General features: G+C 63.8%; 49 protein-coding genes and 1 other RNA gene (1 of these 50 running past the window's edge). 24 read left to right on the forward strand and 26 right to left on the reverse strand.

Annotated features, from left to right (window positions below; genetic code table 11):
- Window positions 1–267: 267 nt before the first annotated feature.
- The 7 genes from C4S68_RS18070 to C4S68_RS18100 all read left to right on the forward strand — a co-directional run bounded on the left by C4S68_RS18070 (window position 268) and on the right by C4S68_RS18100 (window position 10619).
- Complete coding sequence (locus C4S68_RS18070) at window positions 268–3063, forward strand: GAF domain-containing hybrid sensor histidine kinase/response regulator (RefSeq protein ID WP_103934526.1); 2796 nt, start codon at window positions 268–270, stop codon at window positions 3061–3063.
- Window positions 3064–3302: 239 nt separating this feature from the next.
- Window positions 3303–5012 (forward strand): VWA domain-containing protein, encoded by a 1710-nt coding sequence (locus C4S68_RS18075; protein WP_103934527.1) that lies wholly within the window; start codon window positions 3303–3305, stop codon window positions 5010–5012.
- 42 nt (window positions 5013–5054) lie between these two features.
- Window positions 5055–6011, forward strand: coding sequence for a sugar phosphate isomerase/epimerase family protein (locus C4S68_RS18080; protein ID WP_103934528.1), 957 nt, complete (start codon window positions 5055–5057; stop codon window positions 6009–6011).
- A 150-nt stretch (window positions 6012–6161) separates the two neighbouring features.
- Window positions 6162–7022: an SDR family oxidoreductase gene (locus C4S68_RS18085; RefSeq protein ID WP_103934529.1), complete on the forward strand. Its 861-nt coding sequence runs from the start codon at window positions 6162–6164 to the stop codon at window positions 7020–7022.
- Window positions 7023–7094: 72 nt separating this feature from the next.
- Window positions 7095–7868: an SDR family NAD(P)-dependent oxidoreductase gene (locus C4S68_RS18090; RefSeq protein ID WP_103934530.1), complete on the forward strand. Its 774-nt coding sequence runs from the start codon at window positions 7095–7097 to the stop codon at window positions 7866–7868.
- Window positions 7869–8108: 240 nt separating this feature from the next.
- On the forward strand, window positions 8109–8954 hold the full coding sequence (locus C4S68_RS18095) for an SDR family oxidoreductase (protein ID WP_103934531.1): 846 nt from the start codon (window positions 8109–8111) through the stop codon (window positions 8952–8954).
- A gap of 357 nt (window positions 8955–9311) precedes the next feature.
- Window positions 9312–10619, forward strand: coding sequence for an acyltransferase family protein (locus C4S68_RS18100; protein ID WP_160115224.1), 1308 nt, complete (start codon window positions 9312–9314; stop codon window positions 10617–10619).
- Here C4S68_RS18100 and C4S68_RS18105 read toward each other — a convergent pair.
- The 3 genes from C4S68_RS18105 to C4S68_RS18115 form a co-directional block, all read right to left on the reverse strand.
- Window positions 10609–14724 carry an Ig-like domain repeat protein gene (locus C4S68_RS18105; protein ID WP_103934533.1) on the reverse strand — a complete coding sequence of 1372 codons (4116 nt, stop codon included), beginning with the start codon at window positions 14722–14724 and terminating at the stop codon, window positions 10609–10611. The genes C4S68_RS18100 and C4S68_RS18105 overlap by 11 nt on opposite strands.
- 200 nt (window positions 14725–14924) lie before the next feature.
- Window positions 14925–16637, reverse strand: coding sequence for an RNA polymerase sigma factor RpoD (gene rpoD, locus C4S68_RS18110; RefSeq protein WP_103934534.1), 1713 nt, complete (start codon window positions 16635–16637; stop codon window positions 14925–14927).
- 297 nt (window positions 16638–16934) lie between these two features.
- Window positions 16935–17582 carry a GNAT family N-acetyltransferase gene (locus C4S68_RS18115; protein WP_103934535.1) on the reverse strand — a complete coding sequence of 216 codons (648 nt, stop codon included), beginning with the start codon at window positions 17580–17582 and terminating at the stop codon, window positions 16935–16937.
- 127 nt (window positions 17583–17709) lie between these two features.
- Between C4S68_RS18115 and C4S68_RS18120 the strand changes: the two genes are divergently transcribed.
- Entirely contained in the window at window positions 17710–19209 is a 1500-nt protein-coding gene (locus tag C4S68_RS18120; RefSeq protein WP_103934536.1) for a deoxyribodipyrimidine photo-lyase, read from the forward strand.
- Window positions 19210–19339: 130 nt separating this feature from the next.
- A complete protein-coding gene (locus C4S68_RS18125) occupies window positions 19340–20101 on the forward strand; it encodes a hypothetical protein (RefSeq protein WP_160115225.1) in 762 nt (253 codons plus the stop codon).
- A 191-nt stretch (window positions 20102–20292) separates the two neighbouring features.
- Here the strand turns inward: C4S68_RS18125 and C4S68_RS18130 are convergent, their stop codons facing one another.
- A complete protein-coding gene (locus tag C4S68_RS18130) occupies window positions 20293–21381 on the reverse strand; it encodes an ACP S-malonyltransferase (protein WP_103934538.1) in 1089 nt (362 codons plus the stop codon).
- A 184-nt stretch (window positions 21382–21565) separates the two neighbouring features.
- Window positions 21566–23467 (reverse strand): hypothetical protein, encoded by a 1902-nt coding sequence (locus tag C4S68_RS18135; RefSeq protein WP_103934539.1) that lies wholly within the window; start codon window positions 23465–23467, stop codon window positions 21566–21568.
- Window positions 23468–24206: 739 nt separating this feature from the next.
- Here C4S68_RS18135 and C4S68_RS18140 point away from each other — a divergent pair.
- Window positions 24207–25742, forward strand: a complete 1536-nt coding sequence (locus C4S68_RS18140) for a UbiA family prenyltransferase (protein WP_103934540.1) — start codon at window positions 24207–24209, stop codon at window positions 25740–25742.
- A 24-nt stretch (window positions 25743–25766) separates the two neighbouring features.
- Here C4S68_RS18140 and C4S68_RS18145 read toward each other — a convergent pair whose 3' ends face one another.
- Both C4S68_RS18145 and C4S68_RS18150 read right to left on the reverse strand, forming a co-directional pair.
- The gene (locus tag C4S68_RS18145) at window positions 25767–26054 is read right to left on the reverse strand and encodes a type II toxin-antitoxin system RelE/ParE family toxin (protein WP_103934541.1); all 288 of its coding nucleotides are present in this window, start codon (window positions 26052–26054) and stop codon (window positions 25767–25769) included.
- On the reverse strand, window positions 26054–26335 hold the full coding sequence (locus C4S68_RS18150; protein ID WP_146072215.1) for a ribbon-helix-helix domain-containing protein: 282 nt from the start codon (window positions 26333–26335) through the stop codon (window positions 26054–26056). The genes C4S68_RS18145 and C4S68_RS18150 overlap by 1 nt, the downstream gene beginning before the upstream one ends.
- A gap of 99 nt (window positions 26336–26434) precedes the next feature.
- Between C4S68_RS18150 and pheS the strand changes: the two genes are divergently transcribed.
- Complete coding sequence (gene pheS / locus C4S68_RS18155; protein ID WP_103934542.1) at window positions 26435–27541, forward strand: phenylalanine--tRNA ligase subunit alpha; 1107 nt, start codon at window positions 26435–26437, stop codon at window positions 27539–27541.
- A gap of 9 nt (window positions 27542–27550) precedes the next feature.
- A complete protein-coding gene (locus C4S68_RS18160) occupies window positions 27551–28060 on the forward strand; it encodes a hypothetical protein (RefSeq protein WP_146072216.1) in 510 nt (169 codons plus the stop codon).
- Window positions 28061–28301: 241 nt separating this feature from the next.
- Here the strand turns inward: C4S68_RS18160 and C4S68_RS18165 are convergent, their stop codons facing one another.
- Window positions 28302–28883 (reverse strand): YceI family protein, encoded by a 582-nt coding sequence (locus tag C4S68_RS18165; protein ID WP_235011694.1) that lies wholly within the window; start codon window positions 28881–28883, stop codon window positions 28302–28304.
- A 351-nt stretch (window positions 28884–29234) separates the two neighbouring features.
- On the opposite strand from C4S68_RS18165, the gene C4S68_RS18170 reads away from it, so the two are divergent.
- From C4S68_RS18170 to C4S68_RS18200, 7 genes are all read left to right on the forward strand, one after another.
- Window positions 29235–30800, forward strand: a complete 1566-nt coding sequence (locus tag C4S68_RS18170; protein WP_103934545.1) for a M28 family peptidase — start codon at window positions 29235–29237, stop codon at window positions 30798–30800.
- 20 nt (window positions 30801–30820) lie between these two features.
- On the forward strand, window positions 30821–31102 hold the full coding sequence (locus C4S68_RS18175; RefSeq protein WP_103934546.1) for a hypothetical protein: 282 nt from the start codon (window positions 30821–30823) through the stop codon (window positions 31100–31102).
- 81 nt (window positions 31103–31183) lie between these two features.
- A complete protein-coding gene (locus tag C4S68_RS18180; protein ID WP_146072217.1) occupies window positions 31184–31786 on the forward strand; it encodes a hypothetical protein in 603 nt (200 codons plus the stop codon).
- A gap of 293 nt (window positions 31787–32079) precedes the next feature.
- Window positions 32080–34200 carry a phenylalanine--tRNA ligase subunit beta gene (pheT, locus tag C4S68_RS18185; RefSeq protein ID WP_103934548.1) on the forward strand — a complete coding sequence of 707 codons (2121 nt, stop codon included), beginning with the start codon at window positions 32080–32082 and terminating at the stop codon, window positions 34198–34200.
- A gap of 132 nt (window positions 34201–34332) precedes the next feature.
- Window positions 34333–34653: a hypothetical protein gene (locus C4S68_RS18190; RefSeq protein ID WP_146072218.1), complete on the forward strand. Its 321-nt coding sequence runs from the start codon at window positions 34333–34335 to the stop codon at window positions 34651–34653.
- A gap of 89 nt (window positions 34654–34742) precedes the next feature.
- Entirely contained in the window at window positions 34743–35810 is a 1068-nt protein-coding gene (gene add / locus C4S68_RS18195) for an adenosine deaminase (RefSeq protein WP_103934550.1), read from the forward strand.
- A 42-nt stretch (window positions 35811–35852) separates the two neighbouring features.
- On the forward strand, window positions 35853–36173 hold the full coding sequence (locus C4S68_RS18200; protein ID WP_103934551.1) for an EthD family reductase: 321 nt from the start codon (window positions 35853–35855) through the stop codon (window positions 36171–36173).
- Between the two features lie 40 nt (window positions 36174–36213).
- Here C4S68_RS18200 and C4S68_RS18205 read toward each other — a convergent pair whose 3' ends face one another.
- The 8 genes from C4S68_RS18205 to C4S68_RS18235 form a co-directional block, all read right to left on the reverse strand.
- Window positions 36214–36789, reverse strand: coding sequence for a hypothetical protein (locus tag C4S68_RS18205; RefSeq protein WP_103934552.1), 576 nt, complete (start codon window positions 36787–36789; stop codon window positions 36214–36216).
- Between the two features lie 181 nt (window positions 36790–36970).
- On the reverse strand, window positions 36971–38044 hold the full coding sequence (locus C4S68_RS18210) for a VWA domain-containing protein (RefSeq protein ID WP_103934818.1): 1074 nt from the start codon (window positions 38042–38044) through the stop codon (window positions 36971–36973).
- A gap of 87 nt (window positions 38045–38131) precedes the next feature.
- Window positions 38132–39742, reverse strand: coding sequence for an RluA family pseudouridine synthase (locus C4S68_RS18215; protein WP_327333845.1), 1611 nt, complete (start codon window positions 39740–39742; stop codon window positions 38132–38134).
- Window positions 39742–40770: a prolipoprotein diacylglyceryl transferase family protein gene (locus C4S68_RS18220; protein ID WP_103934553.1), complete on the reverse strand. Its 1029-nt coding sequence runs from the start codon at window positions 40768–40770 to the stop codon at window positions 39742–39744. The genes C4S68_RS18215 and C4S68_RS18220 overlap by 1 nt, the downstream gene beginning before the upstream one ends.
- Window positions 40771–40876: 106 nt before the next feature.
- Window positions 40877–41067, reverse strand: a non-coding RNA gene (gene ssrS, locus C4S68_RS24080) — 6S RNA.
- Between the two features lie 90 nt (window positions 41068–41157).
- Window positions 41158–42285 (reverse strand): TlpA disulfide reductase family protein, encoded by a 1128-nt coding sequence (locus tag C4S68_RS18225; RefSeq protein ID WP_103934554.1) that lies wholly within the window; start codon window positions 42283–42285, stop codon window positions 41158–41160.
- 220 nt (window positions 42286–42505) lie between these two features.
- Window positions 42506–42880 (reverse strand): cell division protein ZapA, encoded by a 375-nt coding sequence (locus C4S68_RS18230; protein ID WP_103934555.1) that lies wholly within the window; start codon window positions 42878–42880, stop codon window positions 42506–42508.
- 70 nt (window positions 42881–42950) lie between these two features.
- Window positions 42951–43259, reverse strand: coding sequence for a hypothetical protein (locus C4S68_RS18235; RefSeq protein ID WP_103934556.1), 309 nt, complete (start codon window positions 43257–43259; stop codon window positions 42951–42953).
- Between the two features lie 362 nt (window positions 43260–43621).
- Here C4S68_RS18235 and C4S68_RS18240 point away from each other — a divergent pair, with 362 nt between their 5' ends.
- Window positions 43622–44227 (forward strand): flavodoxin family protein, encoded by a 606-nt coding sequence (locus tag C4S68_RS18240; protein ID WP_103934557.1) that lies wholly within the window; start codon window positions 43622–43624, stop codon window positions 44225–44227.
- A 50-nt stretch (window positions 44228–44277) separates the two neighbouring features.
- Here C4S68_RS18240 and C4S68_RS18245 read toward each other — a convergent pair whose 3' ends face one another.
- The 4 genes from C4S68_RS18245 to C4S68_RS18260 all read right to left on the reverse strand — a co-directional run bounded on the left by C4S68_RS18245 (window position 44278) and on the right by C4S68_RS18260 (window position 47989).
- Window positions 44278–45231 carry a catalase family peroxidase gene (locus C4S68_RS18245; protein ID WP_103934558.1) on the reverse strand — a complete coding sequence of 318 codons (954 nt, stop codon included), beginning with the start codon at window positions 45229–45231 and terminating at the stop codon, window positions 44278–44280.
- A 223-nt stretch (window positions 45232–45454) separates the two neighbouring features.
- Window positions 45455–46144 carry a Bax inhibitor-1/YccA family protein gene (locus C4S68_RS18250; RefSeq protein ID WP_103934559.1) on the reverse strand — a complete coding sequence of 230 codons (690 nt, stop codon included), beginning with the start codon at window positions 46142–46144 and terminating at the stop codon, window positions 45455–45457.
- A gap of 101 nt (window positions 46145–46245) precedes the next feature.
- The gene (locus tag C4S68_RS18255; protein ID WP_103934560.1) at window positions 46246–47169 is read right to left on the reverse strand and encodes a hypothetical protein; all 924 of its coding nucleotides are present in this window, start codon (window positions 47167–47169) and stop codon (window positions 46246–46248) included.
- 37 nt (window positions 47170–47206) lie between these two features.
- Window positions 47207–47989: a YqjF family protein gene (locus C4S68_RS18260; RefSeq protein ID WP_103934820.1), complete on the reverse strand. Its 783-nt coding sequence runs from the start codon at window positions 47987–47989 to the stop codon at window positions 47207–47209.
- A 63-nt stretch (window positions 47990–48052) separates the two neighbouring features.
- On the opposite strand from C4S68_RS18260, the gene parS reads away from it, so the two are divergent.
- Window positions 48053–48487: a type II RES/Xre toxin-antitoxin system antitoxin gene (gene parS, locus C4S68_RS18265; protein ID WP_160115226.1), complete on the forward strand. Its 435-nt coding sequence runs from the start codon at window positions 48053–48055 to the stop codon at window positions 48485–48487.
- Between the two features lie 113 nt (window positions 48488–48600).
- On the forward strand, window positions 48601–49071 hold the full coding sequence (locus C4S68_RS18270) for an RES family NAD+ phosphorylase (RefSeq protein ID WP_103934561.1): 471 nt from the start codon (window positions 48601–48603) through the stop codon (window positions 49069–49071).
- A 41-nt stretch (window positions 49072–49112) separates the two neighbouring features.
- Here the strand turns inward: C4S68_RS18270 and C4S68_RS18275 are convergent, their stop codons facing one another.
- Together C4S68_RS18275 and C4S68_RS18280 are read right to left on the reverse strand one after the other, a co-directional pair.
- Window positions 49113–49508 carry a ribonuclease E inhibitor RraB gene (locus C4S68_RS18275; protein ID WP_160115227.1) on the reverse strand — a complete coding sequence of 132 codons (396 nt, stop codon included), beginning with the start codon at window positions 49506–49508 and terminating at the stop codon, window positions 49113–49115.
- Between the two features lie 129 nt (window positions 49509–49637).
- Entirely contained in the window at window positions 49638–51143 is a 1506-nt protein-coding gene (locus C4S68_RS18280) for an amino acid permease (protein WP_235011695.1), read from the reverse strand.
- Between the two features lie 174 nt (window positions 51144–51317).
- Between C4S68_RS18280 and C4S68_RS18285 the strand changes: the two genes are divergently transcribed.
- Complete coding sequence (locus C4S68_RS18285; protein WP_235011696.1) at window positions 51318–52481, forward strand: glycoside hydrolase family 130 protein; 1164 nt, start codon at window positions 51318–51320, stop codon at window positions 52479–52481.
- Here C4S68_RS18285 and C4S68_RS18290 read toward each other — a convergent pair whose 3' ends face one another.
- From C4S68_RS18290 to C4S68_RS18295, 3 genes are all read right to left on the reverse strand, one after another.
- The gene (locus C4S68_RS18290) at window positions 52482–53228 is read right to left on the reverse strand and encodes a hypothetical protein (RefSeq protein WP_103934563.1); all 747 of its coding nucleotides are present in this window, start codon (window positions 53226–53228) and stop codon (window positions 52482–52484) included.
- 141 nt (window positions 53229–53369) lie between these two features.
- On the reverse strand, window positions 53370–53522 hold the full coding sequence (locus C4S68_RS23420; RefSeq protein ID WP_200821589.1) for a hypothetical protein: 153 nt from the start codon (window positions 53520–53522) through the stop codon (window positions 53370–53372).
- A 154-nt stretch (window positions 53523–53676) separates the two neighbouring features.
- Entirely contained in the window at window positions 53677–56616 is a 2940-nt protein-coding gene (locus tag C4S68_RS18295; RefSeq protein WP_103934564.1) for an ATP-dependent helicase, read from the reverse strand.
- A gap of 305 nt (window positions 56617–56921) precedes the next feature.
- Between C4S68_RS18295 and C4S68_RS18300 the strand changes: the two genes are divergently transcribed.
- Window positions 56922–57260: a hypothetical protein gene (locus C4S68_RS18300; RefSeq protein ID WP_146072219.1), complete on the forward strand. Its 339-nt coding sequence runs from the start codon at window positions 56922–56924 to the stop codon at window positions 57258–57260.
- A gap of 234 nt (window positions 57261–57494) precedes the next feature.
- On the opposite strand, the gene C4S68_RS18305 is transcribed toward C4S68_RS18300, so the two are convergent.
- On the reverse strand, window positions 57495–57671 hold the 3' end of the coding sequence (locus tag C4S68_RS18305) for an RNA methyltransferase (RefSeq protein ID WP_103934566.1). 756 nt of this gene lie beyond the right edge of the window; 177 of the gene's 933 nt are visible here — the last part of the coding sequence; its start codon lies off the right edge, out of view; the stop codon is at window positions 57495–57497.

A 57671-nucleotide genomic window follows, 5' to 3' on the forward strand; every position in this document is an offset into this window, starting at 1 on the left:
CAGTACAACTGGCATCGACCTCATACCAGCCTCGATCGAAAACCTCCCATCAGCCGATCTGGACTCAACGTAAATAACCTGCTGATACACCACAGGTAAAGCCGCGTTGAAATGATGCCACGTGCGGCGGGACCAAAGTCCTGCCCTGACAAGACGAGAACTTGTTCAGATGTTCCATAGGCGTGACTTGGGTCACAGGGAGATAGGCTTGCGGCGGATACACTGGCGGCCGCTGTCCCTATCATCCGGGGCCGCTGAGGCGCTGGCATGGCAACCGTCTCTTTTCGTGGCCTCACGTCTCGATCTGCGCGGTTCGGGGCAGCGGCTGGGATCGTTGCGCTGGTGTTTGGGCTTCAGTTTCTGCTGGTGCGACTGGTTGGGCCGCTTCCTCCTTATCTTCTGTTCTATCCGGCAGTGATGCTGGCGGCCCTGTTTGCAGGGGTGTGGCCGGGGATTCTTGCTACGGGTCTCTCCGCGGTGGCCGTGGATATCTGGCTGCTGCCGCCGGTTGGCCGCCTGTCGATTGTGAACCGGGCGGATGCGGTGTCCATGGTGTGTTTTGGAGGCATGGGCCTGCTGATGAGCGTGGTGGCGGAGCGCTACCGGCGCGGTCAACGGAAGCTGGCGGAGTCCGCCGAGGCGCGGCTGCAGCTGTTTGTGGAGTACGCTCCGGCGGCGCTGGCGATGTTTGACCGCGAGATGCGGTACGTATGCGCCAGCGAGCGCTGGATGTCAGGCGTTGGGTTGGATGTCGCGAATCCGCGCGGCAAGTCTCACTACGAGGTCTACCCCGGCTTGCCTGAGGCATGGAAGGAAGAGCATCGGCGGGGCCTTACGGGCGAGACCATCGAGCGTGAAGCGGAGAGGTTCGACAGCCCGGACGGCCGCGTGCGCTGGCTGCATCGGGAGATACGGCCCTGGATCGATACGAATGGCGAGGTCGGCGGCATCATCGTCTTCAGCGAGGATGTTACGGAGCGGAGGCGGACGCAGGAGCAGCTGGAGCGACTGGGCCGGACCTATGCGGTGCTGTGCGATATCAACCAGACGATCGTGCGTGAGAAGGACCGGGGAGCGATGTTGTCTGCGGCTTGCCGCATTGCGGTGGAGCGGGGCAACTTCGGGATGGCGTGGATCGGGGTGATCGATCTTGCCACGGGCCGGATCTCGGTGCTGACGTCCAGTGGGGATGACGACGGGTACCTGGAGCGGGTCGGCGTGGGCAAAGATGATCCACGCATGCTGGACTGCCCAGCCACGGAATCTGTTCGCACCGGGGAGCGGGTGGTGTGTAACGACATCGCTACGGATCCTCGCTTCCGGCTGTGGAGGGACGAAGGGCTGACGAGCGGATTTGGCTCCATGGCATCGTTCCCGCTGAGGCTGAAGGATGAGGTCTGCGGCGTGTTCGTTCTCTATGCGGAGGAAGCGGGGTTCTTCGATACGCAGGAACTGGCGCTGCTGGACGAGATGGCGATGGATATCTCGTACGCGATGGACTTGAGCCAGCGAGAAGACGAACGGCTGAAGGTGGAGGAGGAGCTGCGCTGGCGGACGACGTTCTTCGAGGCGCTGCTGGAGTCGTCGCCTGACGCCATCAGCGTGACGGATGTCGACCGGCGAGTGATCTTCCAGAACCAGCAGTTTGCGCGTGTGTGGAACCTGCCGCAGGAGGTGGCGCGTGGCGAGTCGTCGTTGCGGCGGGAGTTTGTACGCTTGAGAGCGAAGGATCCGGAGAGGCACATCCAGCGGGTAGAGGAGATCTACGCTCATCCCGAGATGGTCACGCAGGACGAGTGTGAGCTGCTGAACGGGACACTTCTGAGCCGGTTCACCTCGCCGGTGACCGACCCTTCGGGAAAGTATCTGGGCAGGATCTGGGTCTTCCAGGACATCACACAGCAGCGACAGCTGGAGCGGCAACTGCGTCAGTCGCAAAAGATGGAGGCGGTGGGCCAGCTGACGGGCGGCATCGCGCACGACTTCAATAATCTTCTGGGGATCATCCTCGGCAACCTGGAACTTCTGGAGGTGATGCTGGCGGGCGATGAGGCGGCAAAGCAGCGTCTGCAGACGGTGCGGATGGCCTCGGAGCGCGGCGCGGATGTGACCCGGCGCCTGCTCTCGTTTTCGAGGAGCGGGGAGCTGAAGCCATCCCCCACGAAGCTTGATCGAAGCATCGCGAATGTTGTCGGTCTGGCAAGGACCATGGGGCCCGACATTGAATTTGCGATGCAGGTCGATGCATCGATTCCTCCGGTGCTTGTGGATTCTTCCGGCCTGGAGAGCGCGCTGCTGAACCTGATTGTGAATTCTCGGGACGCGATGCCCGGCGGAGGGGTCATCACGATTGCGACCCGCTCCACGCACCTGGAGGGAACTCATCCGCTGGTGCGGGCGAGGGAGCTGAAGGAAGACACGTACGCGTGCATCCAGATCTCCGATACGGGCTTCGGGATGTCGAGCGAGACGCTGGAAAAGGTCTTCGAGCCGTTCTTCACCACCAAGCAGCCGGGGCATGGAACCGGGCTGGGCCTTGCGATGGTGTACGGATTTGTGAAGCAATCGGGCGGCGCCGTGCGGATTTACAGCGAAGAGAATCATGGCACAACGGTGACGGTGTATCTCCCGCTGATGGATGGGGGCACACTGCGAGAGTCGCCCGCGGTGCATTCGGCGACGGCTGCGCAGCAATGCGGAAATGTTCTGCTGGTGGATGATGAGCCGGGGCTGGTGGAGCTGGCGGAGATCTACCTGGAGGCGCTGGGCTATACCGTCTTTGCTGCTCAGACGCCGGCGGAGGCGCTGAAGATTGCTGCACAGGAGGAGAAGCTCGATCTGTTGATTACCGACATCATCATGCCGGGCGGGATGAATGGTGTGGAGCTGGCACGCGAGATACGGGAGCAGTTTCCGGATATTCGGGTGATTTACAGCTCGGGCTATCCGGCCAATGCCATGGCGGGCCGCGGGTTACCGACGCTGGATGGAAGCTTCCTGCGAAAGCCTTACCAGCGATCGGAGTTCGACAGGGCGGTGCGGATGGCGATGGCTGTGGTCTGAGTGTTGGGGGGGGCTCGCGTGTTGCTGCTTGCGGCTTGTGCTGCTTTTTCGCATGAACAGAGCCTGATTGTGAATGGACCCGCGCGAGTTACTCCGGGTGGTGCGGTGTGCGCCGGGAGTTACCCGGCGAACAGCAGCGGGGGCGGCTGCGATGAACGTACAGGGTGCAAGGTGTGGCCGGTGTCAGCCGGAGTAAGATCGAGCCACCGGTTTCCACCTCTGATTTGTGAAGGTCTGCCATGCGTTTGTCGCCCTGGGGTTGTGCGGTTGTACTTTTGTGTGCGCTGCCTTTGGGGGCGCAGGAGTCTGCGGCCACGACGCAGGTGTTGCATGTGGACTCGCGGCTGGTGGTGGTGGATGTGACGGTGACGGACTCGCATGGAGCGCCGGTGCACTCGTTGCCGAAGTCCGCGTTCAAGCTGACGGAGTCAGGGCATGCGCAGGTGTTGAGCGGTGTGGAGGAGCATACGGCTCCGAGGAGTCCGGATGCTGCGAAGGCTTTGCCGCTGCAGCCTGGGGTGTTTTCGAACGTGGTGTCCGCAACGCCCGAGTCGGCTCCGCCTACGATTCTGCTGATCGACTTTCTGAATACACCGTTGTCGAGCCAGGGCTGGGTGAAGGAGAAGCTGCTGGAGTATCTGCGGACGGCTCCGTCAAACGGGCGAACGGCGATCTGCGTCCTGAACACGCGGCTGGTGATGTTGCAGAACCTGACGTCGGACCCGACGCTGCTGCGTGCAGCGCTGGAGAAGGCGCAGCCGAGGGCCTCGTCGACGGGCAATGGGGATGTGGACCGCGCGTTCGACAAGACGCAGATTCCGGAGGAGGCGCGGGATGCGTTCCGCGAGAATCCGGCGTGGACGGAGATCAACGAGCACCAGAGGGCTGATGTTTCGCTGCAGGGATTTCATCAGCTGGCGCTGTATCTTGCGGGGATACCGGGGCGCAAGAACCTGATCTGGTTTTCGTCGGCGTTTCCGTTGAACCTGCTGCCGCGATGGAACCGTAGTCGAGGGGACACGCAGTGGGAGAAGGAGTACCGCGAGACGGTGGACCTGCTGACACGGAGCCGGGTGGCGATCTACCCGGTGGATTCGCGGGGGATCGAGATTGCGCCGCTGGTGACGTCGTCGCGGAGCCGGACGGCGGTTGACTTCAGCGATGTGAACGTGGAAACACAGTCGGCCATGATGGAGATCGCGGACGATACGGGCGGCAAGGCGTTTCTGAACACGAATGGCATTGCGCAGGCTGTAGCGAACGTGGTGGCGGCGGGGTCGGAGTACTACACGCTGACGTATGTACCGACGGATGCGGAGGCGCATGGGGAGTACCGCCCGATTCATGTGGAGGTGACGCCGTCGAACGGGTATAAGCTTTCGTATCGTCGCGGGTATGACGCGGTGGTTGCGGACCATGCTGTGAAGGCCGAAGCGAAAGAGGTTGCGGACTCAACGGTGAAGGCGGCTGCGGCGTTCCTTGCGCCGCCATCGACGCAGATCGGGTTCTTTGCGCGTGTGCTTCCGGTGGGTGGCGGCGAGGTTGGGGCTTCGCTTCGGCAGGCTACGGATTCGGGCCGGCGCGGGCCGCGCAACGGGCCGATTGAGGACGCTGAGGGAGGCGAGGGCCGGCGCTACCGGATTGAGTACTCGACCGACCTGAGCAACCTGACGATTACGAGCGGTGAGGATGGGAAGCACATGGCGCATGTGGAGTTCCTGGCGCTGGCGTATGACGCGCAGGGCCGCGTGCTGCGGTCGTACAGCAGGCCTCTGCATATGACGTGGACGGCGGAGCAGTTTTCCACGGCGGTGCAGCATGGAGCGCGCTATGCGCAGGAGATCAACCTGCCGGGCGATGGTGCGATTACGCTGCGGCTGTTTGTGCATGACCTGACCAGCGACCACCTGGGCTCGCTGGATGTGCCGGCTTCGGCGCTGAAGCGGTAGAGCGAACGAAGCGGTGGGGCGTGCGCTGTATTCTTGAGGCCTATGTCGACGGGTTCAGGAATTGGATTGGCGGCGGGTTCGATTGGCGTGATGCAGGGCAGGCTGGCTCCGCCAGAGGATGGACGGTTTCAGTCGTTTCCGCGGGCGGCGTGGCGCGAGGAGTTTGCGCGGGCGCAGGCGGCAGGGCTGGCGTACATCGAGTGGATCCACGATGCGTATGGGGCTGCGCCGCGAGTGGATGGGAGTGCGACGTGGGGTGGAGCGCCCGACCCGCGATGGTTGCGCGAGGCTGGGGATGCTCGGGTCTATGTGGGTGGGGCGAATCCGATCTTTAGCGAAATGGGCCTGGCGGCGATGGACCTGCTGAAGGCGGAGACGGGAATTGCTACGCCGGCGCTGTGCGGGGACTGGTTCATGGACTTTCCGCTGATCCGTTGCACAGAGACAGAGCGCGAGGAGCGTGAGCGGCATTTGCACGAGCTGATCCCGATCGCGAAGCGGATTGGCGCGGTGAAGATGGTGCTGCCGTTTGTGGACCAGTCGCGCATGACGAACGAGGATGAGAAGCAGCAGATGATCGGTGTGCTGGAGCGGGCGCTGCCGGTGGCGGAGCGGCATGGTGTGGAGCTGCATCTGGAGGCCGACTTTGGTCCGGCGGAGTTTGCTGAGTTCCTCGCGCGGATTCCGCATCCGATGCTGAAGGTGAACTGGGACTCGGGGAACTCGTCGGGGTTGGGGTTTGTGGCCAGCGAAGAGTTTGCGGCGTATGGTGCGCGTGTGGGTTCGGTGCACATCAAGGACCGGTACCGGAAGCCGGAGGGCGGCATTGAGACGCGGCCGCTGGGGACGGGCTCGGCGGACTTTGACGATGTGTTTCGGGCGGTGAAGTCGATTGGGTATACCGGTGGATTCACGCTGCAGGTGGCTCGTGGTGTGCCGGGCGATGAGGTGGAGTTTTTGAAGGGGCAGGCGGAGTTTGTGCGGGGGGGGCTGGAGTAAGAGGTGCTGGTAAGTGGTACGTGCTTCGTTGCTGTAGAGGGGCGAGGTGCTCAGGTCTGCAGGCACGAGGTTTTTGGGCGGGGCTGGGTTCTGTTGAGCGGTGAGCTTTGAGCGATTGAGGTTTGAGGAAGACAGGAATCGGGGTGTGGTTTGGCGTTGACGCGTGAGGATCTGCAGCGAGAGTCGTTGTTCTCGCTGGAAGGCAAGACGGCGGTGTTGACGGGAGCTTCGGGGTTCCTGGGGCGGACGTTTGCGTTGGCGTTGCTGGCGAATGGAGCGCGGGTGGTGGCGCTGGGGCGCAGCGAGCGGTTGAAGATCGAAGCCGCGAAGTGGGCTGCGGAGTTTGGCGCGGACAAGATTGCGGTGGAGCAGATCGATATGTACGACCGCGAGGCGCTGGCTGGGTTGTGTGGCGAGATTGCCGCGCGGGAGAAGACCATCGATGTGCTGATCAACAATGCGCATGAGCTGGGCGCGGCGACGGGGTTCAATGTGCCGGAGGGTTCGCTGGAGAACTCGACCTTTGACCAGTGGCAACGGAACCTGCAGGGCGGTGTGTACTGGGCGGTGCAGACGACGCAGACGCTGGGCGTGAAGATGAAGGCGCAGAAGCGCGGGTCGATTGTGAACATCGCGACGATGTATGCGACGGTGGCTCCGCGGCCGCAGCTGTATGAGGGGACGGAGTCGCTGAATCCTCCGGGATATTCAGCGTCGAAGGCGGCGCTGCTGGCGTTTACGAGATATACGGCGAGTTTCTGGGGGCATAGCGGTGTGCGTGCGAACTGTATCTCGCCGGGGCCGTTTTCTAACACGGAGGATGTGGGCATGGGGCAGAACGCGGTGCAGGAAGATTCGCCGTTTGTGCAGAAGCTGAAGGGCTATACGGTGCTGGGGCGCATTGGCCGGCCGATTGAGTTATGCGGGGCGCTGGTGTTTCTGGCGAGCGATGCGAGCACGTATGTGACGGGGCAGAATGTTGTGGTGGATGGTGGATGGACGGCTGTGTAGCAGCAGAACAGCTGAGTAGCAGAACAGCAGAACAGCTAAGAGCTAGGAACAGCAACTCGGAAGTGAGTGGCGATGGATCTGGGATTGAGCGGCAAGGTTTGTTTCGTGGCGGGCAGCTCGCGGGGGATTGGGCGGGCGATTGCTGCGGCGTTGCTGGACGAGGGCGCGTGCGTGGTGTTGACGGGGCGCGATCATGAGGCGCTCGAGCTGACGTTGCGGGACCTGGCGAACGCTTCGAACTATGAGCGCATTCTGCCGATTGCGGGAGACCTCTCCAACGCCGCGGTGATTGCGAGCGCGATGGATCGGACGGTCGCGCACTTTGGGCGGATCGATCACCTGATTGCGAACCTGGGCACGGGTGCGGGCAAGCCGGGTTGGGACCAGCCGGAAGAGGAGTGGACGCGGTTGTTCGAGGCGAACTTCTTTGCGAGCGTGCGGCTGACGCAGGCGGTGCTGCCGCACCTGAAGGAGCGTGGCGGGAGCGTGCTGTTCATCTCGTCGATTGTGGCGGTGGAGGCTACGCCGGCGCCGTTGCCTTACTCGGCGGCGAAGGCTGCGCTGAATAACTATGCGAAGAACCTCTCGCGGATGGTGGCGGTGGACAAGGTTCGCGTGAACACGATCGCTCCGGGGAATATTTTGTTTGCGGGCGGGAGCTGGGAGAAGCGGATCGCGGCGAATCGCGAGGGTGTGGAAGAGATGCTGAAGACGCAGGTGCCGCAGCAGAGGTTTGGCACGCTGGAGGAGATCGCGTCGCTGGCGGTGTATCTGTGCTCGGAGCAGGCGGGGTTTGCGACGGGGAGTTGTTACGTGATGGATGGTGGGCAGACGCGGGTGGTGTAGGGGCTCCGTTCTGCGTTCTACGTTCTACGAGTTTGGGGAGCGGCGGGCGAGGTGTTGGCCGGAGATGTTCTGCGAACGCGCAGCTCTTTGAGAGATGGGGCAGCCTGCGTGGATGGGTGGGAGCGAGAGAGAGCCTGTAGCTGTAGAGCGATGAGGTCGTCAGGGCGCCCGCTCGGCGGGCTGGAGGTTTGAGGGGTGCCGTGCCGGGCGGTCGCAGGCGCGGTTTGCGATACTGCTTGCATGAGTGGCAAGCAGGGACGTGTGGAACAACTCTTCGATCTGACAGGGCGTGTGGCGATCATTACGGGTGGCGCGGGGCTGTTGGGGTATCACCATGGGGCGATTCTGGCGGAGGCTGGAGCGAGCGTGGTGCTGCTTGATCTGGCGGCGGCGAACCCTTCGCTGCGGGCGGACCAGTTGCAGGCGGCGCATGGGCCGAAGTGCCTGGGGCTGGCGGTGGACATCACCAGCGAGCACTCGATTGAGGAGGCCTGCAAGGCGATTCTCGCGGAGTTTGGGCGCGTGGACATCCTGATCAACAACGCGGCGAACAATCCGAAGGTGGAAGATCAGAAGCCGGGCAAGCCATGGTCGCGGCTGGAGAATTTTCCGCTGAAGACGTGGAACGACGACATTGCGGTGGGGCTGACGGGGGCGTTTCTGTGCGCGCGGATCTTCGGGCAGGAGATGGCCAAGGCCGGGGTAGGCGTGATCCTGAATGTGGCGAGCGACCTGGCGGTGATTGCGCCGGATCAGCGGCTGTATCGGCAGGAGGGTTTGCCGGAGCATGAGCAGCCGGTGAAGCCGGTGACGTACTCGGTGGTGAAGACCGCGCTGCTGGGGCTGACGCGGTATCTGGCGACGTACTGGGTAGAGCAGGGTGTGCGGGTGAATGCGATCTCGCCGGGAGGGGTGGCGAACGGGCAACCGGATGAGTTCACGGCGAAGCTGCACGCGCTGATCCCGATGGCGCGGATGGCGAAGAAGGATGAGTACCAGGGCGCGGTGCTGTTTCTGTGCTCGGATGCGAGCAGCTACATGACGGGGCAGAACCTGGTTGTGGATGGCGGGCGCAGCGTGTTGTAAGGAAGGTCTGATCAGGACTCGAACGTTCCCTCAGCGGCTGAAGCCGCGTTGAAATGATGCCGCTTACGGCGGGACTGGAGTCCCGCAGTAACAAGACAGGGGCTTGTTCAGAGGGGCCTTCGGGGGCTTTCCGGGGGACGCCGTTTTGGTCTTAGCCTGCACGGCGTACCCATGTGGCGGTGATGGAGGTTGAGGTACCTGCACCACCAAAGCCACGGCGACTAACACAACGGTAGCGTTGCCGGGCGAGGGTTGTTGGCAGGAGCATGGGGATATTCCCAGAGGTTTGGGCATATTCCGGGCTCCAGCAGAGAAACCCTCATTATGTCTTCCCCAGCCATCAGGTGCGGGGCTTCTGTGGCGTCTTCGCCGCAGCGAGCCGCTGCCGTCGCGGATACTGCCCAGGTCTGGGTGAAGCCCCACTATGCGAGCTTTCAGGGCCTGCGTGGACTCGCGGTGCTTGCGGTGACGCTGCACCACACGCCGATGGGGCCTTTCGCGGATGTGCAGCGCGGCATGGGATGGATGGGTGTCGACCTGTTCTTCGTGCTGTCGGGGTTTCTGATTACGGGGATCCTGTTCGACTCGCTGGAGCGGCCGGGTTACTTTCGCAACTTCTATGTGCGGCGTTCGCTGCGGATCTTCCCGATCTATTACCTGGCGTTTGCGTTGCTGCTGGTGGCGACACCGTTGCTGCGGCTGCGATGGAGCTTGTGGTCGCTGGCGTACCTGGGCTATGGCGGCAATTTTGTGGTGCCGTTTCTTGACCTTGTGCGGCACAACCCTACGCAGGTGCTGATGCAGGTGCGTGGCCACTGGACGATGGTGTGTGATCTGGGTCCGTTGTGGAGTTTGTGTGTTGAGGAGCAGTTCTACCTGGTGTGGCCAGCGGTGGTGTGGTTTGTGCGCGACAGGCGCACGCTGATGCGCCTGTGCGCGGTGATCTTTATGGTGGCTCCTGTGTTTCGTACGGCGGCGTATCTCACGGCGCCGCCTCGCGAGATCGGTGGGTTCCTGCTGTTGTGGAGCAGCTTTACGCGCTGCGACACGCTGCTGGTGGGCGCATGGCTGGCGCTGTGGCTTCGTGGCGAGAAGCTGACGCGAAGCAAGCTGCGCGGTCTGGGTTGCGGGCTGATTGCCGGGGCCGGGCTGATGCTTGTGCCGAGCCTGCTGCAGCTGATCCAGGGCGCTCGCATGGCGGCAAATGATGGCAGGATTGGCATGGCGTGGGCGCACCCGGCGACGAACCCCTTCACGGTCACGGTGGGCCTGTCGCTCAACGCGCTGGTGTGTGCGGGCGTGCTGCTGCTGGCGCTGGATGAGACGACGTGGCTGAGCCGGATGCTGCGGTTGCGCTGGCTCGCCGGGGTGGGAACGATCAGCTATGGGGTGTACTTCTACGCGGGTTGGCTGGGCGCTGACGGTAGGTTCCTGACGGTGCTGAACCCGAAGCTGGCGGGTGCGGCTCCGATGTTGCACCTGCTGCTGACGCTGGTTGTTGCGGCGCTCAGCTACAGGTTGCTCGAAGCTCCGATTCTGCGGCTGAAGGAGCGATATGCTCCGGCGAGGCGATGGGACGTCAGGCCGGAGGTCGAGCAGCTTGCGGTGATCTCTGAGGCCGGTGCGGCATGGAGCCCGCAGCGTGGGCGTTCCGTTACCGCGTGACGTTGAGCGTGAAGCTGGCGGTATGGCTTACCGGGGCGGTGACCTGGCTGGATTGTCCGGCTGCGGTGACGGTGACCTGGTAGCTTCCGGGCTCGACGCTGTTGGGCAGGTGGTTGCTGCAGGAGCTGAGCCCTGTGACTGCGAGAGCGAGCAGGACGAGCGGCAGCAGGCGGCGCAGGCGTCGACTGCGCGAGCCGAGACACAACAAGGGTAGTGGGAAGAGCAGCGCCAGGGCGACGCGCTCGAGGGAGCGCAGCGGCTGGCGTTGTTGCGTGCGTGGACCGGGGCCAACGGCGCCGTAGAAGTTGGGCACGCCGGAGGTGTCGACGGTCATGGTGACACTGGCCGTGCCGTTGAGCGGCAGCGTGACGGGTGGCGCGGTGCAGGTGAGGTAGGCGGGGTAGGGTTCTGTGCAGCCGATGTTGACCGTGCCGTTGAAGCCGTTGATGGAGGCGAGGCTGAGGGTGATGGTGCTCTTGTGCAGGGTCTCGATGGTGACGGAGGGCTGCGGGATGGCGACGGAGAAGTCGGGCAGGACGATGACTTCGGAGACGGGGCCTGCGGAGGAGCCGGTGAGGTCGGCGTCGCCGGCATAGACGGCCGTGACGACATCGGTTCCGGCGGGCAGCGCTGTTGTGGTGAGTGTGGCGACGTTGTTGATGATGGTCGCAGAGCCGAGGAGATTGCCGTTGGCGAGGAACTGAACCGTGCCAGTGGCTCCGATGGCGGCGGGCGGGAGGATGGCGCCGCCGGGGCCGAGGACCGGAGCTGCGTTGCCGGCGAGGGTCGCGGTGAAGGTGATGGGCTGGGTGACGTAGCCGCTTGAGGCGGAGGTCGTGAGGGTCATCGAGGAGCCCGAGGGCAGGACGATGTAGGGTGTGACCGCGGAGGTGCTGCCGGGGAAGTTGGCGTCTCCGAGGTACTTCGCGGTGAAGGGGCAGGAGCCGGCGGGTTCGGCGATCGCGGCGCCGATGGGTGCGGTGTAGCTGCCGTTGCCGTTGGCGTCGAGCGTGACGCGGTAGGTTGCGCCGTGGCAGAAGTCGAACTCGACCTGGCCGGTGGGGACGGCGCTGGTGGGGCCGTTGGCTCCGGTGACGTGCGTGCTGAAGGTGGTGCGCTGTCCGTAGTAGGAGGGTTCCGGGGAGACCTGGGCGGTGGTGGTGGTGCTGGGCGCTGGCGTGACGGTGATGGCGATGTTGTTGGTGTTGGAGAGCTGCAATGAGGCGGTGCCGTTGAAGGAGGCCGAGACGTTATAGATCTGGGAGTTGACTCCGGCGGCGTAGAGGCTGCTGGTGGTGTAGACGGCCTTGCCGGTGGCGTCGGTGGTGAGCTGGACGTAGGTTGCTGCGCCGCCCTGGGGGACGATCTTGAGGGTGACGGGCTGGTTGGCCACGAGGGAGGAGCCCGCGGAGGTGGTGGCGAGCTGGACGGTGAGGGTGAGCGGGGTGAGCTCGGGGAGGGTGGTGGCGCTGGGGTTGAGGGTAAGCGAAGAAGGCGAAGCGGTGATGGTGAGGGTGACGTAGTTGGAGTTGGCCTGGGCGTAGGTGGTGTCGCCCATGTAGACCGCGAGGATGTAATCTGTGCCGCCGAGGAAGCCAGTCGAGGTGAAGGTAGCGACGCCGTTGGTGAGGTCGGCGTAACCGATGAGGTTGCCGGTGACGCCCGTCTGGGCGCTGGTGTAGAAGAGGACGCGCCCGGTAGGAATAGCAGTGCTGGAGGGCGTTCCGGAGCTGACGTTGGCCGTGAGCGTGAAGCTGGTGGAGGTGGTGCCGGAGCCGGGAGTGACCGTGAGCGCGGCGACGCTGGGCAGGCCGTTGACGACCTGGTTGAGGCTGGCGCTGGAGGTGGTGAAGCCCGCGGCGGGCACGTAGACGGCGGCGATCTGGTGGTACGCGCTGGTACCGAGATCGCTGGCGGTGAGGGTGCTGGTGGTGTAGGTGGCGCTGCCGGAGGCGTCGAGGGGAATGGTGGCGAGGGTCGTGTGGCCGTCGGAGAAGAGGATGGCGCCGGAGGGGATGGAGGTGCTTCCGGTGGCAGCGACCCTGGCGGTGAAGGTGACGGGCTGGGCGTAGGGGGAGGGGTTGGAACTGGAGGTGAGGGTGGTGGTGGTGGAGAGCTGAAGTGAATTCACGACAAGCGAGGTGCTCGTCGTTGCGGCTGTATGCGTTGCGTCGCCTCCATAAGAGGCCTGCAAGATGTGCGTGCCCGGCAAAGCGAAGGTGGTGGTCACGCTCGCCGCGCCGTTGGACGCTGGTGTGAGGGAAGCGATTTGCGTGTTGGTAGTTAAGTCGGTGATGACGACAGGGGAGAGTATGGCGCCATCGGGTGAGGTGATTGAGGTAGAGATGGTGTCACTCTGGCCGACGGCGACTGGATTCGGTGAGGCGGCCAGGGTAAGTCCGATCGCGACCCCGGTCACGTTGATCCATGTCCGGACGGACTCATTTGGGATGTAGCTGCCTTGCCCTGGATACACGCCTTCCAATGCATGCAGTCCAGGCGTCAGCGGGGGAAGGATGAAGTTAGCGTTGCCACTCCGATCTATGACCGCGGTGCCTATCGGCTGATTATCTTCGAGCAGTGTGACTGTACCGGTGGCCGGGCCGGTCGTGAAGAAGCCGGAAGGGATGTTCAGGTACGCGTTGACTGTTATCCCGCAGATCGGCGAGGAGCCGGCTGGTTGGAAGGCTGGTGCCGTGATCTCGGAGAAGGTCCAAGATGCGGGAGCGAGGCCGCTATATTCGTATGCGCCCATGTCTGTGACCGGATATGGACGTCCCGAACCGTTCTGTACACGGGCTGTGTTATCGAGATCGAGTATAAGCGGGTCGCTGGCAGCAGAGTTATTTCCGGAATCGATGGCCGGTGAGCCTGCGGCCAGATGAAAGTCTGCGGATGCCGTATTCCGAAAGTTCGGGTCAATGAAAAGGTTGCCGTAGGTGCCGGAGTCCGAGTCGCAAGGTATCGAACCGGAATGCGTTGCCGTATTGAAGATGAGATTGTGGTCCCAGATGTCGGGGAAACGGCCGGACGGAGTGCTTCCGCCGCCTTCTGCGGGGAAAATACCACAAACCATCACGGGGCCAATCGCATCGGTTCCCACAATGATATTGTTTGTCGCCTGGATAAAGACATTCGAAGTGACACTTATCTCAGTGGCGTCTGTCGCGGTGGGCACGGGCGTTGCTTGGCGGTTGCCGTAAATGGTGTCATTCGCGAGGGTAAGGTTCCCCCCGGTACCGAGCACGGCGGGACCGCCGTTCCCATAAATGAGACCGTTGGCAATGTAGACGGTGCCCGTGCCGGCCATGGCGATCCCTGCGCCATTGGCAGACGATCCGAGAGAATTGTTGCGGATGATCGTTTGTTGAATCTCGATGCCGATGCCGACGCCAGTCGACGCCGCAATGCCCCCACCGGAGTTTGCCTCGATGGTGCTGGATGAAACAGAGTTCACAATGTTGACCGGAGAATCGTTCAAAGCGAAATAGATACCCATGCCTGCCGCACATGCGCCGCCTAGCGCGGGCGAGATGGTGTTGTTCTGCACAAGGGCATTCCTGATATCTGCACCGGCCGTTAGCGCGTCGATTCCACAGGAGGCGTTGTTTTGGACGATGACGTTCTGGATGATTGCGATTCCAGTGACGACGATGCCCCCACCGTTATTCGAGGTGTCTCCGTAGCCGCCAAAGGTTGCGACAGGCACACCGTGCTGGATCGTGAATCCATAGAGGTCGGAAGGCGTCGTCGAGCTGCCGGAAGTGCCGAGGTAAACGGCCGGGCCGGTATTGTTACCGTCGATGATGGTGTTGGCTGCGCCGCCCGCGGGGGCGGGGGTGCTGGTGACCATGATCGCCTTGCCCTTGAAGTCGATGTTCTCGTAGTAGGTTCCTGGGTAGACGAGGACGGTGTCGCCGTTGGTGGAGGCGTCGATGGCGCTCTGGATGGTGGTGTAGGTCTGTCCCTGGCCGACGTTGCGGGTGGTCTGCGCGTGGAGCGCGGCGGTCGCGAGGGCGAGGGGCAGCAGGAAGGCAAGGGCGAGCAGGGTGCGCAGCTTGGGGTGCGGCTTGAAACGCGGCTTGAAACGCGGCTTGAAACGCATTGGGGGCCTTGAAGTGCTCAGGAATATCGTGTGCCCTGAGGATACTTCAGAAGCTGCGGATGGGGAGTGAGCTGCGGGAGCTTTTGGGAGCCCGAAAGGTTGTTGGGCGACGAAGGCTGGCTGTGAAGGTGGGAAAGAAAAAGGCGCGTCCCTTGCGGGGCGCGCCTTGTCTTTCGAGGTTGTTGTGGAGCGGTGAGGACTTAGAGTTCCTTGACGCCGTCGACGAAGGCGCGGAGTTTGCGCGAGCGGGATGGGTGGCGGAGCTTGCGGAGAGCCTTCGCTTCGATCTGACGGATCCGCTCGCGGGTGACCTGGAAGGACTGGCCGACCTCTTCGAGGGTGTGTTCGGAGCCGTCTTCGAGGCCGAAGCGCATCTTGATGACGCGCTCTTCGCGCGGGGTCAAGGTGCGGAGGACCTGCGAGGTGTACTCCTTCAGGTTGACCGAGATGACGGCGTCGGACGGGCTGACGGCCATGCGGTCCTCGATGAAGTCGCCGAGGTGCGAGTCTTCTTCCTCACCGATCGGAGTCTCGAGCGAGATGGGCTCCTGCGCGATCTTGAGGACCTTGCGGACCTTCGCGACGGGGATGTCCATGCGCTTGGCGATCTCTTCGGAGGAGGCTTCGCGGCCAAGCTCCTGCACCAGCTGACGCGAGGTGCGGATGAGCTTGTTGATGGTCTCGATCATGTGGACGGGAATACGAATCGTCCTTGCTTGATCAGCGATGGCGCGGGTGATGGCCTGACGGATCCACCAGGTGGCGTAGGTCGAGAACTTGTAGCCGCGGCGGTACTCGAACTTGTCCACGGCCTTCATCAGGCCGATGTTGCCTTCCTGGATGAGGTCGAGGAACTGCAGGCCGCGGTTGGTGTACTTCTTCGCGATGGAGACGACGAGACGAAGGTTGGCTTCGATGAGCTCCCGCTTGGCCTTCTCGGCGTCCATGTCGCCCTGGATGATCTCGCGCTGGGTGCGCTTGAGGTCTTCAAGGGGGATGCCGGCGTCGGCTTCGACGCGCTCGAGATCGATGCGGCAGTTCTTCTGCTGGCGCTTGTATTCCTTCTTCAGCTCCTCGGAGCGCGAAGCTTCGAACTTGGCTTCGAGCGAGCGGATCTGACGCTCCAGCGTGCGCATGGAGTCGACGGTCTTGTTGACCTTGTCGAGGAGGCGCTTCTTTTCGCCGTTGGTGTACTTGAGGTCGCGGACGATACGCGCGACGAACACCATCTCGCGGCCCATGAGCCAGCGATGCTTGCGGGTGAACTTCTGCTTGGCCTTGGCGTCCTTGCCCTGGGGATCGGCAGCCTTGGCTTCGTTCTCGGCAGCCTTCTTCTGGTGCTTGACGAGCTCGTCGATCTTGGCGGCGGTGGCCTTGACGCGGGCCTGCAGGATCTCTTCGGTGAGCTCTTCTTCGTCGAAGGTGACGACTTCCTTGATGTTGCGGACGCCACGCTTGAGGTCTTCGCCGAGGCCGACGATCTCGCGGATGACGATGGGCGAGCGGGAGACGGCCTTCATGACGCGGAGCTGGCCGCGCTCGATGCGCTTGGCGATCTCAACCTCACCCTCGCGGGTGAGCAGGGGAACGGTGCCCATCTCGCGGAGGTACATGCGGACGGGGTCGTTGGTCTTTTCGAGCTGACCGGGGGAGAGATCGAGTTCGACGTCGTCGGAGTCTTCTCCGGCTTCGGCGTCTTCGTTGTCGCCAGCACCACGGCCGCCACGGCCTTCGGTGAGGACATCGATACCCTGGGTGTTGATCGTCGTCATCAGGTCGTCGAGCTCATCGGGAGACGTGATGTCTCCGGGGAGCAGGTCGTTGACCTCGCCGTACGTCAGATAACCCTTCTCTTTGCCGGTCTCGATGATCCGGTCTACGTCTTCTTGGTAAGAATCCAGTTCTTCAGCCATAGAGGCACTCCTCGGACCCCAGGCGCACCCGGGCAGGGGTCAAAACATTCGCGGGATCACGACGCGACGATACGGGAGCGCGTGGAAATCCCTTGGTTTCTACAGGAACGCTGGGTAGTGAGGTGCGGTCTGGGCCGCGGGCGCAGGCGAAAGCACATATGAACACGGGACCAGCCGGTCAGGGAAGGCTTCAGCAACTCGGAGGCGCAATACTCCAGCGAAACACAGTCTATCACTAAGTTAGACGTGAAACCCAGCGGAAAGATGCAGCGGTTCCTCATCGGACAATGGCAGAAGTTACAGGGATTTGGCCATGACGAGGTCGCAGCACTGCTGGCTGCCGACCTGGAAGGTGCGGCGGCCGGCATCGGAGAAGCCGTTGCGGCGGTAGTAGGCGATGGCGCGGTCGTTGCCTTCATTGGTGCCGAGGAGGAGGCGGGTCTTGCCAAGGGCGCGCGCGTCAGCGACGACGGCGTCCATCAGGGCCTGGGCGACGCGGACGTCGGCGGGGGAGCCGGCGGGCGGGTTGGTGACGGGCGTGTTCTTCGAGCGGAAGCGGGAGAAGAGGTAGATGCGCTTGAGCTCGATGTCGCCTGGGCCGATTTTGAGGGTGGGGAGGTCGGGCGTGCAGAGCATGGCGTAGCCGACGGGGGTGTCGAGGCCGACGGTGGCGAGGGTGATGCGGGTCTCGGGCAGCTGGAGGTACTTCGCGTAGGCCTCGGGCGTGAGGTTCTTCGCGCAGTGGGCGATGATGTCGGCTCCGGGAAGCATCCAGGTGAAGGCTTCGAGGAAGGTGGCGGCGCTGACGAGGGCGAGCGCGGCGGCGTCGGCGGGAGTGGCGCGGCGGAGCGTGACGGGCTCGACGGTGGGCTCGGAGGCGGGAAGGCCCGGGATGGCGGGGGCGCAGGTGGTTGTGGGATCTTGTTTTACGGGATCAATGGACATGGTGGGTTCTCTGCCTGCGATGGTAGCGGATTCAGGGTCCAGGGGTTAGGGCTCAGGTGTCAGCGATAGTCTGCATGCTGAACGAAGGAAAAGGCATGATTGAGCTGCGAGTCGCGGGTTGTGAGCTATGAGTGAGAAGGATCTGACTGAGGTGCAGCAGCAGGATGCCGCGTATGCGGGGCTGGCCGAGGAGCTGGCGAAGGACGCTGCTGTGCCCGAAGCGCTGAAGGTGCTGGCCGAGGACGCGCGCGTAACGGTGCGGCGGGGTGGTGCTCCGGCGCGGGGCAAGGCGGTCGTGTACTGGATGCAGCGGGCGCAGCGGGGGCGCGATAATCATGCGCTGGATAAGGCCGTGGATGTGGCCAACGCGCTGGGGCTGCCGTGCGTGGTGTACTTCGCGTGCATCTCCAACTTCAAGAGTGCGAACCTGCGGCACTATGCGTTCATGAACGAAGGGCTGCGGGATGTGGAAGAGGAGTGCAAAGCGCGGGGTGTGGGGTTCGTGATGCGGCGGCCTCCGGATGAGGACCACCTGCGGTTCTTCGCGGATGTGGACGCGGCGATGGTGATTGGGGACGAGAATCCGATGCGCGCGCCGGAGCAGTGGCGGAAGCATGTTGCGGAGAAGCTGAAGATTCCTTTCTGGACGGTGGATGCTGACGTGGTGGTGCCTTCGAAGCTGCTGGAGAAGGCGCAGTTCTCCGCGGCGGTGGCGCGGCCGAGGCTCTATCGCGCGCTGCCGGAGTTTCTTGTGCCGTATGCGAATCCGAACGCGCAGCATGAGTGGAAGAAGCCGCGGGGATTGCTGACGGACGATCCGAAGCTGGACATCACGCGGGGTTGGGTGGACTTCGATCGCAGCGTGGAGCCGGTGGCTGCGTGGAAGGGTGGGCATCATGCGGCGGTGAAGCGGCTGAAGGTCTTCATTGCGAAGATGCTGGAGAGCTATGACCGCGACCGCAACAAGCCGGAGACGGACGGCACGAGCAAGATGAGTCCGTACCTGCACTTTGGCAACATCAGCACGATGACGATTCTGCTGGCGGTGGATGAGGCTGTCGAGCAGGCGGTTGGCGCGGAGAAGGCGCATCTGCAGGCGGCGCGGGACAGCTTTGTGAACGAGATTGTGACGTGGCGGGAGCTGGCGGTGAACTTTGTGCGCTATCAGCCGGAGTATGACTCGCCGAAGTGCGCGGACAACTGGGCGCGGGAGACGATTCGGGAGCATGACCTGGATGCGCGGGAGAGGATGTACTCGCTGAAGGTGCTGGAGGCCGGGCACACCTACGACGATCTATGGAACGCGGCGCAGCGGCAGATGGTGGACTACGGCTGGATGCACAACTATATGCGGATGTACTGGGCGAAGAAGATCGTGGAGTGGACGCCGAATGTGTCGGTCGCTATGAAAGTGGCGATCCATCTGAATGACAAGTACGAGCTGGATGGGCGCGATCCGAATGGGTATGCGGGGATTGCGTGGTCGATGCTGGGGAAGTTCGATCGGGCGTGGTTCGACCGGCCGGTGTTTGGGAAGCGGCGGTATATGAGCGGGGCGAGTACAGGGAAGAAGTTTGATTCGGGGGCTTATGTGCGGCGGTGGGGTGGGTCGCAGGGCCTGTTCTGAGGAAGAGGCATTGAGACCCTGCTAACCCACATCTCTTCGAGATATGGGGCACCCGGTTGATCGTTTGTATGGAAAGATGAGGCATCGCGCTGGTCGCAACGCGAGCGGGTTCCGTATCAGGGAGTGCTTCATGCCGAGTTTTCGGTGGTTTCTGTCATCGTTCCGTTTGCGCAGTCGTATGGGCTGTGGGCTCATGGTTCTTGGGGTAAGTGCTCTATGCGCCGCGCCGGCAGGTTTGGCGCAGCAGGTCGCGTCCGTCGCGACGCCGGATACCGCGGAGGTTGCGGCGACGCGGGCCAAGGCCATCGCGATGCGCGATGCTTTTGTGGCGAAGGTGAAGGCTGCGGGGTTTTCGTGTCCGATCGCGCCGCCGGCGATTGTGGTGACGGATATTCCGTCGTGGGGGAACTACAACGAGGAGACGAACACGTTGAGCACGTCGGAGTGGACGCTGTTGCAACCTCGGGAGAAGGCGTTCTTCAAGATGCTGGCCGGGCCAAATGCGACGGATGCCGAGGTGCAGGAGCTCTTTGATCGCGCGTCGCACCGGTGGATCTTCGTGCATGAGATGGGGCACTGGTGGCAGGCCTGCCGTCACCAGGACGCGAAGCCGTATGCGACGGAGTATGGGGCAGACCGGATCGCGATGGCGTACTGGCGCGAGGCGGATGCGACGGTGGTGCCGCGCATGATGCCGGTCTTTCATGTGGTGCTGGATCACATGCCCAGCCCTGTGCCTGACGGGCAGGAGGTGGAGGCTTACTTCAACGCCAACTACCAGACGCTGGGGCCGAGCCCGGCGTATCCGTGGTTCCAGTCGCGGATGGTGGTGACGGCGTTTGAAGAGACGCCGGCCCCGACGTTTGCTATGACGCTGGGGCAGACGAAGTAGGCGAGCGGGCGTAATAAGAGACCGGCGGCTTGAATTGCGGGGGCTGAAAGCGGCGAAACGTGGGTGTCGGGGCGAGCAGACAGCAGGTCCTTCGGCTGCGCCTCTCGCGATGAAGCTGCGAGAGGCTTCGCTCAGGATGACAATCTTCCGGTAAGTCAGACACCTTCGCTGAATCGCTATGCCGATGGAACCTAGTCCTCTGTGGGAGCGAAGGCTGCGAGGGTCTTGTCGAGGCTGGTGGGGTCTTCTACGTTGGTGGTCGCGAGGGCTCTGTCGATCTGGCGGTTGAGGCCGGAGAGGACCTTGCCGGGGCCGACTTCGATGTAGTGGGTGGCTCCTGAGGCGGCGAGGAGCTGGATGCATTCGACCCAGCGGACGGCTCCGGTGACCTGGCGGATGAGGGCGTCGCGGATCTCCATGCCTCGGACGAGCAGGCGGGCATCGATGTTGGCGGCGACCGGGTAGGTGGGGTCGGTGAAGGCGATGGACTCGAGCGTTGCGGCGAGCTGGTCCTGCGCGGGCTGCATGAGCTTGCAGTGGAAGGGCGCGGAGACGGGCAGCATGACGGTGCGCTTGGCTCCGGCCTCCTTGCAGAGGGCGGCGGCGCGCTCGACGGCATCTTTGGAGCCGGAGATGACGGTCTGGTCGGGCGAGTTGAGGTTGGCGGGCGCGACGATGGCGGAGACCTGCGCGGCGGCCTGCGATGGCGTGTCGGCGGGGTTGGCGGGGTCGGCGATGGCGTCAGTCACGGTGGCGGACTGCGCGACGGGGCCCGTGGCGGGCGGCGCGGCGGTGAGCTCGTCGGAGACGGAGGCGCAGATGTCGTTGATGCGGTTGGCATCGAGGCCGAGGATGGCGGCCATGGCGCCGAGGCCTGCGGGAACGGCCTGCTGCATGAACTGGCCGCGGGAGCGGACGGTGCGGACGGCGTCGGCGAAGGAGAAGGTTCCGGCGGCGACGTTGGCGGAGTACTCGCCGAGGGAGTGGCCGGCGGCGAAGGCGACTTCGAGGCCGCGGGAGGCGAGCTCGGGCGCGAGGACGCGGTGGGCCGCGATGGACATGGTGAGGATGGCAGGCTGGGTGTGCTCGGTGAGTTTGAGCTGGTCTTCGGGGCCTTCGAAGATGAGCTTCGAGAGGGCGAAGCCGAGGGCGTCGTCGGCCTCTTCGAAGACGGCGCGGGCGGCGGGAGAGGCGTCGTAGAAGGCCTTGCCCATGCCGACGGTCTGGGAGCCCTGGCCGGGAAAGAGAAGCGCGATGCGGGGAGAGGTGGGAGTACTCATCGCTTGTAAGTGTAGCTAGAAGACAGCAGAACAGCGGAACAGCGGAACAGCGGAACAGCAGAACAGCGGAACGGCGGAACAGCGGAACAGCAGAACAGCGAGCGAATGCCGATTGAGTTTCGAGCTGCGGGTCTTGAGCTGCGAGTCGCCAGATCCCAGCGCGCCAGACGCCAGTTTGGTGGGGTTACTCTATGACGCCGGTGACGAAGATCTGTTCGGCCTGGGGGCCGGTGAGGCGGTAGAGGGCGAACTGGCGGGAGTTCTGGGCGCGGAGTTCCATGAGGAGGCTGGCTCGGTGTTCGTTGTCGGGATCGACGACGTCGATGGATCGCATCCAGGGGGTGCGGTTGAGGTGGTTGGCGTCGGTGACGGAGGCCAGCGCGACCTGGAACTCGCCCGAGGGGAGTTTCTGCGCAACGAGGGTGACGTAGACGGTGGGGCCCGGGGTGGTGGAGTTCTGTGTGGCCGGGGGGTTTGCGGCTGTGGTGTGTGCGGCTGTGGTGTGTGCAGTGGCGGAGTGCGTACCCGGGGCATGGGTTGTAGCCGGCTGGGCGGTAGTGACCTGCGGCGCGAGCAACTGGGCGGTCGGGACTTCGGCGGTATAGATGAAGGTGGGCAGGCCTCCGTAGCTGAGTTCATAGCCGGAGAGCTGCTCGCCGGTGAGAGCGAGCTGCGGTGGGCCGGCGAGGGCCTTCTTGCGGGCTGCTGCCCGGCGCGCGGCGGCGGCCTGGGCCGGAGCGAGGTGTGTTGCGGGTTTCGCGGCGGCTGTCGCTGGTGCTGGTGGTGCGGTTGCAGGCGCCGTGGCCGGGGTGGTGGCGGGCTTCCTGGCGGCGGCTGCCGCTGCGGCTGCCGCTGCCGCGTCGGCGGAGGCTTTGGTGCGGAGCACGGGGCGATAGGTGAGGTCGGCGTTGGAATCGCCGTTGGCGCCGGGAGTGGGGCTGGCGGCTGGCGTCATGGGCTGTCCGGGTGTCGGAGCCGTGGTGGGTGCGAAGGCCGCGCCGGGGATGCCGGGAGTGAGTTTGTTGGCGGCGAGGTACGCGGTGACGCGCGTGCGCGCCTGCGCCTGAAGGGCGGTGAGAACCTCGGTGCGCTCGGTGGGTGAGTCCCAGGCGCGGGTGAAGATGTGTGCCGGGTGGGTGACGGGGTCGGAGACGGCGACGGCCTGATGGAGCTGGGCGGGCATGCCGGTGAGGGGCGCGGTCTCATTTTCACCGGGGGCGACGCCGTGGTGAAGCCTGGGGCGGTCGGGATCGTCGTTGAGGGAGTCGGCAGGGCCGGAGACGTAGCCCTGAGGCTTGTTGTTCTTTTTCTTCTTGCCGGAGTCGTCGTCCTTGTGGCGGAGGGTGGGGCGGTCGGGATCGTAGGTGTCGGAGCTGTTGGAGGCGGTGGTGGTCGAACCGGAGCCGCTGTCGGTGCTGGGGGCAGAGGACGCCGAAGACCGGCGGGCGAGGGTCGGCCGGTCGGAGTCCGCGGCCGGGGTGGATTCGTTGGTGGACTTCGACGCGTTGGGGTCGGTGTCGGATGGGGTCTTGCTGCCTGCGGGCACGGCGGGTGGATTGCGGCGGCTCATGTGCGGGCGGGAGTCGTCGTCGGAGCCTTCGATGGAGGGTGTGACGCGGGAGGGCTTGAGCGCCTTCGGTTTGGGCTCAGCGGCGGGGAGCAGGAACTTGCCGTAGCCGTACCAGGCGCCCATGGGGTTGTCGTCGGCGATGGCGCGCATGGTCAGGAGGTTGCGGGCGGACTCGAGATCGAGTGTGCCTTCGTGCTGTCCGGCCTTTTCGATGAAGAACTCATTGCCGGTGTCGAGGACCCAGGGAACGGGGCGGGCGAGGTAGGCGCCGGCGTCCTCGAAGTGGCCGTTGATGAAGAGGGAGATGGGGATGAGCCGCATGGCGGAGGGCTTGCCGAGCTCGCCGGTCCACTCGTAGACGCCGATGGCGCGGGTGACCTTTTCCGGGGCTTCGACCTTGTGCATCTGCGCGTTGCTGGTAGCGGCGAGGCCCGCGAGCGCAAGGGAGACGGCGACCTGCGCGGAGAGGGCAGACAGGCGGGCGGAGGCGAATCGGAGGCTGGGCAGGCGGGTCATTGATTCAGATAGCCGAGTAGAGGCAGCGTTGGGTCGAGAGTGCTCCCCCGGCGATGGTACGGGATAGCGCGGGTGGAGCGGAATGGCGGACGGAGTGCGATGTGGATACGCGCACGGTGGCATGCCGCTTTCAGCGGCTGCTGCAGTTAGACGCGGGTTGTGGAGGGAAGTTTTACGCGCAGGGCAGGACATGCCGAGTGGCTTAAAGGCGAAGGGCGGCCGATTGTTGGCGGCCGCCTTGCGTCAGTGCAGAAGGGCCTATTCGGCCTGATGGCGCTGCTGAGGACCCGGGGAGGGGTTCGGCCGCACCGAGACCAGCGCTGCGGTGAGCGCTGAGGTGAGCGTGAGACCGAGGATCAGCAACGGATGATGCATGCGCAACCTATCGTCGCAAAGCGGTGGGCCTTCAGGCTTGCGATGGAGGTATTTTGCCTTTCGTATTCCGTTGTGGGAATTACGCAAAGGTATCGGTTGGGGGAGATTGGTGGGAGCGAATTGGGACGGTTGGGGGAGAGCCCTGGCCGGCTGTAGGGACTTCCGGCATCCAATCGCGTGAGAGTGGCAGCAGCGGCGAGAACGGGAGCCCTGGAGCGCCGGAGCGTAACGCGGTGTCTGATTGCTGGCCCGGTAGAATGGGGACTCACCCAGATTTTCGTGTTCTGTTGCGGGATGTAGTGCTGGTCTTTTACGAAGCCGTGGTGGAATGGTGCGAACACCTGGAACGAGCAAAGGGAGCCGGATGGCAGCGTCGGAGACACAATTTCAGCCCGTAGTCGCGACGGCTGAGGGCCATGGCATCCGGGCGATTGAGGTTGCCGCGGGCACGGCGATCTGCGTGGATCTGGACGGCACGCTGGTGAAGTCGGACACGCTGGTGGATTCTGTGCTGGCGATGGTGCGACAGCATCCGCAGGCTCTGGTGCGGATTCCGGGCTGGATCGCGCAGGGCAAGGCGCAGTTCAAGCGGCATGTCGCCGAGCATGTGACGCTGGATGTCGAGCATCTCCCGTGGAATCGGCCGCTGCTGGAGTGGCTGCGGATTCAGTATGGCAACGGCCGGGCGATCTACCTGGCGACGGCGAGCGAACGGGCGTTCGCGGAGCGGGTGGCGGGCTACCTGGGGATCTTTACCGGGGTGCTGGCCTCGGACGGGAAGACGAACCTGGCGGGCGGCAACAAGCTCGCCGCGTTCCGGGAGCAGTTTGGCGAGCGGTTCTGCTACATCGGGAACGCCAAGCCTGATGCGAAGCTGCTGGTGGCGTGCGAGTCGCCGATGGTGGCGAACCCGGACCGTGCGCTGAGTACGCGCCTGAAGGCTGCAGGGACGATTCCGGTAGCGACGTTTGACGATCGCGCGACGCCGCTGAAGGCGTGGCTGAAGGCGATCCGGTTGCACCAGTGGGCGAAGAACGCGCTGATCTTCGTGCCGATGCTGCTGGGGCACACGTTGCGTCTGGGAGCGATTGCCGGCGGAGTGTTTGCGTTCTTCAGCTTCGGTCTGTGCGCGTCGGCGACGTATATCGTGAACGACCTGCTGGACATTGAGGCGGACCGGAAGCATCCGCGGAAGCGGCGCAGGCCGTTTGCCGCAGGGGACCTTTCGGCGATCGCAGGTGTTACCGCTGTGGTGGTGCTGATGGCGCTGGCGGTGACGATCGCCGCGCTGCTGCTGCCGCTGATCAAGGCCGTGGACCCGGGCTACACGCTGCGGCTGCCGCATGCGTTCCTGGGCTGGCTGGCGCTGTATACGGCGAGCACGCTGGTGTACTCGTTTGTGCTGAAGCGGAAGCTGCTGCTGGATGTGTTCATGCTGAGCGGGCTGTACACGCTGCGGATCCTTGCGGGTTCGGCGGCGACGAATGTTCCGGTGAGCTCGTGGCTGGGCGGCTTCAGCGTGTTCTTCTTCCTGTCGCTGGCGTTTGTAAAGCGGTTCAGCGAGCTGGAGCTGATTCGCGAGCGCGGTGGCGCGGTGACGAGCGGTCGGGGCTACCACGTGGCCGACCTGGAGCAGGTGCGGGCACTGGGCACGGGAGCGTCCTACGCGGCGGTGCTGATCCTGACGCTGTACATCCGGGACAGTGCGACGACGCAGCTCTACAAGCACGCCTTCCTGCTGTGGCTGGTGATCCCGGTGCTGCTGCTGTGGCTGAGCCAGGTGTGGATGCTGGCCAGCCGCGGACAGATGCATGACGATCCGGTGGTGTGGGCGATCACGGACAAGCGGAGCATCGCGCTGGGTGTGGTGGTGGCGGCGGTGGTGTGGTTCGCGCTGTAGGGGAGTGAGGCGTCGATCACCCAGCTACTGAAACAGGTTCGTCAACTGTCGATTGCCCTGAACGATTCGTTCGACATACACGACGTCCTGGGCGACGCGGAAGAGGATGACATACCGACCGACGACTCCAAGCCGAGCATCGTCGCCGAGTTCAGGTCGTAGCTGATATCGCAACGGTCCATCGCCGATGCGTTGAAGTTCAGCACGAATGTCCTGCAGGAAGGTGACGGCCCGGCGTGGATTGTCGCGTGCGATGTATTCGGCAATCGCTTCCAGGTCGGTCTCGATGGACTCAGAGAACTCGATCCGCATTACTCGCCTGCTGCATCTGCCAATGTCTGATACTTGAGCTCAAGGCGTTGCAGCACATCCGCAGCCGGGACGTAGGGGCCGTTTTTCGTCCTCGCCTGCTGCCAGATGGCCCTCAGCTCTTCTATGCCGTGCTCCCGAAGCTGGCGCTTGTAGCTCCACTCACGAAGGGCCTCGCGCACTACCTCGCTCGAGGAGGCATACTCTCCGGCGTCGACGGCATCGCGAATCAGCGTGACCATCTCGGTGGGCAGTGCGATGGAAATCTTGTCGATTGCGGACACGGGAGCCTCCGGTAGGAATAATTCCTACCTCAAATTGTAGCTCTGCGTCCATTGATCTGAAGTTGCTAAGCCGGGTCAAGTATCCTGAATAGGACCGCAATGAGCAACGGAATCCCTGAACTGAAGCAGTTTGATGAGGCGTCGCTGGACGCTGCCTTCTCCCAAGTGCGTGCTGACGCTGAGCGCAGCGCGGCTGAGCCTAACCTCGATCGCGAGCAGTTTCGTCTGGACTGGCTGGGCCGCAAGCAGGGTCGGCTGAAGGCGATCAGCGATGCGTGGCTGAAGGCCGCGCCTGTGGAGGCGAAGAAGCTCATCGGGCAGCGCTTCAACGAGCTGAAGCAGCAGGTGGAAGCGCTCGTCGATGAGAGCGCTGCGACGGCTGTGAAGGTTGAGGTCCGGTCGCTGGACATCTCGCTGCCGGGCAGTGCGCACAGGCCGGGTGCGGAGCATCCGCTGACGAAGACGATGAACGAGCTGGTGTCGGTCTTCGAGCGGATGGGCTATTCGGTGGGCATTGGGCCGGAGGTGGAGACGGACTTCCTCAACTTCGAGAGCCTGAACTTTCCTCCGAACCACCCGGCGCGGGATACGCAGGACACGCTGGTGCTGGCGGACCAGGAGCAAAAGCCGCTGCGCGAGCGGCTGCTGATGCGTACGCATACGTCGCCGGTGCAGATTCGCACGATGCTCGCGCAGGATCCTCCGCTGCGGATTGTGATCCCGGGCAAGGTGCATCGCAACGAGGCGCAGGATGCGACGCACTCGCCGATGTTCCACCAGGTGGAAGGGCTGTGCGTGGATACGAACATCACGTTCAGCGACCTCAAGGGCACGCTGGATCATGCGATGAAGTCGCTGTTTGGTTCGAGTATGAAGACGAGGTTCTTTCCGTCGTTCTTTCCGTTCACGGAGCCGAGCGCGGACGTGCAGATCTCGTGCCCGTTCTGCAATGGCAAGGGCTGCAGGAAGTGCAAGCACTCGGGCTGGATTGAGCTGCTGGGCTGCGGCATGGTGGACCCGAATGTGTTCAAGGCCGTGGATGCGCGGCGGATCGAGCTGGGGCTGGAGCCGAAGTATGATCCCGCGAAGATCTCAGGCTTTGCGTTCGGCATGGGCATCGACCGAATGACGATGATGAAGTACAGCGTGAGTGAGATTGGGTTGCTGTTCTCGGGGGATACTCGCTTTCTCTCTCAATTCGCTTAGGAGCGCTGCGTGGAGCTTTCTGACTTGCTGTTCTGGCTGATACCAGTAGGACTTGGTGCGGGGGCGCTGGCCGGATGGTGGGTATCACGAAGATCCAAGCGGGCATGGCTACGGTGGACGCTTCGCGTGATGGCGATGATGGTCGGATGTGCGTGCGTCGCCATCGCAGCATTCGGCTACTTCATATCTCGGTTCGATCCTTATCCCTATCCCGATCAGGTTGTCCGCTCACCGAATGGTCATAGGGTTGCGCGTCTGCGGTACGTGGCTCTTGGAGCACTTGGCGACGATATGGTGCTGTTGGATACCCGTACGAACTGGTTTTCCTCCTGGGAGCGCGTTGCGAAGTGGCCGGGCACACCGGCCGATGGCGACCAGATTCGATGGGGCGATGATCAGCATCTTGTGATCCGTCACAAGGCGATCTATGTTTCGACCGACCATGGGATGTCCGAATACAAGCAAGACTCTTGCGACCTTGAAGTCGATGGGCTGAAGACTGTCTGCGAGACTTACTGAACGGTATCGCGTGGACAGGTAGCTATAGCCCGCCCAAAAGCCCGGGTCCGAGAATCCGGACCCGGGGCACCCGATTCGTTGTTGCGACACAGTGCTCGATGCTGAGAATGGAATGACAAAGGCCACCGATTTCTCGGTGGCCTTTGTTCTTGCTCTTGCTGACGGGCGAAGCCCGCTAACGCCGCGGGCGCTAACGTAACAAGCGCGGCGCGCGAGTTACGCTAACGCGCCAGCGCTGCTGTTACTTCTGTCCCAGCTCGGCGTCGATGGTGATCTTCACTTCGTCGCCGACCATTGGCGGAGCGAACTTGGGGCCGAAGCCGAAGTCGGCGCGCTTGATGACGGTGGTGGCGGAGAGACCGCTGACGAAGCCGCCGCGCATGCCCTTCTGCGGGGGAACGGGGCCGTCGACGTCGAGGGTGACGGGCTTGGTGACGCCGGCGAGGGTGAGGAGGCCTTCGATCTTGAGGCCGCTGCCGCCCTTGTAGACCTTGGTGGACTGGAAGTGGATGGTGGGGAACTGCGCGATGTTGAAGAAGTCGGGCGACTTGAGATGCGTGTCGCGTGCGGTGACGGTGGTGTCGATGGTGGTGGCGTCGATGTCGGCGACGACGGAGTCCTTGCTGGGGTCAGCCATGTCCCAGACGACGGTGCCGGAGACCTTGCTGATGGTGCCGTGGACGTTGGAGACGCCGAGGTGGCGGATGGTGAAGCCTGCCTGGGAGTGGTTGGGATCGATGGTCCAGTTGTTGGTCTGCGCGAAGGCGGGTGCTGAAAGCAGCGCCGCGCCGAATACGGCGATCGAGAGCTTCGAAGTCATCATGGCGTAGTTCATCCTTGTGCGAAAGATAGGGTCCGGGGCGAATCCGGCGGCGAATCGAACGGTGCGGGACCGGCGAGCTGCGCGCGTCTTCACTGTACGGGTAAAGATGCGTGGGCGTCGAGAAGGTGACAAAGAATTTCGATATCGAAACGGTTACTTGAGGGGAAGTGGTTACGTAGCGGGAACCGGGGGAGGAGCTGGTTGTTGGGTATTAGGTGTTAGGTGTTGGGCGTGGTCGAGCGCCGGTCGTCGAGGATCGTGGGATGCAATCCGCCAACGTCTTACCCAACACCTAACACCCAACAACCAACACCCGGAAACCGGTTTGCCTGCGGTAGGATCGAACGCATCATGCGAACTCTTTCCGGTGTTCTCTGCGGCGTGCTGCTGGCCGCGGCCTCTTCGTCGTATGCGCAGGAGCATCCGCGCGACGGTGCGATTCACGATGTGGACACGAAGGCGTGGTGGCATACGACGGAGGCGCTGTCGAACGATGGGATGGAGGGGCGCGATACGGGCTCGGAGGCGTACCTGCGCGCGGCGGCGTATGTGGTGAAGCGGTTTGAGGCTGCAGGGCTGAAGCCTGCGGGCGAGAGCGGCGGCTATCTGCAGAATGTGCCGTTGCACCAGGTAGAGATCGATGCGAAGACGGCTTGGATTGTGGTGAACGAGGGCGAGAAGAGCTCAAACACATTTCGACTGCGGTTTCTTGAAGACATCACTGCAGCGGTGAATGAGGCGACGCCGGTGGATACGACGGGGGACCTCGTCTTCCGCGGCTACTGCGGCAAGGATGCGTTGGGTGCGGATGTCGCGGGCAAGGTGGTGGTGTGCTTCGGTACCAAGCGTGAGGGGCTGCCGAGTGGAGCGGAACGGGCACGGAATGTGCAGGGCGCGGGCGGTGTCGCGATCGTGAATGTGGATGATCCTTACTTTTCGATTGAGCCGCCGCGTTGGCCGTTTGCGTATGCGCGGTCGGTGACGATCCATGAGGCTGGGACGGCTCCGCGCGAGGGTCGTGGAGGCAAGCCGTTCGTGAGCTTCACGCTGAGTGCGGAGGCGTTCACGAAGATGCTGGCGGGCAGCGGGCAGGATGCTGCTGCGATTCTCAAAGCCGGAGGAGCGAAGCAGCCGCTGCCGAGTTTTGATCTGACGGGTCGCAGTCTGAGCGCGCACCTGGAGAAGCACGCGAAGGAGATCAGCTCGCCGAATGTGATTGGGTTGCTGGAAGGCTCGGACCCTGCGCTGAAGGATGAGGTGCTGGTGATCGCGGCGCATCTCGATGGCTATGGCTACGGCGAGCCGGTGAAGGGCGACAACTTGTACAACGGCACGCTGGACGATGCAGCGTACGTGGCGCTGGTGATCCAGTATGCGGATGATGTGAAGGCGGGGCGGTTGCCGAAGCCGAAGCGCAGTGTGCTGGTGTGCGCGTTCACGGGCGAGGAGAAGGGGCTGCTGGGGTCGAACTACTTTGTGGCCCACCCGACGATTGATTTCTCGAAGATCGTGGCGGACATCAATCTTGATCAGCTAAGGCCGCTGTTTCCGCTGCATATCCTGACGGCTCCGGGTGTCGATATAACGACGCTGGGCGCGACGGCGCGGGCGGTTGGGAAGCCGATGGGCATTGAGATTCGCGATGACATGGAGCCGGAGCGTGGGCTGCTTCGGCGGGCGGATAACTTTCCGTTCCTCAATAAGGGCGTGCCGGCGATTGGGTTCATCTTCGGCTACGACGCGGGCACGGATGCGGAGAAGCGCTATCGCGAGTGGTACCAGGTGAGGTATCACCGGCCTCAGGATGATCTGACGCAGCCGATGGACTTCGACGCGGCGACGAAGTTCGATACGTTCTTCTACAAGCTGGTGGGGACGGTGGCGGATGGGGCTCGGCCGGAGATGGTGAAGAAGTAAGTCGGAGGAGGCAGAGCTTTATGTTCCTTCATCAGGACCATCGCATCTATCGCGCGGCGATGGCGATTGTGATCGTTGGTGTTGTGGCTGGCAACTACGTCTTTCAGCGGATGATCCGTCAGGTTACGGAGAGGCGAACGGGCAAGAGAATGCGCGATCCGCTGGCGTGGAATCGGCTTTCCTACTCTGAAATCCGGAAGGAATACAGCGAGGTATTTCCGGAGGGAAGTCTTCCTCGGATCTATCGGGTGCTGATGATTTTGTCGTTTGCGGGCCTCGGCGTTGCCATCCTTGTCCGTTGAGGCTGGTACATGCGGGCGATCAGGAAGAGTAAGCCGGAATAGGATGTTGTTGCTACAGCGAGGTGAGCTTTGAAACCTGCGATGTTGCTGCTGTCGGTCCTATGGATGTCTGTCGCCGCCGTTGGTCAATCAGCACCGCGTCTGGCATCTCCCGCACTTCCGCGCGATCCCAGGGCCTTCGTCCTAAGCCTCTATCGGATAGTCCATCACGATAGCCCGGCGGACCTATCAGAGCCCAAGGACGTGCGGCTCTTCGGCCCCTACCTGAGCGATGATTTACGCCGCCGGACGGAGGTTTACACTGCCTGCGAGCGCGACTGGGGCGAGTGGAATCGCGAGTGGGACAGGAAGCATCCGGGAGAGCCGGTCAAGGGCCCTTTTGGCGAAGAAGGAATGTTCTCCGGTTCTGCTGATCGCAGCTGGCCTCAGTTCTTTCACGTTGAACGCGTCGCTCCCGATGGACACGGAGGTTTTCTTGTAACGGTGCGGCTGAAGGTGCGGTATGACGGCCATCCGCCGACCTGGGATGTGTGGCGGGTAGTGGTCGAGCTGGTGAAGGAACGCGGCCGTCTCGCTGTAAACGATCTCGTTTATCTCAAGGATGAGGACAGCGGACGCGACTACCGGCTGACAGGGACCTATTCCACCAATTGCAACGGCCCGCATTTCAAGGGGTGGCAGTAGAGCGGATGCCATCTGAGTCCGAGTCGCGTTCAACGAAAAGGTCCCTCAGCGGCTGAAGCCGCGTTTCTGGTGGCACTTTATGGCGGGGCTGAAGCCCCGCCCTGACAAAGCCCGCCCTGGCAAGGCACCTGTGTTTCCCACCCGTGACGATGAAGCTGTCACGGATGGGGCACCCGGCATTTCTCGGCTCGAGGGGCGGCCTCGGCGCTTCCGGGCCTCTGAGACAATGGAGAGGCAATGGTCTGCGCTTGGCGTGGGCCTCTGATACTGCTTTAGAAAGCCTTTAAGCCGCAATGGACATCCTGACTTCCTGGCTCCGCACGTATGTGGAGATTCCTGTTGACGACCGTCAGCTCGCTGAAGACCTAACGCTGCGTGGCATTGCCGTGGAGGGCGTGTTTGATGCGCCTGGCGGCTCGCGTTTTGAGATGGACATCACGACCAACCGCGTCGATGCGATGAACCACTATGGCGTGGCGCGGGAGGCGGCGGCGATCTATGACGTGCCGTTGAAGTCGCTGGCGGAGGTGCATGGTTTGGAACCCACGTCTCAGAAGCGAGACGTGGGGCACCCGGTTGTGGAGGGTGACGCGTATCCGGTGCGGATTGAAGCGCAGGATCTTTGCGGGCGGTTTACGGCGCGGGTGATTCGTGGCGTTACGGTGAAGCCTGCGAGCGGGAAGATTGCCGAGTACTTTGCGGCGCTGGGGCAGAAGCCGATCTCGGGCCCGGTGGATGTGACGAACTTTGGCTGGATGGCGATGGGTCAGCCGACGCACGTGTTCGATCTGGATAAGCTGTCGGGCTCGATTGTGGTGCGGCGGGCGAAGGCGGGCGAGACACTGCGGTTGCTCGACGGCAGTGAGAAGACGCTGACGGCGGATGACCTTGTGGTGGCCGATGAGAAGCAGGCGCATGGGCTGGCTGGCGTGATGGGTGGATGGGATTCGCGCGTGACCGAGGAGACGAAGAACATCCTGGTGGAGGCGGCGTGGTTTGATCCGGGTATGGTGCGTGCGAGCTCGAAGCGGCATGGACTGCATACGGATGCGAGCCATCGGTTTGAGCGGGGTGCGGACTTCAACGCGGCGCCGGTGGCGAATGCTCTGGTGACGCGGTTGGTGATCGAGCAGGGTGGCGGCGTGGTGGTTGGGCCGCTGACGGATGTGATTGTGCCCGCGCTGCAAGCCCAGACGGCGGGGCGTGCGAGTGTGGAGCTGCGGGTGAGCGAGGTGCAGCGGCACCTGGGCACGACGCTGGAGGCGGCTGAGGGTCGCGAGTCGGGCCTGAATGCTGCGATCGTCGAGCAGTACCTGAAGGCGCTGGGTTGTGAGCTGACGCCGACGGGCGCGGGTGCGTATGCCGTGGCGCTGCCGAGCTGGCGGCTGGATCTGGAGCGCGAGATCGACCTGATCGAAGAGGTTGCGCGGGTGTATGGCTACAACCGTTTTGCGAACACGCTGCCGGCGTTTGCGGGTGGTGTGGTGCGGTTGCCGCATGCGGAGCATGAGCGTGTGCTGCGCGAGACGCTGCGGGCGCTGGGGTACAGCGAGGCGATCTCGAGCACGTTTGTTTCGGCGGAGAGCGCGCAGCTGTTTGGTGGCGCGGCGGGTGCGGTGAAGCTGGGCAATCCGCTGAGCGAAGAGGCGGGGATGCTGCGGCCGTCGCTGGTGCCGAACATGGCGGACATGCTGGCGAACAACCTGAATCGCGGTGTGGCGCAGGTGCGGATGTTTGAGCTGGGCACGGCGTTTACGGGTTCGGCGAAGGAAGTGTTCGAGCACACGGCGGTGTCGCTGGGCGCTACCGGCGGAGCTCGTGCGACGGCGCTGTATGCGGAGAGCGATGCGTTGTTCTTCGAGGTGAAGGGCGCGCTGGAGGGGCTGCTGGCGAAGTTTGTGGGCGCGGTGAGCTTCACTGCTGAAGGGCTGCCTGCGTGGATCGCGGCGGGCCGTGGCGCGCGTGTGCTGCTGGAGGGCGCGGAGGTTGCGGTCTTCGGCGAGCTGAGTGGCGCGGAGTCGGAGCGGCGCAAGCTGAAGCAGGTGTGCGTGGCGGGTGAGATCAACGCGACGGCGCTCTATGCGCGGCCGTTGTACTCGGCGATTGCGAAGGAGCTCTCGAAGTTCCAGGCGGTGGAGCGGGACTTCTCGTTCGTCTTCCCGGCGAGCGTGCAGTGGCTTGCGGTCGAGGGCGCGGTGCGCGAGCTGGGCATTGCGGAGCTGAAGAGCGTTGCGCCGCTGGAGGTGTTTGTGCCTTCGAAGCCGGGCGGAGCCATTGCGCAGGGGAGTTACTCGATGCTGGTGAGGGTGGTGCTGCAGTCGAATGAGCGCACGCTGACCGAGGACGAGCTGAGCGCGTGGAGCTCGCAGATTGTTGCGGCGCTGACGGGCGTGGGTGGCGTGCAGAGAAGCTAGTTTGGTAGTGAATAGTGAATAGTGAATAGTGAGTAGTGAGTAGTGAGTAGTGAGTAGCGAGTAGCGAGTGGCGGGTGGCGGGTAGCGAAGGGCAGTCGCAATTCCTTTGGCCTATCATCAGTTCTCCTGAGCTTGACGCGTGACCCCGGCGCTATCGTGTCGATTCCTGGCAACATCCAGATCCTCGCTCCATGGCGTTCTCTCGAAGAGGATCGACCCAGGGCCGATCTTCTTTCCGCACAACTCCTATCGGACATCTCGCCCAGTCATCCGCTCTGCGGTGCAGAGCTCAGGGCGGTGGGTGCTCGTACGGATCGCGATGACGTGCTGTTTGAAATCACTGGAGGCGATGCGCCGCTCGCGGTTGTTCACATGACCTGGCGAAAGGAATCGGACCCGCGGTGGCCGACGACGAAGTTCTATCAGAGCTGGGAGCAGTGGTCGCAAGAGTAGATGCGCCCCAGCCATGAGGAACACTCTTCGAGCATAGGTGGGGCTCCCAGGAGCGTCCTCTCGCAAGGCCAGCGCGTACACTTAATCTCGTGGCTCGCCGTACGACTCCCCCCGCACAACCCGACGCGCAGCTCGACCCTGTCGAATGGCTCAAGGGCCTTCCCAAGGCCGAGCTGCACCTGCATCTCGAAGGCTCCATCACGCCCGAGACGCTGGTTGAACTCTCCCGCCAGAACGACGCGGTGCCGCTCACGATGCAGCAGGCACGTGGCGTTTACAGCTACACGGACTTCCCCAGCTTCCTGATGAGCTTCAAGGCCGTCACTGAGCGGCTGCACAAGCCCGCCGACTACGAGACCATCACCTACAACATGCTGCGCGATCTCTCCACCCAGGGCGCGCGCCATGCGGAGGCCTACATCTCCATCGGCATCCTGCACTGGCAGAACCGGCTGGATGTCGACCTCGTCGTCGAGGCCATGGAGCGCGGCCGCGTGCGCGGTGAGAAGGACTTCGGCGTCTCTCTGCTCTGGATCATCGACGCCGTCCGGCACTTCGGCGTCGAGGCCTGCGCGAAGGTCTTTGACAAGGCCGCGGAGCTGAGCCGGATACTTCCATCTGTTGTGGGGATTGGAATTGGCGGCGACGAAGCCCGCGGCCCTGCCCAGGAGTTCCGCGAGGTCTACGCGAAGGCCAAAGAGGCCGGTCTGCACCTTACCTGCCACGCCGGTGAAAGCACCGGCCCGCAGAGCATCTGGGGAGCAATCAACATCGGCGCCGAGCGCATCGGTCATGCCCTTACCGCCGAGCAGGATCCCGACCTCGTCGAAGTGCTGGCCGAACGCCAAATCCCCCTGGAGCTCAACGTCACCTCGAACCTCAAGACCGGCTGCTGTCCCCCACTGCAGGACCGCCCCGACGTGCCCGACCACCCGGTCAAGCGCTACTTCGAAGATGGCCTGATGGTTACCCTGAACTCCGACGATCCACCGTTCTTCGGCGCCAACCTGCTGGAAGAATATGTCCTCGTCCACAAGGAGTTCGAGTTCTCCCTTGAGCAGATGCGGGAGCTGGCGGCCAACTCCATCGAAGCCAGCTTTTTAAGACCTGAGCGCAAGCTGGCGCTACTCGCCGAGATCGAACACTACGGCTGGTAATCCATCACGCTCGCCCCGCGGATCCGAAAGATCAGGAGGGTCATGGTCCGTCTTCTCATCCTCTATGAAATGCCCCTCGACGAAGCTGCCTTCCTGAAGCACTTTCACGAGGTGCACATCCCTCTGGCGCGGAAAGTTCCAGGCATCAGGCGGCACTTCTTCGGCCACCAGCCCATGCTCATCCGCGGCAGCGTCCCCGTCTTCCTCGTGGAAGGCTTCGACTTCGACGACATGGATGCCTTCGGAGCCGCAGCACGAAGCCCACACGGCCTGGTCTCCGCCCAGGACATCACCGACAACCTGCAGCCCTTGAGCCCCGGCATGCGCAGCATGGTCTACGAGGTCATCGAGGAGCTGGTGTAGGGCGACAGCGATACGGATAGCTATTCGCTGTTCCGCTGCCTCACCGCTCCGGGGGGGCCGGTACCATCAGGGCGCCCGAGTCGATCTTCGGGATCCCGAAGTGTCCACTCAGGTGCAGCAGGTCCAGCGGCTTCAGGATGCCGCTGACCTCGACGACCGTCATCTGCTTCGGCGCGCGGATGAGCACGGTCACGCCGTCCACGTTCACGCCGCTGAAGTGCAGCCACAGGTCGGTCAGTGGCTTGCTGGGTGACGCAGAGTCCTTCGCAGGCGCGTTCTGGTCGACCAGGTGCGTCCAGCCCGCCATGTTGTAGGCATGCATCAGCGCGTGCACATTCTCGGGGATGTAGAAGGCCGGCTCATGGAAGCGATAGGTCTGGAAGGTGATGCTGTTGAGCCCGGCGATGGGCTGCGTCAGCCCGCGGCCGTTGTCGAAGGCCTGCGCGGCGGACTGGATCATGTCGCGGTCGAAGGTGAACGCCGTGTGGCTGGCGTGCTCGCTCGTGATGCCTTCCAGCGCCTCCATCGCGCCCGGAGGCTGCGGAATCTGCGCCACCGCGCTCAACGAAAACACCACACTGGCAACCATCAGCCCCAACGACACACGAGTCCTCATCGCCTCACCCCGCATACAGAGATAGACCGGGATTCGCGGGAAAAAGTTGTGGCTTTGGGCGTGTGAACGGTCATTCCATCGAAAGACGTTGTCTCGCCCGCCGACGAGGGCCACCCAACTTCAGCAAAAGAAAGGGTCCGAGGCATAGCCCCGGACCCAATCCTGTTCGCTGACTCCTGATTTACTCGTCCTTCGGAGCAAAGTAGCCCTTCTTCGCCCGCACGGCATAGCGCGGGTCCAGGGCCTGCAGGTAGATCGTTCGGAACGAACCATCGCGCTTGAAGTTCGCCGGTGTGTAGACCAACAGGTACTGGCTGCGAAGCTCCTCTTCCACGTTATGGAAGCCGGTGGCTACATCTTCCATGCGCGTCGGATAGAACGCCTGGCCGCCGGTCGCGTCGGCGATCTGCTGCAGCACATCGTCGCCCTTGTCCTTCGACGGGCCAACGTTGGTCGAGATCGTGAAGACGATCGTCTCGGCGCGCTGGCACATCTTGATCGCGTCCGACTCCAGGGCGCGCGAGTAGTCGTCGTCGCCGTCCGAGACCAGCACGATCGCCTTGCGGACCGCGAAGTCCTGCTTCAGCGTCAGCATCTCATCGCGGCAGGTCTTGTACAGCGAATCGAACAACGCCGTGCCGCCACCGGGCCGCAGCTTGCGGATGCCCGTGTCCAGCATGTCGATGCGGTTGGTAAAGCCCTGCGAGACATCCGTCTGCACGTCGAAGCCCTCGACGAAGGCGCGGTCGGCCGGGTGCAGTGTCTGCAACAGGAAGTCCGTCGCGGCCTGCTGCTCGAACTGGAAGCGCGACCGGATGGAGCTCGACGTATCCAGCATGATGCCCACGCGAAGCGGAAGGTTCGTCTGCTGCACAAAGCGCCGCACCTTTACCGGAGGACGCCCGTCGTCCAGCAGGCCGAAGTTCTGCTGCTGCAGCCCCGTCACGAAGCGGCCCTTTTTGTCCGCCACCGTGAACACCAGGTCGACTTCGTTCACGCTGACCCTGATGGTCTGGATGTTCGGGTCGGTCGGCGCCGCTTCCTCGGGCGAACCCGTAGGGGTCTGCCCGGTGGCCGGCTGAGCGCTGGGCGCGGAGGTCGGCTGCTGAGCCGGGGTGGTCGACGAGGCAGGGGCAGCGGGTGTCTGCGCGGTCGCGGAAACAAGGCACGCCAGTGCCAGAATGCCCGCACCTGCGAGCCGGGCCGCGGGCCGGGTCACAAGACCGGACCAGCGCGCGGTTACATCAATCTTCATATCCGTCATCGTATCAAGTTGTCCTTGGCGCTGTTCCCGCCATCCGCCGATCCACACGCCGATTCCCGGCCGTAGCCCGACCTATCTCTACTGTCCGCCATGCAGGCGCTCCAGCACCTTCTCCAGCTCCAGCGGCAAAGGCGCTTCCAGCGTCAGCTCTTTCCCCGTCCGCGGATGCCGGAATACCAGCTCCGCCGCGTGCAGGAAGTTTCGCGTAACCGAGAACGACTCGTCCAGTGGGCTTTGGGTTCCTTTCGGTTCGACGCTCTTACCCGCCTTCGGAGAGCCAGCCTTTTTCGCAGAGGCCTTTGCCGCCGCAGCCTTTACCGCCGCAGACTTCTTCACTCCCGGCTTCGCCGCCTCCGGCACAATCACCGTCGCCGCGCCGTACAGCGTATCGCCCACTACCGGGTGCCCGATCGACGTCATGTGAACGCGGATCTGGTGCGTTCTCCCGGTCTCGATCTTCACCTCGACCAGCGAGAACTTGCCATACGGCCCTTCGAAGCGCTCCAGCACCAGCCAGTGCGACACCGCGTTGCGCATGTTCCCGGCGCCACGCCTGGTGGTCATGCGCGTGCGGCGAACGCTGTCGCGCCCGATCGCCAGATCCACCGTGCCTTCGTCGTCCTTCACCCAACCCTGCACCAGCGCCAGGTACGTCTTGCTCACCTGCCGCGCCGCAAACATCTCGCCCAGCTTGCGGTGCGCGACATCGTTCTTCGCCACCACGATCAGCCCGCTCGTCTGCTTGTCCAGACGATGCACGATGCCGGGCCGCAGCTCGGCAAGATGCGATTGCGGAGCCGCGACGATCTCCTCCGCTTCAACACTCTCTTCCTCGCCCTCAGCGTCCGGTTCGGCATCCGCGTCTTCGTCTTCCAGCTCACCCGCGCCGTGGCTCAGGTCGTTGCCGAAGCGGAACAGCAGCGCATTCACCAGCGTGCCCGAGTTGTGCTCGGTCGAGCCCGAACCCGCGTGCACCATCATCCCCGCCGGCTTGTTCACCACCGCCAGGTCCTGATCCTCGTAGATCACATCCAGCGGGATGTCTTCCGCCACGGCCCGCAGCGGAGGCCGCTGCGCTTCGCCCGTGATCTCGATCGTCTCGCCGCCGCGCAGCTTCAGGCTGGCCTTCTCGGACTTGCCATCGACGCGCACCAGGTCCGCGGCCACCAGCTCCTGCACACGGCCGCGGCTCACATCCGGCAACGCCTTCGCGAGGTACGCATCCAGCCGCATGCCCTTGGCCGCAACCTCTGCCGTAAAGCTCCGGGTCTCACCCACGACCTTCAGCTTCGCCTTCGCGATGTTGCGCTCGACGACCGGAGGCTTCGCCTGCTGTGCCTGCGCTTCCGCATAGGGATTGGCATACCGCGGAGGAGCGTAGGTCTCGGCGGCGACCTTCGAACCCGAAGCTCCGCGCGTGGTGATCCAGTCGTTCTTCGCGATGCGCTCCTCGAGCGTCGGCTCGCCATCATCTTCCTCTTCGAGGAAGATGAACGTCGCCAGGCCATCGCCTTCGGTACGCTTCGCCTTTTTCTTCTTCTTGGGCTCGACCTCGAGGTCGAGAAACGCAGCAGCCAGCCTGGCCTTCTCGGCTTCGGCCTGTTCTTCGGCAATCGTGCGCTGCTTGCGATACTCCGCACGCACCGACTGGCGTCGCTTGCCCTTGGGCAGCATGTTCTTCGACGGCATCAGCGCGTCTCCTTCAAATCAAAACTTGGTTCCTGCCGGAGTTTTCCTACATACTCCCGCAAGACCAGAAATCCCTCTGGGCCGCAATAGGCTCTCGACCCGGGAGCAGGAGGGAACTCGTTGGGAAGACTCACAAAGCGACGCTGCACTTCAAGAATGAGTGGATCGACCACCACTGCATATTCCAACGTCTCATGTCCCCACCCTCCGGAAGTGCCATCCAGAAATTCCTCGAGGATCTCTGCGGCCTCAATGCGAGTGACACTCCAAGGCTTGGGCCTAAATCTCACAATGGCACCCGCGAGGATCGCGGCTAACGCCACATACTGCGCCGGATCAAGCCATGCCGAGCCCTGGCTCTCCACCGGCTGCCGCAGCATATCCAGCAGGAACGTCACCACGCCGCCCAGCAACAGCACCCACGCCGCAGCTTCGCCGACACGCTTGCGCTGCATCAGCACCCGCAGCGACCACGCCCCGATCGCGAGCCACAAGAGCAGCGCATAGATCTGCACCGGGTGTACCTTGCCCAGGATGTGATCGCCCGGCGTCACCACGCCCCACGGCAGCCGCGTGGGCATGCCGGCCTCGGTGCCTTCGACGAAGTGCGCCAAGGCCAGCACCGCAGCCAGCACGCAGCCGCTCGGCGCGAATGCGTCCAGTACTTCCAGCACACGCAGCTTCTTCCAGCGCAGCCACGCATACGTTGCCACGCCCGCGAGCAACAGTCCCAGCGGCGTCAGCGATGGCAGCAACAGAACCGTCATCGGAAACTTTGTAAAGGTGGGCGGAGCGGCGGCGATGAGGATCAGCCGCGAGGCCACAAAGGCCGCGACCACCACTGTCATGCCCGCATCCCACAGCAGCCCCGGAGCCACACCAACGAACCGCGCTGTGTACTGGCTCAACAGCAGCGCAGCGATGACTCCCACGGCCGCAAGCAGCCCGAAGACAGGCACACGCATCGAGCCGACGCGCAGCATCCCCGGTATCTCAGCCAACAGTGCAGCGTGTAGTGCGTTCCCCATGCATTCACAAGGATACGCGGTCGAGCGGCAAGCTAACGGCCACGCCGCTGACGCAAAGCGCTATCCGGGCGAAGCCCGCGAACGCGCAGCGCTGCTTCAAAGAGAAGACCGACCCACGGGGCCGTACCGCGACGCGCTGGTGAACCCGTCCTAAGACGTTCGGGATTCAGCCGTGGCTCTTTAGGCTTTCCGGACTGGCGGACATAGCACACCGAGCCATATATACGAGCCAAACCCCTGGTTCAATGAATGTTGGTTCAACCAGCGAAGATCGCCATACCTGCTTTGCAGGCCGGTCTCTGGATTGGATGCTAATGTGCCGCCGTGGATCGTGCAACTTGACAGACGTGGTAGCCTGCCTGCGTCCGGCAAAGCGCGGCCCCGCCGTCACTGCCCCGCCGCCGACGCAACCCCGGATGTCGTTGCCGGATGCGCCTCACGCGCCTTGGCCAGCAGCTTCTTCAGCCGCCCTTCCACATCCGATCCCGATCCCACCATCTCCGCCGTCAGCACGCCATCGGAGTCGATCGTGAAGTAGTGCGGAATCGCATTGATGCCGAAGGCGTCGCTCAACTTGTGGTCCGCGTCCCGGTACTGCACCCACGTCATCTCGTTCTTCACGAGAAACTGCTTCCACTTCGCCTCGTCCGCATCCCAGCTCACGCTCAGGATCACCAGCGGCTGCCCCGCAAACTCCTTCGCGATCTTCTTCATGTGCGGCAGCTCTTCGTTGCACGGACCGCACCACGTCGCCCAGAAGTCGATCAGCACAACCCGCCCGCCCATCGCGTCGAGATTGAACTTCGCCCCGTCCAGCGACGTCACCTCGAACGGCGGAGCCATCTTGTGCAGCGAAAGCTCCGGGTCTGCCGCAAAGTGCTGCGCCCGCAGCCGCGCCGGGTCTTTCGGGCTCACGCATGCCGCGCACTGCTCGAACGAGGTCTTCGCCTCGTCCATGCGATTCATCCGCGCCAGCACCCGGCCATCGCCATACAGCGCCGCCGCACTCTTCGGCTCCAGCGCAATCGCCGCCTGGAAGGCCTCGTGCGCTGCGGCCAGCTGCGCCGGCTTGGGCTTCTCTCCACCCTGGCCCACCAGGGCCTGCCCCCGCATCACCTGCGCCGCGGCCTTGCCGTCGACGCTCGGGGAGACCTGCACCAGCGTCGTCGCCGTGGCCACCGCGTCCTTCCACTCACCCATCGCGACCTGCGTGTCGTACAGCCCCATCAGGCACGCCGCACATTGCCCGCCCGAGAGCTTCACCACCTTCTTGTAATCCTCGTTGGCCTGAAGGATCTGCCGGTGCGCCAGCTCCGCCTTCGCCTTCCGCAGTATGTCCAGGAACTTCGGGTCCTGCGCATACACCGGCAAAGCAGGCGCCGCCGTAGCAGCCGGCGCGCTCGCCGCGGCCTTCGCAGGCGCAGGAGGAACCGCTCCCGCATCGACCGCTGTCTGCGCCGAAAGGGCCACACTGCCAAGAAAGAAGACAAACGGAAGGAAGCGAGTAAGACTCATCGGCGCTCCGGATCAAGAGGATTCGCCCTCCATCATCCCGCGATGGTCCTACCCGCGCAACCTCAATCTGTCGTTCCAGCGAACAACCTGCGGAGAAAGGTCAGCACGTCGCCGGAGCCTTCCGGTTCCGAACATCCCAAGTCCCCAAGTCCCCAAGTCCCGAAGTCCCGAAGTCCCGAAGTCCCGAAGCACGGCTGTCCCCGCAACGGCTCAAGACGTTCTAGCCCGCTTTGCGGCCGTCCAACACCGCGTCCAGCATTCCGGCGAGGTTCCCCGCCTTGGCTCGCGCGCTCTGCGCCTGACTCGCACTGTTCGCCACGCTGCCTGCCAGCTGCTCGTACCGCGCCCGCAGCGTCGCCAGCTCGTCGGCGATGTTCAGCGCTGCCAGCACCGCCACGCGCAGCGAATCCACCGTCGCGCCCTGCGACGTCACCGCCCGCATCTTGTCGTCCACCGTGGCAGCGAGCTTCTCGATGTAAACCGGATCCGGGCCCTTGAGCTGATAGATCTGGTCGTAGATCTCGACCACGACGGCGCCAGCCTCCCGCGCCGCCAGCTCGGCGCGCGATTGCTCCGCTGCGCTCTTTTGTTGCATGTCACTCAACTGCTGTACCTCTTCTCATCCCATCCCGCCTCACGGCTGGATGCTGCAACCTGTCATCCCGCTACAACAGCTCATCCATCTGGGCGAGCATCGCTTCCACGCGCTGGCGGACACCTTCGCGCTCCCGCTTCATCGCATCGAGCTCGCCGGCCGTCTCGCTGCTCGCCGAAAGCTTGTCCTTCAGCTCCGCCACCTCGGCGACTGCCGCAGAATGCGCGCTCACCATCTCGGCGAAGTCGTGTTGCAGCTGCTGGAGCTTCGCTTCAGCAGCTGCACGAAGCTCGCGCTCCTTCTTGATCAGCTCAACCGTCAGCAACACCTTCTGTTCCAGCGCCTGAAATTCGTCCACGCTGATCGTCGCTGCCGCCATTGAACTGCCTCCGTACACCTAAAGTCTCTCCGAGTATAGTTTCGTTCGCCGTGGATACCTCATCGGCCCAGCCAGGGGGTACCCGATTGAATCCCTCCCACGATTTTTCAGACCATCGCAACGGCGTCGCAGGCCGACAAACTACGCAGCGTACAGTAGGGGCCTGAGCATTTCCCTGCAGGTTGACTCCAGCTCCTCGATTGTTCATGGGCGTTTTCCCCAATGAAAACGCCACCGCACACCGCTATTCGGGGCCCATCGACAGGGAAAATGCTCTGTCGTCCCCTGATCCGTATTGCCTCTCACGTCCCGCCCAGCGCAAGGCACGCCCGCGCAGGCGAGAAGGGCTCCTGGACCATCTCATGGCGCGTATCGCAATCGTCTATCACAGCGGGGCAGGCCACACCCGCAAGCTCGCCGAAGCCGTCGAGCGCGGCGTCCTCGCTGCCGGCGGTCAGGCCGTCCTGCTCCCTGTCGAGGCCTTCAACTCGGACGAACCCGGCCCCGCCAGCCAGGCGCGCTGGGCGCTTCTCGATGCTTCCGATGCCATCATCTTCGGCGCTCCCACGTACATGGGCGGCGTCTCTGCGCCCTTCAAAGCCTTCCTCGACGCCACCTCGCAGCGCTGGGTCCGCCACGCCTGGAAGGACAAGTTCGCCGCCGGCTTCACCAACTCCGGCAACCTCTCCGGCGACAAGCTCAACACGCTCACGACCATCATGCTCGCCGCCATGCAGCACGGCATGATCTGGATCAGCCTCGGCCTGCACCCGCCCGCCTCCGACGACCTCAACGGCCCGGGCGCGGAGACGATCAACCGCCTCGGCAGCTTCATGGGAGCGATGGCCCAGTCCAGCGTGATGCTCGTCGCCGACCTCGCCCCGCCCGCCGGCGATCTGCGCACCGGCGAGCTCCTGGGCGAACGGGTAGCCATCCTCACCGCAAGATTCCTGGGCGAGAGGAAGTAGCTGGGGCACCGGATTCCCGCGAACACATGAGGGCGCGAGACTAAAAACGCTTACGCCGTTGGCGGCGCGGTTCTGCGCTTGCGGCCGCTGAGGAGGTAGGCGGCGGCGCGGAGTTCGAGGAGCGGGTCGGCGGAGGGCGCGATGCCTTCGATGCGGGGGATGGGATCGAAGATGATCTTCTGCTGCTCGGCGGGGTTGTCGGGGACGACCCCGGTGAGTTCGAGGGTGCCGAGCGGGAGCAGGGTGCGGGACTCGGGCCAGTGCTGGGTGGCGTCGTCCGTCACGTCGCCTGCTTCGGCGAGCTGGACGAGGATGTGGAAGCGCACAGGGCCGGCGGCGAGGCGCTGCGGCAGCTCATCGTAGTGCGCGTTGGGGGCGAGGGCGGCAGCCTGCTCGCCGGTGAGGAATTGGTTGCCGGCCTCGGGCACGATGCGGTAGCGGCCGAAGGTGACCTTGCCGTCGGCGTTGGTGAACTCGAAGGCGGTGACGCCGAAGTAGGTGTCGGTGGCGAGGGAGACGGGGAAGGGCTTGGGCGCCTGTACGAAGGCCAGCGCGGTGGGATGCGAGCCGAGGAAGAGCTCGACGGGCTTGGGCGAGGCCGTGTCCGGGCCGCTGGCGGCGATGGCCTTGAGGAGCTCGAGGAACTCGTAGCCGTCGCGCGTGGGGAAGCCGTCGGTGGAGTGGGCGACGATGTCGGTGTGGGAGTGCTCGGCGAGATAGAAGCGGATGGCGAGGCCGCGGGGGTTGGCGTTGGGATCGCTGTCGGGGATGACGGGGACGCCGGTGGAGTTGGAGAAGCGCGCGAAGACGGGCACGGAGGGGCGGCTCAGGTGCGCGGCGCTGGAGAGCGAAGGCGCCTCGGCACTGGGCGTGAAGGTGCCCTTGAGCAGGATGCCCTTGGCGTGGGCCGGGCGGTGCCCGGGATGCGCGCCGAAGAGCTGCTCGAACTGTGCGAGAAGGTCATTGGCGAGGGCGACGATGCGTTCATCCTGCGGTAGCGGCATAACGGTGTTCTCTCCGGTTGAAATGAAGGCTGCAGTGTAGCGCAGACGGATGAGGGGTTAGGGAACAGGGATTAGGGATTGGTCGAGGCGCTTGGGTTCGAGGCTAAGACCCGTTGCTGGGTCTGTGTGTCCCTCGAAGGAGTTGTGCGAGGAATCGAGATGCGGCTTAAACGAAGCCCGGGTCCGAAGATCCGGACCCGGGGCACCCGATGGTAGCCAGGCGTTAGCTCCAGCCGCCGCCGCGGCGGCGATCGCTGTTGCCGCCTCCGAAGATCTGGAGCAGGGCGATGAAGATGTTCAGCGCGTCGAGGTAGATGGAGAGGGCCATCTGGACGGGGCCGAAGTCCTGGCCGCGGTCTTTGAGGCGCATGAAGTCCACCAGCAGGAGGACGCTGAAGATGCCCAGCGTGGCCCAGGCGTAGAGGCCCGGCGAGACGAAGTGCACGAACATCCCGAGCAGGCCGATGAGCACGAGGCCGATGAGCGCGAAGAAGGCGATGCGGCCGACCTTCATGTAGTTGAAGGTCGCGAACTGCGCGACGACCGCCATGATGCCCATGCCGAGCGCGGTGGTGGCCGCAGCGTTGAAGACGATGGTGGGGCCGTTGGGCGTGTGCAGGTAGCCGTTCACGATGGGGCTGATCTGGACGCCCATGAGCAGGGTGAAGGCGTAGAAGAGCGTGAGCGCGAGGGCGTTGGACCGGCGGGCGGCGTAGCTGATGGCGAAGATCATCGCCATGTTGACCAGGAAGATGGCCATGATGCCGATGCCCAGCGAGGGCGGCGCGAGGTACGTGCCCACGGCCGTGAAGACGAAGCCGACCGTGGTGATCCAGAGGACCTTGGAGAGCAGGCTGGCCGGCGAGCGGGTGTCGAGAACTTGAATGCCCTGGCGGGCGTCGATGATCTGCATGGGAGCTACCCTAAATCCTCTCAGACTTCACTGTATTGGACGCGGCAGGGGAGGGAAAGTCGCGGGATGTGAGTCGTGGGGACTCAGATTGTGGCGTTGGGCTAACGATCCGGAAACGGCGCCAGGAGGACGCCGGGTGCGTCGTGATACTTCCGGAAGAGCGCGAAGACGTAGCGCATGCGCTCTTCGATCTTTGTCCAATCATTTGCGGCTGTTGGGGTTGCGATCCCCGGGACGTCTTCACCCACAGTCAGGACCGTATCGCCGATCTCATAGGTCATCATGCGCTGGGTGGCGCACCGGCGAACGATGAAGGGCATCGCACCCCGGATATATGGTTCGAGGCGGATGTGTTCGTGGAAGACGATGGCGCTGTTTCCGGTGATCATCGCTTCGCGCTTCAAGGCGGGATCCTGAGTGTCGAAGGCCTCGAGATAGTTCTGGAAGGCTGTGGCAAGGCGGTCCTGTCCGCTACGTTCCGACGGGCCCGCACGAAGGCCTGCGAAGAAGCCCTCGCGGTCGGCCGAGGACGCGCCGCTTTGCAGGAGGTCCAGGAACCGTGCGCTCTGCTCGCCGATGTCCTCCAGTACGGTTCGATTGCCTTCGAGGACGAGCCGGGCGGCCTTGGCGCGGCTCCAGATCGCGATCTGGCGGCCTGTGGCACCACCTAAAAAGCTTCCCAGCAGAGCCCCGAGAGCGCCATTTGCCAGCCCGGAATGCCAGTGCAGGAGCCGGCCACACACAAAGCCGGTGGCGAGCCCGAGGGCAAGACCGCAGAGACCGGCTGTGATGGTAGCGTTGCGGATGGCATCGCCGAGGTCTTCCTGCCGGATGGTGACGCCAGCCTTGCGCGATCCCCATACGGCCCACGAGTGGAAGTTGGGGCCGGCATCGCTTCCGAGCGCGTCAGCCAAGGCTTCCGAGAGTGAGAAATGGAGGAGGGTGATGCGCTCGTTGCAGCGAGCGGGATCCGGTTCGGCGCAGGCTTCTTCAATTCTGAGCTTCCACTCTGCGGCGGTGGTCATGCGAGCATTATCGCGCTGCGTCCGCTCAATGCGGTACCTATGCAGCTGAAAGAGGCAGGTCGCTGCCGGTGTAGATCTTTACGGCGGAGCCTTCGGCGAGGAGGACGTTGTCGGCCCAGGTGTCGGTGAGGAACTCCCACTGAGGGCCGTACATCCTGGCGTAGTCGAGGTCGAGCTTCCAGTCGTGGATGGGGTAGACCTGCCAGCGGGGGTGTTCGACCTGGTAGGCGGAGGTTCGCCCGGCGGGCTTGCGGGTGGTGCGCCTGGTGTAGCCCCAGTAGTGCTCGGTGATGAACTCCTCGACGCTGGCGGGGGCGATGGGGTGTGGGGTTGGATCAGCTGCGGCGAACATGGTGTGCCAGCGGCGGCCGGTTCGCCAGCCATAGCTGACGTCGAGGGATTCGGCTGTGGAGCTGATGTTGCGGCGCATGGGGAGGGCGCGGTAGGGCTCTTCGTAGAGCTGTTTGGCGATGACGGCGACGGCGAGGTTGCGGGTGGGGACGAACTCATTGACGAAGACGACGCCGCGGCGGAGCTCGATTTGACCTGAGGGCAGCGTCTCGGTGCGCTTGACGTAGAAGCGGAGGTTGACCTCGGGAAAGCGCGTGTGGAGCGGGAAGGCGATGCCCTTGACGCGGACGCGGTCGAAGAGGAAGCCGACGAGGGAGACGAAGCACCTGGCGGGCTCTGCCGGGTTTGCGCTGTCGCGGAAGAGGTCGAGCTCGACGCCATGGGGCAGGTAGGGCGCGAGGATGCCGGGGTCGATGGCGTACTGGACCATCATGAGCTTGCGCCACTCGGCGGTGAGGAAGACGGACATGCTGATCTCACGATACGCTCTTCTGCGATTGCCATTTGGCGGATGGAAGCGGACAATTGGCGTATGACGGCTGCGGCGATAGCGACGGTGCTGGGTGGGCGGAAGACGCTCAAGCGGACGGTGAAGTCGGACATGGACCTGCGCGTGGTGACGCGCGAAGGGATACCGGTCGCGACGCTGCCGCAGCTGGCGCAGAAGCTGGGAGTGGACCTCAAGACGCTGGCGAAGGTGGTTGGGATCAGTGATCGGACCCTGAGCCGGCGGATCGCCGCCAACGCCAGGCTGACGCTGGAGGAGAGCGACCGCACGATGCGGGTGGCGCGGGTGTTCGCGCGGGCTGAAGACGTACTGGGCGCATCGGAGAAGGCCGCACGGTGGATGCAGAGCCCGGTCCTGGCGCTGGCCGACCACACGCCGCTGGAGTTGCTGGATACGGACCTGGGAGCGCAGTGGGTGACGGATGTGCTCGGCCGCATTGAGTGGGGCGTGTACAGCTGAAGCAAATCTCCTGTCGCTGTGAAGTGGAAACGGGAGTGCGGCAACGTTTTTCTTGAGAAAAAACGTACATAAGGATCTTGGTTTCGCGGTACACCTACAGGAGATTTGCTCTCGTGCGGTTCTGGCGCATCGTGCAGGCGAAGCATGCGGCTCATGCCTTCTCCGGGGAGGGCGCGCGGCTCTTCGGCGGGAGGTGGAATTCGAGGGGCATGGCGATGGCCTATGCCTCCGAGCACCTGTCGCTGGCGGCGCTGGAGATGTTTGTGCACCTCGTCGATCGCAGTGCGCCGGACGACCTTGTCGCGGTCCAGGCGGAGTTTCCGGTCTCGGCGAAAGAGGGTGCCCGGATGCAGGGAGCCATCCGCCAGGCGGTGCCTCTATCGTGGCGCGAGGAGGTCGAGGCCACACGGCTGCTGGGCGATGCCTTTCTCGCGGCGGGGGAGTCGGCCGTCATGCTGGTCCCCTCGGCGGTCGTCGCTGTCGAGTGGAACGTCCTGCTGAATCCGGAGCACGCGGAGTTTGGGAAGTTGAAGGTGCTTGGGGCGGAGCCGTTCCGGTTCGATCCGCGGATGTTTCAGCGGTAGGGGCGGTTCGGGACGTGGCGTTCGTGCTGATGCGTGGGGAGCTAGTCCAGTGCGGCTTCCCAGCCGTCGTAGTCGCCACCGTTGGCTTCCGCGATGGAAGAAAGCAGGCGGCGCTCGCGGGTAATCTCCGTCTCGTTTACGAGGCCGGTGCGCTCGGCGACGAGCATGTACGGGTGATCGCCTTCGGCTGTTGTGTCTCCCACACGGGTTTCGTAGTGATGGGTTTTGAGTTGGGCGGCGGCTTCAGCGCGCCCGGCCACCGTTGCGAAGTAGAGATAGTGAACGATGTGCCGCTCACGAGTGAGGTTCGCACCACGCGCCTTCAGTTGCGCGAGTACCGCTAGATCGCCCTCGTACGGCTTCGAAGAGTCGTAGGTGTCGAGTTTCTCGTAGCCTTTGCGCTTCCACGGTTGGAGGAGCCTGTTGAGCAGCGACATTTTCTGTTCTCCAGAGGGTAGGCCGTTAGCAGCGAAGGTATCTTCCAAGCGCAAGTACGCAAAAACGGCTAAACAGACAAGGGCGGCCAGAGCAACTAGCAGCGGAGCTTGTTTGCGGGTCATCGTCAGTTACCCCTTGTAGAACTCGCTGCGCTTCCTTGAGTAGAAGACGTAGACGACGAGGCCGATCACCAGCCAGATGAAGAAGCGTTCCCAGGTTCTGGCGGGGAGGCCGGCCATGAGGAGGACGCAGAAGATCACGCTGAGGACGGGGAAGACCGGGCCCCAGGGGACGCGGAAGCCGCGGTGGCGTTCGGGCTGGCGTTTGCGGAGGACCAGCACGCCGATGCTCACGAGGACGAAGGCGAAGAGGGTGCCGATGTTGGAGAGCTCGGCGAGGGTTCCTACGTCGAAGAGGCCTGCGGGGATGGCGACGAGGATGCCTGCGACCCACGTGGCAAACGCCGGTGTGCGGAACTTCGGGTGGACCTTGGAGAAGACGTCGGGCAGCAGCCTGTCGCGGGACATTGCGAACCAGACGCGGGCCTGGCCGAGCTGGAAGACCAGGATCGAGGAGATCATGCCGATGATGGCGCCGAGGAGCACGACGAGGCGGGTCCAGTGCAGCGTGGGCGAGCCGGTCTGGATGGTGAGGCGCTTGAGCGCGTTGACCACAGGCGCAGCGTCGCCGATGACGGACTTCCAGGGGACGATGCCGGTGAGCACCAGCGCGACAGCGACGTAGAGGATGGTGCAGATGATGAGCGTCGCGATGATGCCGGTGGGGACGGTCTTCTGTGCGTCGCGGCACTCTTCGCTGGCGGTCGAGACGGAGTCGAAGCCGATGTAGGTGAAGAAGATGATGCTGCCACCGGCGAGCACGCCGGACCAGCCGTTGGGCGAGAAGGGTGTGTAGTTGGTGGGGTGGATCCAGTGCAGGCCGACGATGACGAAGGCGAGGATCGCGACCAGCTTGATGAGCACCATGATGTTGTTGGTGCGGGCCGACTCGCGGATGCCGCGGACCAGCACCATGGTGAGCAGGATGACGATGAGGAAGGCCGGGATGTTGAAGCCGAAGTGCCAGCCCTGCTTGTAGATGTCGTTGCCGGCGAGGTCCTGCAGGCCGAGCGGGAGATAGGCGGGCGAGAGCCACTTGGGCGAGAGATGAATGCCCAGCCAGTCGAGCAGATCGACGACGTGCGCGGCGAAGCCTACCGAGACGCTCATGTTGGAGAAGGCGTATTCGAGGATGAGGTCCCACCCGATGATCCAGGCGATGAGCTCGCCAAGGGTGGCGTAGGTGTAGGTGTACGCGGAGCCGGCGATGGGGATCATGCTGGCGAGCTCGGCGTAACAGAGGCCGGTGAAGCAGCAGACGATCGCGACGAGGATCATCGAGAGAGCAAGCGCGGGGCCTGCTCCGGGGCGTCCGCCGAGGTGTGCGAGGTCGTGATGCAGCGCGCCGACGACGATGTCGAGGATGGGGGCTTCGGAGAGCTTGCTGGTGGTGGACTGGGTTCCGCCGATGGCCGTGCCGATGACGGTGAAGATGCCCGAGCCGATGACGGCGCCGATGCCGAGCGCGGTCAGGGAGACGGGGCCGAGCGACTTGGTCAGCGCGGTCTCTGGCACCTCGCTATCGCTGATGAGCTTGTCGATCGACTTGGTGGCAAAGATCTGGCGGGGCAGGGCTGGGGTCTCCGGTGCAGAAAATTTAGCGGAATTGCAACGATTGTACGGCCTTGGCGCGGTGGCGGGCCGCGGGGCGATTGCTGAGACTGCGTGGGGCGCGTAGCCTGTTGCGCGATGCGGATGATTCGGTGCGGCGTGTTGGCGGCGGCGGTTGGGGTGGGGATGTCCTGGGGCGCGGCCTTGGCGCAGGAGGAGAAGCCTGCGCAGGGCTGGGCGCCGGCCGCGAGCTGGGCTATCGCGCCGTGGACGCGGGCGGCTACGGCGCCCGTGATCCGGCCGGATGCGGCGGCGGTGTTTGTTGACCCTTTGACCCACGCGCAGGTGCACTGGGAGGCGCTGCATACGTTCAACCCGGCGGCGGTGGTGCGCGGGGGCAAGGTGTGGGTGCTGTATCGCGCGGAGGATGATTCGGGCGCGATGGCGATTGGCGGGCATGTGTCGCGGCTGGGGCTGGCGGTGAGCGAGGATGGCGTGCACTTTGTGCAGCGGCCGCAGCCGGTGTTCTATCCGGCTGATGATGCGCAGCGCAGCCGGGAGTCTCCGGGTGGGGTGGAGGATCCGCGGGTGGTGGAGTCGCCCGGCGGCGGCTACGTGATGATGTACACGCAATGGTCGCGGGAGCGGGGGAGCTATTCGATCGGGGTGGCGACGAGCGATGACCTGGAGCACTGGACGAAGCATGGGCCGGCGTTTGCGCGGGCGCTGGGCGGGCGGTACGACGAGCTGAAGTACAAGTCGGCGGGGGTGGTGACGGAGGTCCGTGGTTCCGGCGCGGCCGCGAAGCTGGTGGCCGCGAAGATCCATGGGCACTACTGGATGTACTGGGGCGAGATTGAGGTGGGGCTGGCGTGGTCGGATGACCTGGTGCACTGGACGCCGGTGGAGGAGTCGCCGGGGAAGACGAAGGTGCTGCTGCGGGCGCGGCAAGGGAAGGCGGACAGCGGGTTTCCGGAGACGGGGCCGCCGCCGGTGCGGACGGGGCGGGGGATTGTGCTTCTGTACAACGCCAAGAACGCGGAGGGTGCGGGCGGGGATGCCCGGCTGGCGGCGGGGGCGTACAGCGTCGAGGAAGCGCTGTTTGCGGCGGACGACCCCGCGAAGATGCTGGCGCGGACCGAGGACCCGGTGTTCCGGCCGGAGCTGCCGTTCGAGCGCAGCGGGCAGTATGCGGCGGGAACGACCTTTGCGGAGGGGCTGGTGGTGTTCCGCGGGCGGTGGTGGATGTACTACGGGACGGCGGACTCGTTTGTGGGCGTGGCTACCGCGCCGATGCGGTAGCTAGCGGGGCAAAGGCATCATGCCCATCCCGGGTTGGGCGCTGGTCCTGACGGGAGCACCGGATTCCTGCGGGATCTGGAGGGCGCGGCCGTTGGGCAGGCAAAGTCCGGGATGGAATAGGCCCGGGATGACCGGGCAGGGCAGCAGGGGATGGGTGCCAAGATCCACGTAGTCGCGCCCGTTGTAGCGCAGGTAGGCGAGGGTGGGCACCTTGCGTACGAAGCGGAGCGTGACGAGGTCGTAGAGGCCGTTGGTCGTGACGGGCTGCACCCACAAGATGGAGGCAGTGACCTTGGCCATGATGTGGGCCTGAGGGCTGAGGTCGGCGAGGAACCAGAGACCATCTTCCCCGTTCGGGGCGGCCGTGGAGACCACGAGGTCGGATTTGCCTGCTGGAAGAAGAATGGCGCGGTAGGGACCTGGCGATGCCGGGCTGGCTGCTTCGGCAGAACGTCGGCGGTGTGTTGCCTGGCGACGTACCTCGCGCTCGCCCTGCAGAAGCCGGCTCAGGGCGGCGAGCTGTCGCCCGACGACGTCAATGGGCTCCATGGAGAGCGCGCGCTCGGGGCCGAGCTCGATGGCTTGCCAGTCGACCTCCCGGAAGGGATGCGCGGGCGCGGCGTCATTCGAGGTAGGAGCGGTGGCTGTGGCCGCGGTTGAATCTGTGGGCTGGTGGGAGGAGATCTGTGCGGCGAGTGCGGGTGCGAGGGCCAGTGCGAGGAGGAGTTTGGGCAGGATCTTAAGCATCAGGCGTGGAGCAGAAGTTTGAGGGCCCAGCGGCGAGGAGTCGCCGCAAAAACATTGGGAGCTGCGCACGAGGCGCAGCTCCCAACGAGAACGGTGATGGCGATGAGGTTCCGAAGCACCGGCATCTCTTCGCCGGGGAAACTAGCGCTTGGACTGGCCGCGGCTCAGCTTCTTCAGCTTCTGCTTCTTGCTGCCACGGGGGTAATCGCGCTCGCCGAGGGCGGGAGCAGCTGCACGGGCCTTGCGCTTGGCAGCCTTGCGCTCAGTCTTTTCGAGGGTCTTGGTGTTAGGCATGATGGAGTCTTCTCTCTGTCTAAAATTGCTAAATTGTCTAAATTTGTGCCGTACAGAGGAATCGTCCCTCAGCGGCTGAAGCCGGATCGTAGCCAGCTCCGATGGCACGGCTGAAGCCGTGCCCTGCCGTCTGTGCGTTGGCATGAAGGGAAGGCTACAGGCGCTCGAGCTGGGCGAACTTCTCGACCAGCTTTTTCACACCGTGACTATTGAATTGTACTGTAACCTTTGCGTCGTCCCCATCCCCTTCGCGGGCAAAGATGATGCCTTCGCCGTATTTGGGGTGACGGACGCGGACGCCTTTGCCGATGCCGGTCTTGCCGGTGGGGTTGGGAATGTCGAGTTTGGGGCGGGCCGGGAAGCGCTGTCCGCCGGGCTTGTAACCCGTTGAGGAGTCTGAACTGGAGCCGCCACCCTTGCCGAAGAAGCCGGCGGTGCGGTCGCCGCCGGAGGCCCTGCCGGCCCCGCCGAAGCGCTGCGAAGCGTAGCCCTGGGCCTGACGGCTGGCTCCGGGTTCCTGGCTTTCGTCTTCATAGCTGTAGCCGGAGTCGTTGGAGTAGTCGTCGCCTCCCTTCCGGCCGCCCCGCTGGGGGTAGGGCGTGGCGTAGGCGTCACCGTGGGCGAAGCCGTAGCTCCTGGGCGAGAGGTCTTCGACGAGGCGGGAGGGAATCTCTTCGAGGAAGCGGGAGGGCATGGAGCTCTCCGGCATGTCATTGCCGTAGCGGCGGCGGTAGCGCGCGCGGGTGATGAGCAGCGTGTCCATCGCGCGGGTCATGCCGACGTAGCAGAGGCGGCGTTCTTCCTCCATCTGCGTGGGGTCCTGCAGGGTGCGGGAGTGCGGGAAGAGGCCCTCTTCCATGCCGCAGAGGAAGACGAGCGGGAACTCGAGGCCCTTGGCGGCGTGGAGGGTCATCAGCGTGACGCGGGCTTCGGCCGAGTATTGATCGGCGTCGGAGACGAGGGCTGCGTGGTCGAGAAACTCTGCGAGCGTTTCGCCGCGTGAGGTTGCGTCCTGCGCGGCGTTGGCGAGTTCCTTCAGGTTCTCGATGCGGGAGATGGCCTCGGGCGTGGCTTCATCTTCGAGGGCGCGGATGTAGCCGGAGCGGTCGTTGAGGAACTTGATGAGCTCGGGCAGGGTGGCGGGATCGCCGGGGGCGCGGAAGGCGCGGGCGTCCTCGACGTTGGCGTCCTCGTGCGCACCGCCCTGTGCGGCGACGATGGCTGCGAGCTTCGCCTTGTTCTTCGCGCGCTCGTCGGCCTCTTCCTTGGGGGAGAGCTTCTTCGGGGCGAAGGGATTGAAGGTGGTCGCGGCGCTTTCCCGGGTCCGAGAATCCGGACCCGGGGCACCCGAATTCTCGGGGGCGATGGTGGAGATCTCTTCGCTGGGGCCAAAGTCGAAGCCGAAGTTGAAGCTGGTATCGAAGTCGGAGTTGGCGTCGTTGGCGGTGACGCTGGCGGGTGCGGGAGCGTCCGGGGCTTCGAAGCCAAAGCCGAAGTCGAAGTTGGTGGAGGCGTCGTCGGCTTCTGGGACGAAAGAATCGGGATCGAGTTGTGAGTTGTCAGCTCCGAGTTGCGGGTCAAACCCGGAGTTCGAAACTCGGAGCTCATCACTCGCTCCTTCATGTCCTTCCGCACTTGCGGTGAGGGCGCCGAGGAAGTCGGGCCCCATCATGGCGCGGGCGTCGTCGATGAGTCGCTTGAAGTTGACGAGGGCGGTGAGGGCGCGGGCTGGCAGCAGCTTGTCCGCGTTGGCGACCTTGATGGCGTCCCAGGTGCTCTTGCCGGAGGTCAGCGCGATGCGTTCCAGTGTGTCCATCGTCGTCTTGCCGATGCCGCGCGGCGGCGAGTTCACGACGCGCTGGAAGGCGATGGAGTCATGCGGGTTCTGCACCAGCTTGAGGTAGCAGAGCATGTCCTTGACCTCGGCGCGTTCGTAGAAGCTGAAGCCGCCGACCATGTGGTACTTGATCTGGTAGCGGCGCAGCGCTTCTTCGATGAGGCGTGACTGCGAGTTGGTGCGATAGAGCACAGCGCAGCGCGGCGTCTCGGAGGGCTGTTCGGTGCCGGCGGTGACGTCGCGGAAGTACTTGGCGATGCGGTCAGCGATGAAGAGGGCTTCGTTCTCGCCGTCGGGGGCTTCGTAGTAGCCGATGAGCGAGCCGCCCTCGCGCTCGGTGAAGAGGTTCTTGCCCTTGCGCTGCGTGTTCTGCGCGACGACGGCGCTGGCGCCTTCCAGGATGACCTGCGTGGAGCGGTAGTTCTGCTCGAGGCGAATGGTCTTCGCGTCGGAGAAGTCCTTCTCGAAGTCGAGGATGTTCTTGATGTCCGCGCCACGCCAGCTGTAGATGGACTGGTCTTCATCGCCGACGACGCAGACGTTGCCATGCTTGCCGAGGAGCTTCATCAGCTCATACTGCGGGCGGTTGGTGTCCTGGTACTCGTCGATGAGGAGATAGCGGTACTTGCGGTTGTAACGCTCGCGGACTTCGGCGGAGCTCTTGAGCAGGCGCACGGTTTCGAGGAGCAGGTCATCGAAGTCGAGCGCGTTGTTCTTGGCGAGTTCCTTGCGATAGATCTCGAAGATGTGCGCGATCTTCTCTTCCATGGGATTGGAAGAGGCGAGGAAGTACTCCTGCGGGTCGATCATGTGGTTCTTCGCCCAGGAGATGCGGCCGAGGACCACGCGCGGCTTGAGTGACTTGTCGTCGATGCCGAGGCGCTTGAGGGCCATCTTGACGACGGCCTGCTGATCGTTCTCGTCGTAGATGGCGAAGCTGCGGGTGAGACCTACGTTGCCGACGCGGAGGGCTTCGATGTCGCGCCTCAGCACGCGCACGCAGAAGCTGTGGAAGGTAGCGAGCGTGGGCTTGGCCAGCGTGCTGTGGCCAAGGATCTTTTCGACGCGCTCCTGCATCTCCTTCGCGGCCTTGTTGGTAAAGGTGACGGCGAGGATCGAGTCGGGATTCACGCCACGTTCCTGGATGAGGTACGCGATGCGATGCGTGATGACGCGGGTTTTGCCGGAGCCGGCACCGGCGAGCAGCAGCACGGCGCCGTCGACAGAGACGATGCCTTCACGCTGCTGCGGATTCATATTGGCGAGAAGGTCAGGCACCTTCCTATTTTAGTCGCCCGGGCCCGGTGGATGCCTGACCCATCACTGACGGATCAAAGCAGGATGAATCTCTGACGTTGTGAGTGGTGGGAGGTCACGAGAAAAGTGATGAAGAAAAATGTTGTGTGAACGGGAACGAACCATGGAACCACTCGCACGTCTCTCGCGTAGGGAACATTGCAACGAGTGATCCGAACCATGGCGGACCGCTTGAAGCGCTCTCAAACGAAGCACAACAGCAACACTTCAACCCGAGAAATTCTGAGCACCAGAAAAGAGGATGTATGAATCGTCGAATGATTGTTGGAACCATGGTGATGATGGCTTCGCTGATTGGCAGCGAGGCAGTGTATGCACAGCCGGCGGCGATCCACGTGCCGGTGCATGCGATCTTCGCAAAGACCAAGATGGTGAGATTCACGCTGCGCAATGAGACCAAGGAGATGGTTCAGGTCTCGGTGAACGGTGGCACGGTGGATATCGCACCAGGCGCGTCGAGCAATGTGAAGGCGGCCGATGGCGAGAAGATCCTGGCGGCGAACTCGACTGCACACTATGCCGTAGGTACGGTGATTGTGGTTGCGACCAGCGCCATCTCGGATGCGAGCATCGTTCTTCGCTAACAGGCGGCGAGCATTGTTTTTCGCTAATAAGCAGCGAGCATCGTTTTTCGCTAACAGCTGTGAGTATCGCTAACACCCAGGAATGAATGCGCGGTCTTCAAGGGCCAGTGCAGACACAAGCAACACGAACCATGGCAACAAGGTCGCCAGCCGCCTGTAGCGGGGCGAGAGTGACCACGCGGGCAGCGGCGCGATGCGAAGGAAAGCATCGCGCCGGGGTGTCAGGGCGGTTGCTTACTTTTCTTCGCGGTGATCGCGAACTGTATCCGGCTGTGCGGCCTTGAGCTGACGCAGCACCTGGCGCAAAATTCCCATCCATGTCATGGCGCGATGGTGTCCGCTCGCAAGCTGCGTTGCGAGCGCGCGCACCTCTTCGATCGAGCTGTTGTGCGGGTAGCGGCGTGTGTAGTC

The sequence above is a fragment of the Bryocella elongata genome (genome assembly GCF_900108185.1).
Classification (GTDB): Bacteria; Acidobacteriota; Terriglobia; order Terriglobales; family Acidobacteriaceae; genus Granulicella; species Granulicella elongata.

Coding starts and splice junctions, on each gene's coding strand:
- C4S68_RS18090 (WP_103934530.1), top strand. CDS start 7,095: ATGGATCTGGGATTGAGCGGCAAGGTTTGTTTCGTGGCGGGCAGCTCG.
- C4S68_RS18220 (WP_103934553.1), bottom strand. CDS start 40,770: ATGGGGAACGCACTACACGCTGCACTGTTGGCTGAGATACCGGGGATG.
- pheS (WP_103934542.1), top strand. CDS start 26,435: ATGAGCAACGGAATCCCTGAACTGAAGCAGTTTGATGAGGCGTCGCTG.
- C4S68_RS18240 (WP_103934557.1), top strand. CDS start 43,622: ATGGCGCGTATCGCAATCGTCTATCACAGCGGGGCAGGCCACACCCGC.
- C4S68_RS18180 (WP_146072217.1), top strand. CDS start 31,184: ATGTTGCTGCTGTCGGTCCTATGGATGTCTGTCGCCGCCGTTGGTCAA.
- C4S68_RS18225 (WP_103934554.1), bottom strand. CDS start 42,285: ATGAGTCTTACTCGCTTCCTTCCGTTTGTCTTCTTTCTTGGCAGTGTG.
- C4S68_RS18140 (WP_103934540.1), top strand. CDS start 24,207: ATGGCAGCGTCGGAGACACAATTTCAGCCCGTAGTCGCGACGGCTGAG.
- C4S68_RS18135 (WP_103934539.1), bottom strand. CDS start 23,467: ATGACCCGCCTGCCCAGCCTCCGATTCGCCTCCGCCCGCCTGTCTGCC.
- C4S68_RS18215 (WP_327333845.1), bottom strand. CDS start 39,742: ATGCCGTCGAAGAACATGCTGCCCAAGGGCAAGCGACGCCAGTCGGTG.
- C4S68_RS18210 (WP_103934818.1), bottom strand. CDS start 38,044: ATGAAGATTGATGTAACCGCGCGCTGGTCCGGTCTTGTGACCCGGCCC.
- C4S68_RS18080 (WP_103934528.1), top strand. CDS start 5,055: ATGTCGACGGGTTCAGGAATTGGATTGGCGGCGGGTTCGATTGGCGTG.
- C4S68_RS18070 (WP_103934526.1), top strand. CDS start 268: ATGGCAACCGTCTCTTTTCGTGGCCTCACGTCTCGATCTGCGCGGTTC.
- C4S68_RS18260 (WP_103934820.1), bottom strand. CDS start 47,989: ATGTCCGTCTTCCTCACCGCCGAGTGGCGCAAGCTCATGATGGTCCAG.
- C4S68_RS18175 (WP_103934546.1), top strand. CDS start 30,821: ATGTTCCTTCATCAGGACCATCGCATCTATCGCGCGGCGATGGCGATT.
- C4S68_RS18115 (WP_103934535.1), bottom strand. CDS start 17,582: ATGTCCATTGATCCCGTAAAACAAGATCCCACAACCACCTGCGCCCCC.
- C4S68_RS18075 (WP_103934527.1), top strand. CDS start 3,303: ATGCGTTTGTCGCCCTGGGGTTGTGCGGTTGTACTTTTGTGTGCGCTG.
- C4S68_RS18235 (WP_103934556.1), bottom strand. CDS start 43,259: ATGGCGGCAGCGACGATCAGCGTGGACGAATTTCAGGCGCTGGAACAG.
- pheT (WP_103934548.1), top strand. CDS start 32,080: ATGGACATCCTGACTTCCTGGCTCCGCACGTATGTGGAGATTCCTGTT.
- C4S68_RS18125 (WP_160115225.1), top strand. CDS start 19,340: ATGCCGAGTTTTCGGTGGTTTCTGTCATCGTTCCGTTTGCGCAGTCGT.
- C4S68_RS18170 (WP_103934545.1), top strand. CDS start 29,235: ATGCGAACTCTTTCCGGTGTTCTCTGCGGCGTGCTGCTGGCCGCGGCC.
- C4S68_RS18095 (WP_103934531.1), top strand. CDS start 8,109: ATGAGTGGCAAGCAGGGACGTGTGGAACAACTCTTCGATCTGACAGGG.
- C4S68_RS18250 (WP_103934559.1), bottom strand. CDS start 46,144: ATGCAGATCATCGACGCCCGCCAGGGCATTCAAGTTCTCGACACCCGC.
- C4S68_RS18130 (WP_103934538.1), bottom strand. CDS start 21,381: ATGAGTACTCCCACCTCTCCCCGCATCGCGCTTCTCTTTCCCGGCCAG.
- C4S68_RS18275 (WP_160115227.1), bottom strand. CDS start 49,508: ATGTCGCTGCTCAACAGGCTCCTCCAACCGTGGAAGCGCAAAGGCTAC.
- C4S68_RS18205 (WP_103934552.1), bottom strand. CDS start 36,789: ATGAGGACTCGTGTGTCGTTGGGGCTGATGGTTGCCAGTGTGGTGTTT.
- C4S68_RS18230 (WP_103934555.1), bottom strand. CDS start 42,880: ATGCAACAAAAGAGCGCAGCGGAGCAATCGCGCGCCGAGCTGGCGGCG.
- C4S68_RS18165 (WP_235011694.1), bottom strand. CDS start 28,883: ATGATGACTTCGAAGCTCTCGATCGCCGTATTCGGCGCGGCGCTGCTT.
- C4S68_RS18145 (WP_103934541.1), bottom strand. CDS start 26,054: ATGCGGATCGAGTTCTCTGAGTCCATCGAGACCGACCTGGAAGCGATT.
- C4S68_RS18300 (WP_146072219.1), top strand. CDS start 56,922: ATGAATCGTCGAATGATTGTTGGAACCATGGTGATGATGGCTTCGCTG.
- rpoD (WP_103934534.1), bottom strand. CDS start 16,637: ATGGCTGAAGAACTGGATTCTTACCAAGAAGACGTAGACCGGATCATC.
- C4S68_RS18285 (WP_235011696.1), top strand. CDS start 51,318: ATGCGGATGATTCGGTGCGGCGTGTTGGCGGCGGCGGTTGGGGTGGGG.
- C4S68_RS18200 (WP_103934551.1), top strand. CDS start 35,853: ATGGTCCGTCTTCTCATCCTCTATGAAATGCCCCTCGACGAAGCTGCC.
- C4S68_RS18120 (WP_103934536.1), top strand. CDS start 17,710: ATGAGTGAGAAGGATCTGACTGAGGTGCAGCAGCAGGATGCCGCGTAT.
- C4S68_RS18295 (WP_103934564.1), bottom strand. CDS start 56,616: ATGAATCCGCAGCAGCGTGAAGGCATCGTCTCTGTCGACGGCGCCGTG.
- C4S68_RS18290 (WP_103934563.1), bottom strand. CDS start 53,228: ATGCTTAAGATCCTGCCCAAACTCCTCCTCGCACTGGCCCTCGCACCC.
- C4S68_RS18105 (WP_103934533.1), bottom strand. CDS start 14,724: ATGCGTTTCAAGCCGCGTTTCAAGCCGCGTTTCAAGCCGCACCCCAAG.
- parS (WP_160115226.1), top strand. CDS start 48,053: ATGACGGCTGCGGCGATAGCGACGGTGCTGGGTGGGCGGAAGACGCTC.
- C4S68_RS18245 (WP_103934558.1), bottom strand. CDS start 45,231: ATGCCGCTACCGCAGGATGAACGCATCGTCGCCCTCGCCAATGACCTT.
- C4S68_RS23420 (WP_200821589.1), bottom strand. CDS start 53,522: ATGCCTAACACCAAGACCCTCGAAAAGACTGAGCGCAAGGCTGCCAAG.
- C4S68_RS18255 (WP_103934560.1), bottom strand. CDS start 47,169: ATGACCACCGCCGCAGAGTGGAAGCTCAGAATTGAAGAAGCCTGCGCC.